This window comes from Laedolimicola ammoniilytica (genome assembly GCF_025567165.1).
GTDB lineage: Bacteria > Bacillota > Clostridia > Lachnospirales > Lachnospiraceae > Laedolimicola > Laedolimicola ammoniilytica.
In genome coordinates this window covers 1-51,662 of record NZ_JAOQKC010000002.1, presented here as the reverse complement: position 1 = coordinate 51,662, position 51,662 = coordinate 1, and the positions used below count along the sequence as shown (strand labels likewise).

General features: G+C 47.3%; 57 protein-coding genes, 8 tRNA genes and 1 pseudogene. 60 read left to right on the top strand and 6 right to left on the bottom strand.

Going from position 1 to position 51,662, the window contains the following annotated elements:
* From OCV63_RS01600 to mobQ, 9 genes and pseudogenes are all read left to right on the top strand, one after another.
* Nucleotides 1–431 (top strand): annotated as a pseudogene (locus OCV63_RS01600) (ABC transporter ATP-binding protein); the annotation flags it as partial.
* A complete protein-coding gene (locus tag OCV63_RS01595) occupies nucleotides 424–1,218 on the top strand; it encodes an ABC transporter permease (protein ID WP_002596320.1) in 795 nt (264 codons plus the stop codon). The pseudogene OCV63_RS01600 and the gene OCV63_RS01595, both read left to right, overlap by 8 nt.
* 12 nt (nucleotides 1,219–1,230) lie before the next feature.
* Nucleotides 1,231–2,046, top strand: a complete 816-nt coding sequence (locus OCV63_RS01590) for an ABC transporter permease (RefSeq protein ID WP_002596321.1) — start codon at nucleotides 1,231–1,233, stop codon at nucleotides 2,044–2,046.
* A gap of 5 nt (nucleotides 2,047–2,051) precedes the next feature.
* On the top strand, nucleotides 2,052–2,513 hold the full coding sequence (locus tag OCV63_RS01585; protein WP_038259777.1) for a hypothetical protein: 462 nt from the start codon (nucleotides 2,052–2,054) through the stop codon (nucleotides 2,511–2,513).
* A gap of 454 nt (nucleotides 2,514–2,967) precedes the next feature.
* On the top strand, nucleotides 2,968–3,381 hold the full coding sequence (locus OCV63_RS01580) for an RNA polymerase sigma factor (protein ID WP_002596323.1): 414 nt from the start codon (nucleotides 2,968–2,970) through the stop codon (nucleotides 3,379–3,381).
* A gap of 103 nt (nucleotides 3,382–3,484) precedes the next feature.
* Nucleotides 3,485–3,937, top strand: a complete 453-nt coding sequence (locus OCV63_RS01575; protein ID WP_002596324.1) for a hypothetical protein — start codon at nucleotides 3,485–3,487, stop codon at nucleotides 3,935–3,937.
* Nucleotides 3,938–3,947: 10 nt separating this feature from the next.
* Nucleotides 3,948–4,409, top strand: a complete 462-nt coding sequence (locus tag OCV63_RS01570) for an RNA polymerase sigma factor (RefSeq protein WP_002596325.1) — start codon at nucleotides 3,948–3,950, stop codon at nucleotides 4,407–4,409.
* 28 nt (nucleotides 4,410–4,437) lie between these two features.
* Nucleotides 4,438–4,728 carry a DUF3847 domain-containing protein gene (locus OCV63_RS01565; RefSeq protein WP_002596326.1) on the top strand — a complete coding sequence of 97 codons (291 nt, stop codon included), beginning with the start codon at nucleotides 4,438–4,440 and terminating at the stop codon, nucleotides 4,726–4,728.
* A 186-nt stretch (nucleotides 4,729–4,914) separates the two neighbouring features.
* Entirely contained in the window at nucleotides 4,915–6,360 is a 1,446-nt protein-coding gene (gene mobQ, locus OCV63_RS01560) for a MobQ family relaxase (protein ID WP_118083553.1), read from the top strand.
* A gap of 107 nt (nucleotides 6,361–6,467) precedes the next feature.
* Here mobQ and OCV63_RS01555 read toward each other — a convergent pair whose 3' ends face one another.
* Nucleotides 6,468–6,758 carry a type II toxin-antitoxin system YafQ family toxin gene (locus OCV63_RS01555; RefSeq protein ID WP_002596328.1) on the bottom strand — a complete coding sequence of 97 codons (291 nt, stop codon included), beginning with the start codon at nucleotides 6,756–6,758 and terminating at the stop codon, nucleotides 6,468–6,470.
* Entirely contained in the window at nucleotides 6,755–7,033 is a 279-nt protein-coding gene (locus tag OCV63_RS01550) for a type II toxin-antitoxin system RelB/DinJ family antitoxin (RefSeq protein ID WP_005924829.1), read from the bottom strand. The genes OCV63_RS01555 and OCV63_RS01550 overlap by 4 nt, the downstream gene beginning before the upstream one ends.
* Before the next feature lie 126 nt (nucleotides 7,034–7,159).
* Between OCV63_RS01550 and OCV63_RS01545 the strand changes: the two genes are divergently transcribed.
* The 25 genes from OCV63_RS01545 (at nucleotide 7,160) to OCV63_RS01425 (ending at nucleotide 26,143) form a co-directional block, all read left to right on the top strand.
* Complete coding sequence (locus tag OCV63_RS01545; RefSeq protein ID WP_005933550.1) at nucleotides 7,160–7,558, top strand: cysteine-rich VLP domain-containing protein; 399 nt, start codon at nucleotides 7,160–7,162, stop codon at nucleotides 7,556–7,558.
* Nucleotides 7,559–7,671: 113 nt separating this feature from the next.
* Nucleotides 7,672–8,421, top strand: coding sequence for a phage replisome organizer N-terminal domain-containing protein (locus tag OCV63_RS01540; RefSeq protein ID WP_005933547.1), 750 nt, complete (start codon nucleotides 7,672–7,674; stop codon nucleotides 8,419–8,421).
* Nucleotides 8,418–9,281 carry an ATP-binding protein gene (locus OCV63_RS01535; protein ID WP_005933545.1) on the top strand — a complete coding sequence of 288 codons (864 nt, stop codon included), beginning with the start codon at nucleotides 8,418–8,420 and terminating at the stop codon, nucleotides 9,279–9,281. The genes OCV63_RS01540 and OCV63_RS01535 overlap by 4 nt, the downstream gene beginning before the upstream one ends.
* A gap of 43 nt (nucleotides 9,282–9,324) precedes the next feature.
* Nucleotides 9,325–9,519, top strand: coding sequence for a transposon-encoded TnpW family protein (locus OCV63_RS01530; RefSeq protein WP_005933543.1), 195 nt, complete (start codon nucleotides 9,325–9,327; stop codon nucleotides 9,517–9,519).
* Between the two features lie 77 nt (nucleotides 9,520–9,596).
* Nucleotides 9,597–9,962, top strand: coding sequence for a hypothetical protein (locus tag OCV63_RS01525; protein WP_014080225.1), 366 nt, complete (start codon nucleotides 9,597–9,599; stop codon nucleotides 9,960–9,962).
* A 153-nt stretch (nucleotides 9,963–10,115) separates the two neighbouring features.
* Nucleotides 10,116–10,658, top strand: coding sequence for a hypothetical protein (locus OCV63_RS01520; RefSeq protein WP_158361672.1), 543 nt, complete (start codon nucleotides 10,116–10,118; stop codon nucleotides 10,656–10,658).
* Between the two features lie 253 nt (nucleotides 10,659–10,911).
* Nucleotides 10,912–11,271, top strand: a complete 360-nt coding sequence (locus tag OCV63_RS01515) for a hypothetical protein (RefSeq protein WP_055304423.1) — start codon at nucleotides 10,912–10,914, stop codon at nucleotides 11,269–11,271.
* A 35-nt stretch (nucleotides 11,272–11,306) separates the two neighbouring features.
* Nucleotides 11,307–11,852: a hypothetical protein gene (locus OCV63_RS01510; protein WP_158361669.1), complete on the top strand. Its 546-nt coding sequence runs from the start codon at nucleotides 11,307–11,309 to the stop codon at nucleotides 11,850–11,852.
* Nucleotides 11,853–11,865: 13 nt separating this feature from the next.
* Nucleotides 11,866–12,231 (top strand): hypothetical protein, encoded by a 366-nt coding sequence (locus tag OCV63_RS01505; protein WP_158361667.1) that lies wholly within the window; start codon nucleotides 11,866–11,868, stop codon nucleotides 12,229–12,231.
* Nucleotides 12,232–12,291: 60 nt separating this feature from the next.
* The gene (locus OCV63_RS01500) at nucleotides 12,292–13,014 is read left to right on the top strand and encodes a DUF4314 domain-containing protein (protein WP_158361664.1); all 723 of its coding nucleotides are present in this window, start codon (nucleotides 12,292–12,294) and stop codon (nucleotides 13,012–13,014) included.
* A complete protein-coding gene (locus OCV63_RS01495) occupies nucleotides 13,011–13,484 on the top strand; it encodes a hypothetical protein (protein WP_158361661.1) in 474 nt (157 codons plus the stop codon). Before OCV63_RS01500 ends, OCV63_RS01495 begins: the two co-directional genes overlap by 4 nt.
* A 195-nt stretch (nucleotides 13,485–13,679) precedes the next feature.
* A complete protein-coding gene (locus tag OCV63_RS01490; RefSeq protein WP_158361658.1) occupies nucleotides 13,680–14,579 on the top strand; it encodes a hypothetical protein in 900 nt (299 codons plus the stop codon).
* Nucleotides 14,580–14,583: 4 nt separating this feature from the next.
* Entirely contained in the window at nucleotides 14,584–14,961 is a 378-nt protein-coding gene (locus OCV63_RS01485; RefSeq protein WP_158361655.1) for a ribonuclease H family protein, read from the top strand.
* Nucleotide 14,962: 1 nt separating this feature from the next.
* Nucleotides 14,963–15,991 carry a hypothetical protein gene (locus tag OCV63_RS01480; RefSeq protein WP_158361652.1) on the top strand — a complete coding sequence of 343 codons (1,029 nt, stop codon included), beginning with the start codon at nucleotides 14,963–14,965 and terminating at the stop codon, nucleotides 15,989–15,991.
* A 10-nt stretch (nucleotides 15,992–16,001) separates the two neighbouring features.
* Nucleotides 16,002–17,195, top strand: a complete 1,194-nt coding sequence (locus OCV63_RS01475; RefSeq protein WP_158361649.1) for a DUF3854 domain-containing protein — start codon at nucleotides 16,002–16,004, stop codon at nucleotides 17,193–17,195.
* Nucleotides 17,192–17,464 (top strand): DUF5983 family protein, encoded by a 273-nt coding sequence (locus OCV63_RS01470; RefSeq protein ID WP_158361646.1) that lies wholly within the window; start codon nucleotides 17,192–17,194, stop codon nucleotides 17,462–17,464. The genes OCV63_RS01475 and OCV63_RS01470 overlap by 4 nt, the downstream gene beginning before the upstream one ends.
* A 394-nt stretch (nucleotides 17,465–17,858) precedes the next feature.
* Nucleotides 17,859–19,100, top strand: coding sequence for an RRXRR domain-containing protein (locus tag OCV63_RS01465; RefSeq protein WP_158361643.1), 1,242 nt, complete (start codon nucleotides 17,859–17,861; stop codon nucleotides 19,098–19,100).
* 196 nt (nucleotides 19,101–19,296) lie between these two features.
* Nucleotides 19,297–19,929, top strand: coding sequence for a hypothetical protein (locus OCV63_RS01460; RefSeq protein ID WP_158361640.1), 633 nt, complete (start codon nucleotides 19,297–19,299; stop codon nucleotides 19,927–19,929).
* Between the two features lie 26 nt (nucleotides 19,930–19,955).
* Nucleotides 19,956–20,321, top strand: coding sequence for a hypothetical protein (locus tag OCV63_RS01455; RefSeq protein ID WP_158361637.1), 366 nt, complete (start codon nucleotides 19,956–19,958; stop codon nucleotides 20,319–20,321).
* Nucleotides 20,315–22,222 (top strand): P-loop NTPase family protein, encoded by a 1,908-nt coding sequence (locus OCV63_RS01450; protein ID WP_158361634.1) that lies wholly within the window; start codon nucleotides 20,315–20,317, stop codon nucleotides 22,220–22,222. The genes OCV63_RS01455 and OCV63_RS01450 overlap by 7 nt, the downstream gene beginning before the upstream one ends.
* A 48-nt stretch (nucleotides 22,223–22,270) precedes the next feature.
* Nucleotides 22,271–24,457 carry a VWA domain-containing protein gene (locus OCV63_RS01445; protein ID WP_158361632.1) on the top strand — a complete coding sequence of 729 codons (2,187 nt, stop codon included), beginning with the start codon at nucleotides 22,271–22,273 and terminating at the stop codon, nucleotides 24,455–24,457.
* Nucleotides 24,458–24,652: 195 nt separating this feature from the next.
* Complete coding sequence (locus OCV63_RS01440) at nucleotides 24,653–25,003, top strand: hypothetical protein (protein WP_158361629.1); 351 nt, start codon at nucleotides 24,653–24,655, stop codon at nucleotides 25,001–25,003.
* Nucleotides 25,004–25,082: 79 nt separating this feature from the next.
* Complete coding sequence (locus OCV63_RS01435) at nucleotides 25,083–25,376, top strand: hypothetical protein (protein ID WP_262670583.1); 294 nt, start codon at nucleotides 25,083–25,085, stop codon at nucleotides 25,374–25,376.
* A 94-nt stretch (nucleotides 25,377–25,470) separates the two neighbouring features.
* Entirely contained in the window at nucleotides 25,471–25,788 is a 318-nt protein-coding gene (locus OCV63_RS01430) for a hypothetical protein (protein ID WP_158361623.1), read from the top strand.
* A gap of 1 nt (nucleotide 25,789) precedes the next feature.
* Nucleotides 25,790–26,143, top strand: a complete 354-nt coding sequence (locus OCV63_RS01425) for a hypothetical protein (protein ID WP_158361621.1) — start codon at nucleotides 25,790–25,792, stop codon at nucleotides 26,141–26,143.
* Between the two features lie 281 nt (nucleotides 26,144–26,424).
* Here the strand turns inward: OCV63_RS01425 and OCV63_RS01420 are convergent, their stop codons facing one another.
* A complete protein-coding gene (locus OCV63_RS01420; RefSeq protein WP_416861991.1) occupies nucleotides 26,425–27,201 on the bottom strand; it encodes a sigma factor-like helix-turn-helix DNA-binding protein in 777 nt (258 codons plus the stop codon).
* Between the two features lie 664 nt (nucleotides 27,202–27,865).
* On the opposite strand from OCV63_RS01420, the gene OCV63_RS01415 reads away from it, so the two are divergent.
* The 6 genes from OCV63_RS01415 to OCV63_RS01390 all read left to right on the top strand — a co-directional run bounded on the left by OCV63_RS01415 (nucleotide 27,866) and on the right by OCV63_RS01390 (nucleotide 35,281).
* Nucleotides 27,866–27,939, top strand: a tRNA-Arg gene (locus tag OCV63_RS01415).
* A gap of 185 nt (nucleotides 27,940–28,124) precedes the next feature.
* On the top strand, nucleotides 28,125–28,730 hold the full coding sequence (locus OCV63_RS01410; RefSeq protein ID WP_158361618.1) for a cytidylate kinase-like family protein: 606 nt from the start codon (nucleotides 28,125–28,127) through the stop codon (nucleotides 28,728–28,730).
* An 18-nt stretch (nucleotides 28,731–28,748) separates the two neighbouring features.
* Complete coding sequence (locus OCV63_RS01405) at nucleotides 28,749–31,238, top strand: efflux RND transporter permease subunit (protein ID WP_158361616.1); 2,490 nt, start codon at nucleotides 28,749–28,751, stop codon at nucleotides 31,236–31,238.
* Nucleotides 31,228–34,452, top strand: a complete 3,225-nt coding sequence (locus OCV63_RS01400; protein WP_158361614.1) for a coiled-coil domain-containing protein — start codon at nucleotides 31,228–31,230, stop codon at nucleotides 34,450–34,452. The genes OCV63_RS01405 and OCV63_RS01400 overlap by 11 nt, the downstream gene beginning before the upstream one ends.
* A gap of 80 nt (nucleotides 34,453–34,532) precedes the next feature.
* A complete protein-coding gene (locus tag OCV63_RS01395) occupies nucleotides 34,533–35,024 on the top strand; it encodes a DUF1700 domain-containing protein (RefSeq protein WP_158361612.1) in 492 nt (163 codons plus the stop codon).
* A gap of 86 nt (nucleotides 35,025–35,110) precedes the next feature.
* Entirely contained in the window at nucleotides 35,111–35,281 is a 171-nt protein-coding gene (locus OCV63_RS01390) for a hypothetical protein (protein ID WP_262670582.1), read from the top strand.
* A gap of 125 nt (nucleotides 35,282–35,406) precedes the next feature.
* Here the strand turns inward: OCV63_RS01390 and OCV63_RS01385 are convergent, their stop codons facing one another.
* On the bottom strand, nucleotides 35,407–36,963 hold the full coding sequence (locus tag OCV63_RS01385) for a helix-turn-helix domain-containing protein (protein ID WP_158361610.1): 1,557 nt from the start codon (nucleotides 36,961–36,963) through the stop codon (nucleotides 35,407–35,409).
* A 189-nt stretch (nucleotides 36,964–37,152) separates the two neighbouring features.
* On the opposite strand from OCV63_RS01385, the gene OCV63_RS01380 reads away from it, so the two are divergent.
* The 18 genes from OCV63_RS01380 to OCV63_RS01295 all read left to right on the top strand — a co-directional run bounded on the left by OCV63_RS01380 (nucleotide 37,153) and on the right by OCV63_RS01295 (nucleotide 49,359).
* Nucleotides 37,153–38,730, top strand: coding sequence for a PTS transporter subunit EIIC (locus OCV63_RS01380; RefSeq protein ID WP_158361608.1), 1,578 nt, complete (start codon nucleotides 37,153–37,155; stop codon nucleotides 38,728–38,730).
* Between the two features lie 6 nt (nucleotides 38,731–38,736).
* On the top strand, nucleotides 38,737–40,122 hold the full coding sequence (locus OCV63_RS01375) for a class-II fumarase/aspartase family protein (protein ID WP_158361606.1): 1,386 nt from the start codon (nucleotides 38,737–38,739) through the stop codon (nucleotides 40,120–40,122).
* Nucleotides 40,103–40,570, top strand: coding sequence for a PTS sugar transporter subunit IIA (locus OCV63_RS01370; protein ID WP_158361605.1), 468 nt, complete (start codon nucleotides 40,103–40,105; stop codon nucleotides 40,568–40,570). Before OCV63_RS01375 ends, OCV63_RS01370 begins: the two co-directional genes overlap by 20 nt.
* Nucleotides 40,554–41,342: an HAD family hydrolase gene (locus tag OCV63_RS01365; protein WP_262670581.1), complete on the top strand. Its 789-nt coding sequence runs from the start codon at nucleotides 40,554–40,556 to the stop codon at nucleotides 41,340–41,342. The genes OCV63_RS01370 and OCV63_RS01365 overlap by 17 nt, the downstream gene beginning before the upstream one ends.
* 174 nt (nucleotides 41,343–41,516) lie before the next feature.
* Nucleotides 41,517–41,822, top strand: a complete 306-nt coding sequence (locus OCV63_RS01360) for a rhodanese-like domain-containing protein (protein ID WP_158361601.1) — start codon at nucleotides 41,517–41,519, stop codon at nucleotides 41,820–41,822.
* Between the two features lie 161 nt (nucleotides 41,823–41,983).
* A complete protein-coding gene (locus OCV63_RS01355; protein WP_158361599.1) occupies nucleotides 41,984–43,141 on the top strand; it encodes a THUMP domain-containing class I SAM-dependent RNA methyltransferase in 1,158 nt (385 codons plus the stop codon).
* Entirely contained in the window at nucleotides 43,138–44,505 is a 1,368-nt protein-coding gene (locus OCV63_RS01350) for a lectin like domain-containing protein (RefSeq protein ID WP_158361597.1), read from the top strand. The genes OCV63_RS01355 and OCV63_RS01350 overlap by 4 nt, the downstream gene beginning before the upstream one ends.
* Nucleotides 44,506–44,522: 17 nt before the next feature.
* On the top strand, nucleotides 44,523–45,119 hold the full coding sequence (locus OCV63_RS01345) for an XTP/dITP diphosphatase (RefSeq protein WP_158361594.1): 597 nt from the start codon (nucleotides 44,523–44,525) through the stop codon (nucleotides 45,117–45,119).
* Nucleotides 45,116–45,595 (top strand): metallophosphoesterase family protein, encoded by a 480-nt coding sequence (locus OCV63_RS01340; protein ID WP_158361591.1) that lies wholly within the window; start codon nucleotides 45,116–45,118, stop codon nucleotides 45,593–45,595. The genes OCV63_RS01345 and OCV63_RS01340 overlap by 4 nt, the downstream gene beginning before the upstream one ends.
* A gap of 98 nt (nucleotides 45,596–45,693) precedes the next feature.
* Nucleotides 45,694–45,768: transfer RNA gene (locus tag OCV63_RS01335), tRNA-Pro, on the top strand.
* Between the two features lie 10 nt (nucleotides 45,769–45,778).
* Nucleotides 45,779–45,849 (top strand) — tRNA-Gly (locus OCV63_RS01330).
* Between the two features lie 150 nt (nucleotides 45,850–45,999).
* Nucleotides 46,000–46,073, top strand: a tRNA-Arg gene (locus OCV63_RS01325).
* 47 nt (nucleotides 46,074–46,120) lie between these two features.
* Nucleotides 46,121–46,194, top strand: a tRNA-His gene (locus tag OCV63_RS01320).
* Between the two features lie 20 nt (nucleotides 46,195–46,214).
* Nucleotides 46,215–46,286: transfer RNA gene (locus OCV63_RS01315), tRNA-Gln, on the top strand.
* Between the two features lie 38 nt (nucleotides 46,287–46,324).
* A tRNA-Lys gene (locus OCV63_RS01310) sits at nucleotides 46,325–46,397 on the top strand.
* Nucleotides 46,398–46,475: 78 nt separating this feature from the next.
* Nucleotides 46,476–46,556, top strand: a tRNA-Leu gene (locus OCV63_RS01305).
* Nucleotides 46,557–46,685: 129 nt separating this feature from the next.
* Nucleotides 46,686–48,092, top strand: coding sequence for an ABC transporter substrate-binding protein (locus tag OCV63_RS01300; protein ID WP_158361589.1), 1,407 nt, complete (start codon nucleotides 46,686–46,688; stop codon nucleotides 48,090–48,092).
* A 1-nt stretch (nucleotide 48,093) separates the two neighbouring features.
* Nucleotides 48,094–49,359, top strand: coding sequence for a dihydroorotase (locus OCV63_RS01295; protein ID WP_158361585.1), 1,266 nt, complete (start codon nucleotides 48,094–48,096; stop codon nucleotides 49,357–49,359).
* A 129-nt stretch (nucleotides 49,360–49,488) separates the two neighbouring features.
* On the opposite strand, the gene OCV63_RS01290 is transcribed toward OCV63_RS01295, so the two are convergent.
* Nucleotides 49,489–49,893 carry a helix-turn-helix domain-containing protein gene (locus OCV63_RS01290; RefSeq protein ID WP_158361582.1) on the bottom strand — a complete coding sequence of 135 codons (405 nt, stop codon included), beginning with the start codon at nucleotides 49,891–49,893 and terminating at the stop codon, nucleotides 49,489–49,491.
* A 150-nt stretch (nucleotides 49,894–50,043) separates the two neighbouring features.
* Nucleotides 50,044–50,493 carry a CYTH domain-containing protein gene (locus tag OCV63_RS01285; protein WP_158361579.1) on the bottom strand — a complete coding sequence of 150 codons (450 nt, stop codon included), beginning with the start codon at nucleotides 50,491–50,493 and terminating at the stop codon, nucleotides 50,044–50,046.
* A gap of 176 nt (nucleotides 50,494–50,669) precedes the next feature.
* On the opposite strand from OCV63_RS01285, the gene OCV63_RS01280 reads away from it, so the two are divergent.
* Together OCV63_RS01280 and OCV63_RS01275 are read left to right on the top strand one after the other, a co-directional pair.
* A complete protein-coding gene (locus tag OCV63_RS01280; RefSeq protein ID WP_158361576.1) occupies nucleotides 50,670–51,221 on the top strand; it encodes a DJ-1 family glyoxalase III in 552 nt (183 codons plus the stop codon).
* A 113-nt stretch (nucleotides 51,222–51,334) separates the two neighbouring features.
* Nucleotides 51,335–51,553, top strand: a complete 219-nt coding sequence (locus OCV63_RS01275; protein WP_262670580.1) for an alpha/beta-type small acid-soluble spore protein — start codon at nucleotides 51,335–51,337, stop codon at nucleotides 51,551–51,553.
* Nucleotides 51,554–51,662: the final 109 nt, after the last annotated feature.

Genomic DNA, 51,662 nt, shown 5'->3' with positions numbered 1-51,662 from the left:
ATCCTATCGGTATTGCAGAAGTACGCTCCTTTATTCGGGAGCTTTGCGACGCAAGAGGAAAAACCATTTTGATTTCCAGTCACATTCTTTCGGAGATTTCCTTGCTGGCTGACGATATTGGAATTATCGACCACGGCGCATTGCTGGAAGAAGAAAGCCTTGCTGAACTGGAGCAAAAAAGCAGTAAGCATATCCGGTTTACACTCTCTGATACTGCACAGGCGGCAAGAATTTTGGAACGCAATTTCCATGAAAACCATTTTTCCATACAGGACGACCACAATCTGCGCCTGCACAACCTTGATCTGCCTGTGGGGAAAATTGTAACTGCCTTTGTAGAAAATGGATTGGAGGTATCGGAGGCGCATACTTGTGAAGAAAGTCTTGAAGATTACTTCAAGCGTGTGACAGGGGGCGAAGGAATTGCTTAAACTAATCAAATGCGAATTTTTGAAATTAAAACGGAAGCCCTTGGTATTTATTTCTCTGCTGCTTTCTGTTTTCATGCCATTGGCTTATGCTTTCTTTCTGGCAGATGTAAACACTGATGTGGATGCTGTAAATGGAGTGATGTCCAGCCTGTTCCAGCTCAGTGCTTATTTGCTTTTGATGCCGCTCCTTGTGATACTGGCTTCCAATCTGCTGTTTGAGGAGCTGGACAATGACACACTAAAAAACCTTGTTACCATACCGATAAACAGAACCAAGTTGGTGCTGTCCAAGATGCTGGTTTTGCTATTGTTTGCCGTTGGCTTTATGGCAGTTGGAGGATTGGTAAATCTTGCGGTTTTGCTGTTTCAGGGCTGGGAGCCGGTTGGGTTTTGGACCTTGTTTGGCGTTGGGATAGAAGAAGGGCTGATTATGTGGGTAGGCGCACTTCCATGTATCCTGCTCGTTGTTCTTCTTAATAAAAACTATATCGTGTCGGTCGTGATTACCTTTTTCTATACGACTGCAAATTATATCCTTTCGATGAGCGATGCGTTCCTCACACAGCCTTTTGGTTTGAATATCGGAACCCTGTTTCCGGGACCGCTGGCTTTCCGCTGGACCTTCCAATTTTATGACCAAAGCCAGACCAGTGCGGAATTGGCAGACTTGTTGGAACGGATCAGTCCGTATTTTCTGAATGGTGTTCAGGTGTTCGGTGTGATTGTTGGGGAAGCCGTTGTATTTCTTGCGCTGATTGCGTTGGTTTACCGGCGCCAGGAAATCTAAGGGGGTGTAATTATGTGGAATTTATTAAAAGCAGAATTGCTCAAGCTACGCCGGTGCCAAATACTTTGGGTGGGGCTGGTGGCGCTTGCACTCTGTCCGTTGGTGCAATATGGGAGCCAGCTGATTGTGGAGGCGGAGTACCGAAATCCAAACTATGATTTTTCCACTCTGTTTGAGAATGTTGTCTGGGGCAATACGCAGATGTTTTTTCCGATTTCACTGGTGATGATTGGCAGCTGGCTGATTGACAGAGAATCCACCCATGATACGCTGAAAAACATCATGACAATTCCTGTTTCCATGCCGAAAATGCTGGGAGCTAAGCTCTTTTGGGTCGGGATTTTTGCAGTCCTGCTGGGAATATACAGCGTTGGCGTTACCTTGATTACTGGATTGACGGTTGGATTATCGGGACTGACAGTGGAAGTGTTTTTTCATGGAGGTACACAGATCGTGTTGGCAGCTCTGACGACCTATTTGGTCTGTATGCCGCTGATCTTGATTTTTGGGCAGATCCGAGGGGCATATCTGGGAGGTTCCATTCTGGCGTTTTTCCTTGGATATAGCATGCTGTTCTTCAAAGGCGGTATCCTTGCCAGCATCTATCCGTTTTCTGCTGCGCTGATTTTAGTGGGCTTTGACATGAGTGGATATGCCGGAACAACCACAGCCCCGAATCCTTTGCTGGCAGTCATTGGGGTTGGCATCATGGTTCTCTGGGCGGTGCTGTTGTTACTGATGTCCAGTAACAAAAAAGAAATAAAATCCCGTAAACAGGCAAATTCCAAGGGAAAAGGAAAGCGTGCTGTACGCAGGAAAGGAAGGTGATACCTGTGAAGAAAATAGTTCTATCATTATGCTTGATACTGTTGGGCGCTTCTGTGCTTTCCGGTTGTACAAAAGATGAAGTTCTCGATCAGTATAACAATATTGTTCAGTCTGCTGGTTCCATAGCACTTACCGGAAATTCATCCTTACAAGGTACGAAAGAAAAAGGAATTGATGATTATACAGGAAGCTATACAGCCAACTATGAGGATTTTTCAGATACAGAGTATTTGTTCGGCGGAACTTCCATAAAGCGTGAAGCGGGTAAGGATCTGTCTATTGACTGCGCGCTGGAGGTTACGGATGGAACTGCAAAAGTATTTTGGATTTCTGGAGCTGATGAAGAAGTCACTTTGCTTGAAACAACCGGAACATATAGTGATACAATTACACTCCCTGAAGGTGGAAACTATATCGGCATTGAATGTGAAAATTTCACTGGAAGCATTGAATTGAATATGGAGTAACATTCTGCCGGACGACGGCAAAAGAAAAAAAGCCGTCGTAAAGCAGACACATTTCCACGCGCCTATGAAGCGGTGGCTTTGATTTCAGAGCCGCCGTTTCTTTTCGTTTATCCTAAACCAACGACGACCTAACACCGTGTAAATCCACGGCGGCATATAGGAGGATTGCCGCCGTGTCTATGTTTGCCTTTTTTCACAGTACCCATGACCTGCACCAGCTAAAAAAAGCCTGTTTCCAGCAGCGGAGCAATGCGGCCAGCAGTATGCACTATACCATGTAACTAAACAGCCAAATATACTCTATTACGCTCGTATGGCTTTATGCCGTCCGGGCGCTTTTTTGTCCCTATGGAGCCGGAACATCGGGTCAGCATGGCCCGAACTTTATCCCCGGTGCCGCGCCCCACCACCCCATTCAGATTTTCCCAAAAAAGTCTGAATGGAGGAAGGACAGATGGAAGTTACCATCAATTATAACGGACAAGCTGTGGCCGTGGAGGTCACGCTGGAAGTCTATGAATTTCTTGATCGGGCAGATCACAAAACGGAGAACCTGTTCCATGAACAGCGGCGGCATTGGGATGGCCGGGAGTTTGACGAGTACATCATTACCACCGAGGGTGTAGGAGCCTACGGCGAAACGCCGGAAGAATACCTTTGCCGCATGGAAACGCTACATGAGCTGATGGCAGTTCTGGACACCTGTACCGAGGCCCAGCGCCGCCGGTTCCTGCTCTATGCGCTTGACGGGCTGAGCCTTGCAGAGATCGGTGTGCTGTGCGGCTGCTCCAAAGTGGCTGTGTATCAAAGTGTGGAGGCGGTCAGAAAAAAATTTATAAATTTCTTTGAAAACAGGCTTAACGAATGACCTGTTTTCTGGCTACCAAGTGAAAGGGATCATTTCCCTTATCTCAGCGAGGGGCGGACAGCGGACGAGCTGCCCGCCTCTCCGATTTTCAGGAGGTAAGCCTATGAAAACAATCAATCTGCGGTGGATGTATCCCCACTACCGGCATGACGAGTTTGTGGATGTTACGGACGAGGTATGGGCAGCGATGTATCAGGCCCAGCGGGAGATGGAGAACTATGAGCGTCGGAAAGTCTACCACCGCGCCTACTACTCTCTGGACGCATACAGCTGGCTGGAAAATTACGCACTGGAACACAGCAGATCGCCGGAAGATATTTTGCTGGAACGAGAAGAAATGACCACCCGCCTGCACCTGATAGCAGCTCTGCCGGTGGCTCTGGCTCATGCCACTCCGACACAGGCCCGCCGTGTTCACGCCTACTACATTGGAGGTATCAAGCAGCCGGAAATCTCCCGGAGAGAGGGCGTCCACAGCAGCAAGGTCAGCGTTTCCATCCGTCGGGGGCTGCGGAATATGCGCCGTTGCTATGATGGCCTTTTCCAAACAGAGTGAGGGCGTGCCTATGCAGACCATCAATCTCAAACAATATTATCCATTTTGCAAAGAGGACATTTTTGTGGAGGTGTCCGATGAAATCGTCGAAGCGTTTCTTCTGGATAAGAGAGCCGAGGCCGCCAGGGAACGCAAGATGTTCCGCTATAAGGCGTTTTACTCCCTCGATTGTAACGACGGAATCGAAAATGCTGCAATCGGCTGGGCGCAGCCATTGCCAGAGGATTATCTGATAGAAAAAGAGGAATTAGCCGAATACGAAGAACTGATACGGCGATTGTACGAAGCCATTTCTTCCCTGCCACCTATGCAGGCCCGCCGTGTCCATGCCCGCTATATGCTGGGCATGAAAGTGAAAGATATTGCCGCAATGGAAGGTATCACACCATCGCAGGCGGGAAAATCCATCCACGCTGCACTGCGGAGGTTGCGCCGGTACTTTGTGCGTCAGAAATGGACGGTCAATCTATGAGCGTTTCCAAAGAAAAGAGGTGCATGATATGAACGAAAAAATTACAGCCCACCCCCAAAAAGAAGAACGGGAGAAAGTCCTGAAGGAAATCCAGCAGCTTGAAAACCGAAAGAAGATTTTGGAGAACAAGCAGCGGAACGAAGAACGCAGGGTTCGCACCCGCCGCCTGATTGAGCGCGGAGCCATTTTGGAGGGGATTTTTCCGCTGGCTCCCAACCTTTCCGGAACAGAGGTCAAAGCATTTTTGATTACCCTGTCCCATCTTCCGGGGGCTGCGGAATTGACTGCAAACCTGTCAAAATCCGGGGATACGCCATAAGTCCCTTGTTTACAAGGGCGCACTTATACACCGTTGCCGGTGCTGTGCGCCCTGCCGGGGGCGTTGCGTACTTCGTCCGCGATGGGAAGCTACGCTCCCCAAACCCCTTGTGCGCTCTGCGCAGCCGGACACCCGCTTTGCGTTTGTCAGGCTCCACAGAGCCTGTTATCCCCTCACTGAAAGGAGGTGTTCCCCATAGATTTCTGTCATATCCCCGTCAGTATTATCAAGCGCAGCGCAGGCCGTTCTGCCGTTGCCGCAGCTGCTTACCGCAGCGGAACCAAGCTGACAAATGAATGGGACGGAATGACCCACGACTACACCCGGAAAGGCGGCATTGTCCATGCGGAGATCATGCTGCCTGCCCACGCCCCGCCGGAATTTGCAGACCGTTCTATCCTCTGGAACAGCGTGGAGCAAATCGAGAAAGCAAGAGACAGCCAGCTTGCCCGCGAGATTGAGGCAGCTTTACCCCGTGAACTGTCCGGCGAACAACAGCTTGCCCTTGTGCGTGCCTATGTGAAGGACAACTTTGTAGACAAAGGAATGTGCGCCGACTTTGCTATCCATGACAAGGGAACCGGCAACCCTCATGTCCATATCATGCTGACGCTCCGGCCGTTGAAAGAAAATGGACAGTGGGGCGCAAAGTGCCGCAAGGCATACGATCTGGACGAGAATGGACAGCGTATCCCGGATGGGAAAGGCGGCTGGAAAAATCATCGGGAGGATACGACCGACTGGAACGATAAAGGAAATGTGGAGATTTGGCGGGCAGCGTGGGCAGCCTACACCAACCGGGCACTGGAATCTGCCGGTAGACCGGAGCGTATTGACCACCGCAGCTACAAGCGGCAGGGCATTGATAAAATTCCCTCTGTCCATCTGGGGCCAGCTGCCAGCCAAATGGAAAAGCGCGGTATCCGCACCGACAAGGGGGAAGTAAACCGACAGATCGTCGCCGACAACAAGCTGCTGAAAGAAATCAAAGCTCGCATTACCCGTCTTTATCGCTGGTCGAAAGCGGAAGCGGAAAAACCACAAACGCAGCAAAGCAGCTTGACCGCCTTGTGGGAAGCCCAACAGCAGTTGAACGCTCCCCGCACCCGCACCGGCAAAATCCGGGCTTTGCAGGAAAGCGCTGCACTATTCAGCTTTTTGCAGGTAAACGGCATCCAGTCTATGCAGCAGCTTCATGAAAAAATCGCTGATATGAACAGCTGTTACTATGACCTGCGGGGAAAGATCGTCAAGGCTGAGCGCCGGATCGCCATTCTTACCGAACGCGGGGAGATGTGGGAACAGTACAACCAGTACAAGTCCATCCACAAGCAGCTTGCCAAAGTAAAACCGGAAAAACGGGAACAGTTTGAGCAGCGCCACAGCCGGGAACTGATCCTGTATGATGCAGCAGCCCGGTATCTGAAAGAACTGAAAGACAGCGGCGAGGGGATCACCCCGAAGGCATGGCAGCGGGAAATCGACCAGCTGGCCGCCGGAAAGCAGACGGACACGCTTGCCATGAAATCCATGCGGGAGGAGTTGAAAGCAGTGGAACGGCTCCGCAAAACCGCCGAGCAGCTGTCCCGACAGGAAAGGGACAAGTCTCACGACCGTGGGCCGGAGCGGTAAAGGCTACCGCGTTTTGGCGTACCCCTGTCAAGTGCGTCGCGTTTCACGACATACTTTTGCATACAGAAAAACCGCCGTACAGGTTTCCCCATACGGCGGCAGACTGTTTATTTGCCGAACAAGTCGCTGTGTGTGCCGGTGCGGGCCAGCGTCAGCACCAGAACATCATCCTCTATGCGATAGACAAGCAGCCAGTCCGGGAGAATATGACATTCCCGATGACCTGCCCAATCGCCGGACAGGTCATGGTCACGGTTCTTATCCGGCAGCGGTTCGCCCATTGCCAGCAATGCTACGACCTGCTCCAGCAGCTCAATCTTCAAGCCACGCTTGATGGCTCGTTTGTAGTCCTTTTTGAAACTGGTCGTGTACTTGACGGTATATTTGGTTTCTTTCATCTTTTCAGGTCAGCAAATAACTCGTCAAGGTCATTGTAGCCCTTTACAGACGGGTCTTTTGCAATCCTTTCCGCTTCCAGCATGGCAGCAACCGTTTCTTTGTTCGGCTGTTCCAGCCTTACTTCAAAGGGAATGCCGCCTTCACGAAGCGACTGGCGCACAAAGATGTTAAACGCCGTAGTCAGGTTCATGCCAAGTTCAGTAAACAGTGCGTCCGCCTGCGCTTTCAAATCTGCGTCCATGCGGATACTGATGTTTGTGGTATTTCCAGCCATACGATCAACCCCTTTCTGCTGGCAATTATAGTATATGCCATTTGCACGAAGAAAACAATACTTTGCACGAATATTTAACAATAAATTCATTCAAGGAGGTTACCTGCTTTATGAAAGAAATCATTTATGAAGAACAACAAGACTGAACCTATCCCTGTCATGGATTACCGCCAGTACCGCAGAGCGCGGAAACTGGTGCATGAGTGCTGCAACTACATTGCCGGAAACTGTATCGCCCTGGACGATGGGGAGGAATGTATCTGTGTCCAGTCCATTTCCTACTCCCTGTTGTGCAGGTGGTTTCGGGCGGCGGTATTGCCGCAGGATAAGGAACTGGAAACGGCGCTGTTCCACCGGCTGAATGCTAAGAAATGCGCCGTATGCGGGGCGCTGTTTACCCCCGGTTCTAACCGGGCTAAATACTGCCCGGAATGTGCCGCACGCATGAAGCGGATTAACGCCGCAAAGCGCAAGCGGAAACAACGGGAGAAATGTCACGCTTTAGGGGCTGAAAAACCCTTGTAAATCAAGGCTTTTTTTGAGGGTGTCAAAGGCAGTCTGATAGATTTATCCTCTGACCCCTAAAATAGCCTTAAAATGCGTACAGAATCCCAAAAGAACCCCTAAGGAGGAACCCTATGTCAGACAATCGAAAATATTATTACCTGAAACTCAAAGAAAACTATTTTGATGATGATTCCATCGTGCTGCTGGAAAGTATGCAGGACGGTGTGCTGTATTCCAACATTCTGCTCAAGCTGTACCTGAAATCGCTGAAACATGGCGGGCGGCTCCAGCTTGACGAGGACATCCCTTACACAGCGCAGATGATCGCTACCATTACCCGCCAGCAGATCGGCACTGTGGAGAGAGCCTTGCAGATCTTTTTGAAGCTGGGTCTTGTGGAAGTGCTGGACAGCGGCACATTCTACATGAGCAACATCGAACTTTTAATAGGCCAGTCCTCTACCGAGGCCGAGCGAAAGCGGGCTGCAAGGCTTCAAAATAAGGCTCTTTCTGCGCTCCGGACAAGTGGCGGACATTTGTCCGACATTCGTCCACCAGAGATAGAGATAGAGTTAGAGAAAGAGATAGAGATAAAGAGAGAGATAGAGAAGGTACGCCCTGAAACGGGGCACCCTTCCCACACCTATGGCCGTTACCAGAATGTTTTCCTGACGGATGAAGAACTGGCAGACTTGCAGGTCAGCTTTCCTGCTGTATGGGAACAGTACATCGAAAAGCTGTCCGAGTACATGGCTTCTACTGGCAAGCGTTATCAGAGCCATGCAGCGACCATCCGGCGTTGGGCCGGTGAGGACGCTAAAAAAACGGTCACACCCTCACGCAACCGGGATTACAGCGTAAAGGAGGATGAAACTGTATGATTGAGATTACCGCAGAAATCCGGGCATTCATCGACAAGGCAGCTGCCGGTGTGGAATTGGCTGAGGACGAGTATATAGACCCGTCAGACGGGCTCATTCACTGTAAGAAATGCGGCGGCCAGAGGCAGACCGTTGTGCCATGCTTCGGGAAATCCGGCTACTTTATGCCGCACTGCATCTGCCAGTGCCAGCGGGAGGCTGAGGAGCAGCGCAAGGCTGCTGAAGAACGGCAGCGCCGCATGGAGCGTATCAAACGCCGAAAGGCACAGGGCCTGCAAGACCGTTATCTGTACGACTACACATTTTCCAATGATAACAGGCAAAACCCATTGATGGACAAGGCTCATGCCTATGTGGAGAACTGGAAAGAGGCATATAAGAGCAATATCGGGCTTTTACTGTTTGGAGATGTGGGAACCGGCAAGTCTTTTTTCGCCGGATGTATTGCCAACGCTCTACTTGACCAGGATGTGCCGGTGCTGATGACGAACTTCCCCACCATTCTGAACCGCCTGACAGGGATGTTCTCTGAGGACAGGTCAGAGTTTATTGCCAGCTTTGACGAATATGACCTGCTTATCATTGACGATCTGGGTGTAGAGCGCAGTACCGAATATGCTATGGAGCAGATGTTTTTCGTCATCGACAGCCGCTATCGCAGCCGAAGACCCATGATTATCACAACAAACTTGAAACTGTCCGAGCTGAAAAATCCGCCTGATCTGGCCCACGCCCGTATCTATGACCGTATTTTGGAACGGTGTGCGCCGATCCTCTTTGACGGGAAGAATTTCCGGGAAGAAAATGCCGGTGTCACCCGACAGGCAGCAAAAGACATTGTAAACAGTAAGCACGATTGATTTTTTACCGGGCGGCACAGACCCGTTCGGAGAAAGGAGCGCTATGAACAAAGAACCCCGTACTATGCAGATGGCAGACGCCGCTGCTGCGGCCAGAGCGCCGGAAAACACGCCAGCGATGGTAAAGAAAATCGGCAAGACGACCTACAAGGTTCATGTCCATTTCAGCAATACCAGCACAGAAACCATGAGCGATAAAATCAAGCGTATGCTCAAAAATGAAATTCAGCAGATGTGACAGACTGATAAACTAAGCCGCCTTGTGCTAAACTGATGATGGTACGCACCAAAATTTTTGTCAAGGAGGACATGAAAATGCTTTACACAGAAAAAGAGAAACATGAAATTGAGCGAGTAAAGGAAGTCTTTGCGGAACATCTGCGGCAAAGCCCTGATTTTGAATTGCTCTGGTCGGACAAGGTGGGCTATGTCTGGCTGACGATTGGCGTAAATCCAGTCTATGTGGATACCGGTATCAGGATAGAATCTGCCGCCGATCTCTGCGGCAAGTGTTTGGATGATGTTGCTACGGATGTTTTATATATGACTGGCAACGATCATGCACTGGAAGCAGCCGACCCGCTGGAGTTAGCCGAAATCAAGCGGCTCTGGGAGCCATATATCAACCAGCTGCCAGACTATGCGTATCTCTGCAAAGACCTGCTGAACGGAAAAATGTAATCTATCAAACGAGGTGTCAGGAGCCATACAGTGCTTCTGGCACCTTTTTTGTAGATTTTTTGTGAATTTGATTAAAAAGTCCTTGACAATTTGTCTCTGGGAAAAATGCGAAGAACTTAGTATTTTTGATTTTATGTAGAAGGAGAATCACGAATGAGAGAAAAACCATATACCGTAAAAGAATTTTTTGAGAAGGTAAAAGAAAAAATTTGCAATGAAGGAAACTGGCCAGATGGTATTGATTATGCATTACCAGAGAACAAAGAACTGGAAATACGGTCATCTGAATTTAGTGTCGTTTCTCAAGTGGCTTATGGAGGTAGTGAAGGGATTTATCTGGATATCTATTTGGATGGATCCATAGATGAAAAACAGGAAAAATATAGTCGGATGAGAATTGCAGTCATAAAAACATTAAACGAATCAAGAGAGGCCATGCGAATCATGGCAAAACTTGGGGCAGACTGGGTAGTAGATGTGACAGCGATTGTAAATGAGAATATGGAAGATTTTACCTGGGATGGCTTTAAAGTGCAGGTCTATAATTCTGAGGGACGCAAATGCCTAGGATATTATTGTATGGACAAAGAACAGGCCAGAAAATTTTATGAAAAGTATTCGGTAACATATAAAAGAGTTACTTTATGCGATATGGAGTCCAGAAAAGTTATCTGTGATTCAGCAGCGAAAAAATGAAACTAATATGTAGCTACCGTAAACTTGACATAAATTACAAAATTTGCTATTCTTGCATCATAGACTTAGTAAACAGCGATTGAAGTATTAGGCTTCATGGAATAACGAAATAATTTTAAGGCGTATTTTACCTATTTGTAGGAAAATACGCCTTTTTTGTTACTCTTTTTACTGAGTTTTGAATAAGCGGGAAAGGAGAAAAGCAGAAAATTAAGGCGTTACACACAACAAAATTAAGAATGGAGGTAGAACATTGAAAAAGATGTGGGCCAGAGTTGGAATATCATTTGATGTTCCGGAGGAAAAATTTCAAAAAATCCTGAAAGAAAGGAAAAACGGAAAGGCAATAGGGGTGATACTGTCAACTTGCAGACAGCAGTTCGATGGTGAAAGTTATTTGCCTGCAGATACAGAAGATAATCCGGATGAAATTGACTTGGAATATTTGCCACCCAAAGAATCGGATCCGTATAAAGCCAGACTTATACAGGAACATATGGAGAAGATGGAACGTGATAGACATTATCGTGTCCAACTTCGGGGAACTGCAGAAGGAAGCGTAATCAATGTTTCAAGGCAGGCATTACAACTATTGCTGGATTATTATTCGTAAAATGTTTGGCGTGAAGCCTGACAGGAGGATGAGAGATGCAAGGTAAAAAGACGGTACAGGAACTGGCAGGTGAATTGAATCAACTTCTGGCACGGTTTAAGCGTAACATAGATGCAGTTGGAAGCAGAGAACTTTTGAAAGAAAATTATGCTGCAGCTTATAAAAAAGCTGTAGAAGTATTGAGAGTAACTGCCAACAGCTATGTAGTCGCACTGCTGGAATCTCATGTATGGCCTATTCATCCAGATTTTGAAAAAGAAGAGATGGAGATTATAAAAAATGTAATCGAATCTTCGGGAATGGTAAAAAAAATGAGCAAACGGATGATGCAGCAATTCAGTGTGGAAGGACTTCCAGAAATGGCAGATGAATTGTATTGGCTCTGCAGGAAAGAAATAGAGCCGTATACGGCACTGAAAACAGGTTTCATCATAGACTTTTCAGATCCATCAAGCGAGTGGCTGGAGTACAATTTGCTTACGCGAGAGGTTAAAAAGGATGGCAGGTGGATTCCGATCAATGTAAATTGGGATCATACATCATTTGTGCTGTTTGAAAAACAAAAAAATTCACATTTATAGGAGAAGGATGAGTATGAAACAAATATTATTTCAGGATAAAGAATCAGGATTAAACCATGTGGGAATTTTAATGGATGATGGAGATGTCATTTGTGGCTGCTGTGGAGGCTTGGTACCGGCAGATGAAGTGAATGAGATGGTTACAATCATCGAAATTTATGATAAATGGATTTCACTTGATCTACTTATGGACAAGATGAAACAAAGCGATGGAAAGCCGAGAAAGATTATCAATGGTTGCATGAATCTTGAACGAGGAAAAGGAGCTAATATTCTCATGGGAGATCGGTGGTTTCATACCTCATATGTGCAGGATTTCTATATCGTAGGTGGAAAAGTTTACATAGAAACTGAAAACACAATTTATTGCACAAAATAAATCTGATGGATCCGGGAGCATATGTCTTCCGGATCTATTGTTTAGAGAGAGGAAAAATTGATGGATAAGATAATAGAGATTATGCGTAAAAAAATTAAAAAAGGAATGATTCTTGAGCTTACAAGTAAAATAGAGGATCCGTATTCTCCGAAAGAAAAAGGAAGCCGTTTTATGGCAGAGTATATTGATGATGCCGGTCAAATTCATGGGAAATGGTCAGATGGCGGTTCCATAGCTCTAATCTGCGGGAAAGATGATTTTGAAATAGTTGAAATGAATGAAATTAGTTCCTTATATGAGAAATTGATTAAGGCAGGTGAGGATCCGGAGCATAATGAAACATTTCTGGAACAACTGTGGGAAAGCATGGAGGATATTCCGATGGATCCTAAATCGGAAAAACTTGAGCAAGGTTTTTGGATGTTTCCGTCAGGTACACCGAAGATGAAAATATGGAGTTGGTTCGATGAGCGATATCCATATGGTGTGATTAAACTGCTTAATATAGTGGAAATGAAAAAAGAAGCGACACCGTTTATCTCGGATAGTAATATACTTCCTGCTGGATGGAAATGGAGACATTATTGTGACGGAAGCGGGAGCTTGTGTACTCCGGATGGAAATACCTATTTGTCATATGATCTCGAAACAAGAGAATATATGTTTGCAAACATGGCATGGGAGTTTTTCCCAGATTATCCGGAACACATGTCACGGGATGAGTTTGTTGAATTTGCAGAAAAACTTATAAAGAAAAAATTAGAAGGAGAGAATAGGCGATGAAAAGAATTGTGGAAAAGCAGTGTCCAATATGCGGAAAGGTTACCTACATGGTGATTGATGCGGAAAATTATGATCAGGTGATGGAGTACATGGTTGCGCTGTATTTTAATACAAAACGTAAAATGGTCCAGAAGGCACTTCCATTTTTAGATAAATTTGGGCGTGAATTTATAAAAAGTGGTTATTGCCCGGAATGCCAAGAGGATTTATGTAATTCTGTACTGGAGGACAAGAGCAGCTATTTTTCTTGTTCAGATATTGATAATGAAGTATTGGATGAATTCTTTGAGGTTGTTTATAAAATTGGTGCCGTCAATGCACTTTCGTCTGATAAAGCAAATACTTTATCAATGCATCAGAAGCTCTATATTGCCAACGCATTTGAAGTTTGGGAACGGCTGCAGGTGGACGATTCTGGTAAGATCATTCTGGTTTCCGAAGTTTCCGAAGATGAGAAAGGGAAATCTTGACATTTGAAAATATTGGATGTAGAATACAGGCATAGACTTAGCATATCATAGTGGTGAGAACCCAAAACAACGAAATAATAATAAGGACTTATTATGCATTTATTGTATATAAGTCCTTTTTTTGTTGGGAAAAATGCAGGTCTTTTACATAGATGTAACCTGATGACGAAGCCAAAGAAAGGAGGATTACTTACAGTGATAAGTAACCAGATTACGAAATTCCAGAATAACAAAAAATTAGTGGAATTCGTGGACAAAATGAATCCAGCAGCGCCAAGTGCATATGCACACTTGCACGCCGGACAGGAGGAATTAGCAGAGGGAGAGAGAAAAATATATTCCCTGATTGGAGTGGGAATAGCAGATTACTCTCAAGGAACTGGAGAAGGGAAAACACAGTATGCTACATTTAATCTTTCGCCGTGTGATGTAAAACAGATAACTGCCAATATTGCAAGGGAAATAGACAAAGTATTTTTAAGAAGTGCGTTTTCTTATGGATACAAGCAGAATTCATTTCTGATATTCGCAATTTCTGTCTTTTCAGCATGGGTGGAAGAACACATAAAACGACTATTCAATTTCCTGAATATGAATTTTTCTTTTCCCGCACCGGATGGAAGCCAAAAAGAAAATCTGATTTTTGCAGCCAATAAGAGTATTGATCGTAATGCAGGTGGAGCGTTGGCCCAAGATCCCTATTCTAAGAATAAGGAAATCGTGATTTATACGGGGGATAAATTGATAGCAGCCTCGAAAGATCAGAATGGGAAAAGCCCAATGTCCAGGATTGTGATTAAGCGATGCGGAAAAGACAGCGCAGGAAATCCGAGGCGATCACCGTGGCAAATAGCCATAAGCAACGGGACTGCAGTAGCAGTGAAGACAGGAAGCGGAGGATTCAAGGCGAAAGAAGACAGTTACAAAACGGACAAGTTTTTGTTTGTTTGGCTGACTGATGATGAAATTGAAAAGTTGTTTCGGTCCGTATGTGATTATATCCGCGTATTTGAAAATACAATGTGTTATCAAAACATAAAAGCGGGTAGATCAGAGTTGGAAGAGACACGAAAAAAGAAAAGTCAGGAGCGATAGTGAAATGATAGCGGTATATTGTGATGGGAGCTACCATGCAGATACAGGAAAAGCTGGGATTGCGGTAATACTTTATCATAATCAAGCTCCGGTTTATTTATTAACGGATGAGGTGGTTGCAGCAAATCCGACGGATGCAGAAATGGCAGCTCTGGAAAGAGGAAAATCTGTTGTGGAACTGCTATATCCGGAAGAAAGCTATGAACTGTATACGGACTGCAACAATGTGGTTGCGAAAAGCCAGAAAAAGTTGCAATCAATAATAAGGTGGATTCCAAGAGAAAAAAACATGGTTGCAGATGCATTAGCGTGTTGCGCTCACAATTTCAGCGTTGAATATAATGCAGATGCATTGAACTTACTTTTGAAGGAGAAAAAATAATATGAGAATGTATTTAAGAGAATTGGATTATGATAACACTTTGATTATGCTGGCAAAATTTATGGAAATAAGAGAGCAGAAGCCATTTTTCTCAACGGACTCATTGCTGTTATGGTTGAAAAGTAGTCTGGAAGATGGAGAAAAGCTGAATATTAAATCAACAGCAGAGGATGCTGCAGATGGAGTCACTGTGAACGTAAATATCCAGATTATTAAAGGGAATGAAACGGTTCATGAGGCAGAAGGGACAAGCAAGAGTTTTACTGATTCTCTACGGCCGGATGTTAGTTATGACAGTCGGAACTATGCCTATAAAAACGCCTATGCAGATGCATTAAAAATGGCTCTTATGATTCTTGGATTCTCATCTGAAACACTTTTGATGGAACTTACCTGTGCAGAAGTGATTACGGAAGAGGGGTTAAGAGACAAGATCCGGATGACTGAAGAAGAAATGGAAATTCCGGAAGTGACTGGAAAGACAACTTTTGTTACAAAGAATGTTGTAGAAGAGACAGAGGTAGCTTGCCGGGCAGCAGAAAAGAAAGCTGCAGAGGAGGCGGAGATGGCTCGCCAGGCAGCGGAGAAGAAAGCTGCAGAGGAGGCAGAAGCGGCTCGCCAGGCAGCGGAGAAGAAAGCAGCAGCGGAGGCAGAAGTGGCTCGCCAGGCAGCGGAGAAGAAAGCTGCAGAGGAGGCAGAAGTGGCTCACCAGGCAGCAGAAAAGAAAGCAGCAGAAGAGGCAGAGGCGGTTCGCCAGGCAGCAGAGAAGAAAGCTGCAGAAGAGGCAGAGGCGGCTCGCCAGACAGCGAAGAACGGTCACAAATTAACTATTGAAGAGGCACTTAACTATAAAACACCTGCAAATGCCGGTGGCCCTTATAGTGGCAAACCATTTAGAGATATTTATGATCAAAGAGGTAAGGCTGCAGTTATTTCTTTTGCAAAATATTATTTATCCAAAGCAACTCCAGAAGATCCGATGGTGGAAGTGTATAGAACGCTGCTGGATGGAGCTATGGAGCTGAAATAGGAGGGTATTTATGGAGGAGTTTACTTTCTCCGTATCGGATGTATTAGACTATCTGGGCGTGCAACATGCACGCTCAGGAAGCAGAGATACCGAAGATGTGGTTTGTCCGATATGCAAAGGGAAAAAGCTGCATGTTGTTTATTCCAAAAATCTTGCACGATGCAATAAATGTGGAGCTGGTGGTGGTATGTTGCAATTAGCTTCAGATGTTTTAGGGATCAGCCGTCCAGAAGCAGCGCGTTTGATTGCAAAGTCTACAGGAGAGTTTCAGGAAAAGCTATCAGAAGAAAGGACTTCATCACGAAATATAGCAAAATCAGAAGATGAAATAAGCTCTGACTTTGCTAAACATAAGGCAGTTACTGCAGATATTGAAATTCGTGATCGGACTTATGCAATGTATCTGGATATGTTGTCTTTGTCAGAAGCTCACTTAAATGATTTGAGAAAAAGGGGACTTAATGATATTCAGATACAAAAATTCGGATATAAGTCAGTTCCGCTGATTGGTAAAGAAACATATCCCAAACGGCTGCAGGAACAGGATGCGTTGTTGCGAGGTGTTCCAGGATTCTATTGTAAAAATTATGTATGGAAAGCCAATATTGGCTGGATTCATGGCTTTTATATACCGGTAAAAGATATAGAGGGACGAATTCTGGGGCTGCAGATACGAAAAGATTCTTGTGTGGATAGCAAAAAGTATATTTGGTCAAGTTCATGGTCTGATAATTTCCTGATGGACCAGGGAAGCAATTTGGAAGGAATTCCGAAATTTCATCATGTGGGATTTCCGAAGGATGGGGACATTCCGATTATAGGGCTGACAGAAGGACCGCTGAAAGGCGATATAGCACACTCACTGGGATATAAGTATCCCATTATAGCTCTGTGTGGTCTATCGAATCAGTTGGGCTTATATGATGAACTTCTCTGGCTCAAGGAAAACAGAGGGCTTTGCGAAGTTCAGGATCTGACAGACATGGATAAATTTAAGCCAGACGAAATGCAAGAGGATGGAACGGTAAAAATCAATTATGTACGCCGCTGGTGTGATCAGATTTCCAGTAATATTGAAACGTTGGGGATCAGATGTCAGCGCTTCCGCTGGGATATCAGATATAAGGGAATTGATGATTATCTGCTAGTAAAAAATAGGAAAAAGGAAGAGCAAAAAAGCCATGAGAGAGAGGGAAAACTATGATTAAAAGATACTTGGATATTTGTACCAGCCATCTTAGAAAGGAAACGCTGGATGGATTACAACCGGACAAGTGGCCGTACAGTTACTCATATAAAGAAGGCGTGTTCATTACTGTGTGTGATGACGACGACAATTTTATGGCTGCTCTTCCGGAAGATCTTCAAATCCTGATAAGATACGCATGGAATCATAATATTCAGCTGATTCGTCTGGATCGTGATGCGGCTGAGAGTGAGGAACTTCCACGATATGACTGGTCTTCTATGTAAGAGGCAAACCCAAGTAATATATGCTGGATATCAAATGTAAAAAAATTACAAAAACGATATTGACATAGATGTAAAGGTAAGATAAGATTAAGACGTAACTGAGAGAATAGTAGTTGAATTACCTGTATAGCATATAAATATGCCATTCGACTACCCTCGGCGCAAGCTCCATTATCATCGAATGATATAGACACCTATGAGTATAAGCAACAACATCCAAGCTCGTAGCGCTGTGTCTGCAGATTAAACAGTGCTGGCAGGAAGGTACAGTGTCTGCAGAGAAAACCGATGAATAATATTGGGGATGGATGACTTACTGACATATTATGTCAGGCTTACCGCACTGAGGCTGTGATCAAACACAGCCTCTTTTTTTGATCCGGGAGGACAAATTATGGTTTATGTGATTGATAAACAGGGAAATCCGCTCATGCCTATGGAAAGATATGGGAAGGTGCGGAGAATGCTGAAAAGTGGTCGAGCAAGGGTATATTCTAGGACACCGTTTGTAATTCAGTTATGCTATGACATAAAAGAACCAAAATGTCAGGAAGTTGTCTTAGGTGTGGATGCTGGACACAAGGAACTTGCTCTTTCCGGTTGTTCGTCGGCACAGGAGCTATATGCAGCGAAAGTGATGCTCCGAACAGATGTTCCGAAGTTAATGGAAGCTAAAAAGAATTTTAAAAGACGAAGAAAAATCAATCGGCGTTATCGTGCGAAACGCTCACAAAACCGAAAGAGAAATTCAGAGCATGGTTGGGCTGCCCCTTCTGTAAAAGTAAAAGTTGATGAGATTATACAAGCGATCTTGCGTGTGAAACAGATATTGCCGGTTACAGAAGTGAGGATGGAGATAGCAGAATTCAATTATCCTCAAATCAGACAGTATATATATGATGGAATAGCGATACCGCATGAACTGGATTTATATGATGTGCGTCAATATATGCTTTGGAACTCTTATCATACATGTGAATCCTGTAAGGGAAGAGAAGATACGAAAAAGTTAATTGTAGTGGGCCAAGAAGCAAAAGATATGGTTGTTCTGTGCGCGAACTGCTATTTACGATATGAAGCTGGGAAAAAGAAATTGCCAAAACCTAAAATGAGAAAAAGTCCTGCAGATATTCCGGAGTTTGGAATGGTTCGCAAGTATTTGAGAAGAAGAATATATTCGGCGATAGATCCATCAGAAATTGTAGAGGTTTATGGTTATCAGACAAAGATCAGAAGAGAAAAATTCAAATTGCCATACTCAAAATTGAATAATGCCTTTGCAATAGCAGCCAGTACGGAGAGCCAGAGTAGTAGTGATAAGGTTTATTGCTACAAAATCCTGAGAAGACATAATAGGATGTTACATAATGCAACCGTACTAAAGGGAGGAACCAGAAAATTACATCAGGCTCCATATATTGTGAAAGGTTTCCGGCTCTGGGATAAAGTTCTGTTTGAGAATCAGGAATGTTTCGTTGCTGGAAGACGGAAAACAGGGTATTTTTTGCTGAAGGATATAAAAGGGAACATAGTACATACGGCAGCATCTTATAAAAGAATAAGATTGTTGGAGATGTCAAAAGGGTATATTGTAGCGGAATACAGCCGAAAAGAGTCTATGTTTGGGGCAGAATAAAAAAGAGTTGACCTTTGAAATAAAATCAGATATGATGTAGGCATAGACTTAGTAACTCAAATGAGTAGAAATGAACAACGAAATAATTCAAAGGACTTATTATGCGTAAAAGCAGAATAGGTCCTTTTTTGTTGTCTGTTTGCAAAAAAGTCTAAATTCATATTAAAGTGTCCAGGCCAGGACAGAAGGAGGAAAAATGGCAGATAACAACAGAACGTACACAACATGGATGCAGACCAAAGTCGGAGATAAGACAGTGGTGTATCTGGAAGGGTATGTGAGAGAGGACAGAGAAGGGAACACGGTAACAATTAAAGAGGTGAATGGAAAGGATGGTCCGGTAAATGTAGCAACCGTATTAGTATCAGTAACGATCGGTGATCGAAGGGCTGAGAATCTTTTAGGCTATGTGAATAAAGAGTACGGCAGCTATTTTGTTCGAATATCCATGTTTGGCTCGGTGTGTGATAGAATTCAGAAGTATGCTCCGGCAAAAAATCAGAGACTTGGATTCCTGGGAATGCTTAGTATAAATGAGTATGAGGGTCGAAATGGAGTTATGAAAAGCCTGAATTTGACTGCAAATGATTTTAAGGTTTGCACTGCTAAAAAAGAAGGTGGAGAGACACATAACCCAAAGCAGACATCAGCGAATAACAATCCTGAGCAGGAGCCGAAGAAAACAACTGGTAATCAGAAAGGTGGTTCTGCAAAAAAGAGTCAGCAGGAAACAGGACCGGTACACGATGATCCAGGGGCATTTGATATGTCGATCTATGAGAATGGTTTCACTAATCTGGATTTATCAGATGAATTACCGTATGACTAAAGCAAAAGAAGTGAGCAGAGGCAGGAATGAAGATTCTTGTCTCTGTTTTGATGTGGAGGGAAAATATGTTTCAACTATTTCATAAAGCAGAGAAAAAGAAAAGTTTTGATGCTGTAGTAAAAGATGAAAAGCGAAAAAACACAGAGAGTTGGTATAATGACATTTTCGAGAAGGTTGCAAGTGTATATCTGAACTTGCCGGTGACAGAAAATGAAATGACACGGAAGTATCCTGGTGAGATCTTATGTGAGAATATAGCGACTGTTCCGGAAAATATAGATCTGGAAGTTGCTATGAGTTTGTTCCGGAAGGATGGAGTGGCTACAAAACTGGACGATCAGGGACGCTTATTCTTGGTCTATCGTGCAAAGGAGGTGGCTGCTTCGTGTTAAAATCAATATTTTTGGTATCCGGTTCAGTTATAACTACTAAGGAGCCATTTGAGGATTCGGTAGCCGTAAAATCATATATGATGCAGATGAAAATGTCACAGGACTCGTTTGGAAGTTCTAAATATGCGGTTTCCCAGGGAAACACCAATATGCGTCTGTCATATTTCCCGGCATTGATCGAGGCTGTCATGGAATATGTTTCTATGGAAGAGAAGCTTTCAAAGGGAATTGTTCCGGAAGCAGCTGTTGGCGAGGCTGAATCGGGAGAATATTTGGTTGAGTATCCTGGCAAAGAAGAAATGCTGCAATTAGGCAAAGCTGTAAATAGAAATGGCCGTTGGGAATTTAAAATTGCTGTGGTAAGAAAAAATGCGGTCTCTATCAAAGGCGCTGCTGCATACGAAATAGGAAAGGCTGGTAATTATGAGCAGGTTATGTTCTTCGCTTTGATACCAGAATTCCTTAAAAATGTAGAGTTCAAGGAAAAGTACGAATACTTCCGAACGTCTCTGTTAGATTATCAAAAAAGTACATCTGAAACTTCCAAGCATTCATGTTGGGAAGCGGCTGCAGTTCTTTGTGATAATGTTTATCAGAGATGCACATATACGGATAACTGCAATGCCATAGACGGAAGTGGAATGAAGATTGTCTGCCAGGATCAGGGGACACAAGAACTTCTTTCCATAAGCGACATCGAAAATGTTACTGTAAAGAAAATGCACGCCGGAGGCGAGTTCAAGAAATTTGCCGGAATGGTGAAAAAGAATGTTTTAGCTGGACATAAAATGGCAGAATTACAGTTACAGAAGAAATGGACAGTGCGTTCTATTACCGATGCGTTTGTTCGAAATCCAAACAGACAGTTGACAGATAGCGAAAAACTGATGATGCAGGCTACAGCGGCAAAGTTGGGAGAGTGGTACCAGGTACCGAAGCAGCTTGTAAAAGCAGCAATCGCGGCCAAAGCTACATATGGAAAGACGATTGCTTTTTCCAATTTCTATTTTTATGGAGAAGCTGGTGGAGGAAAAACAAGTGCAGCAATGGCATTATCCCTGGCATTGGGAATCCCATATGTGTCGATCACTTTTTCTGCCAATACTGAAATATTAGATCTTCTGCAGAGCATTGCTCCGGAAACCGTAGATGAAACTGGAAATGTGTGTTCAGTCGCTGAATTGGTAAAAGAATATCCAGACTCTTTGAGCTGTGCATTGGATCCAGTTGCAAGTTACGAGAAAATCACAGGCAAACATAAAGATGACGCTACACCAGAAGAGGCTATGGCAGCAATTTTTGATAAAATCGCTGCAGGAATGAATACAAGTGGCCAAAGATTTAAGTATGTAGATAGTCCGTTGGCCAAGGCTTTTCGGTATGGCTATCTGGTAGAACTACAAGAACCCAATATTGTAGCAAATCCGGGAGTAATTGTTGGACTAAATTCATTATTGGATAGAACGGCAACTATGGTATGCCAGAGCGGTGAAATTGTGAATAGGCATCCAGATTTTATTGCGGTGGATACTACGAACAGGAGTTATGCAGCATGTAGGGATGTAAATGCATCTCATTTGAGCCGATTTCATATGGCATTGAGGTTTGATAAGCCGTCAGATGATGAGATGATCGAGCGTATTAAGTCCAATACAGGATTTGATGATACGAAAACGATTCGCAAAATGCTGAAAGTACAAAATGCTATGTGCAGGGTACTTCAGACCAGTGGCGAGGAGAACTACTCATGTGGAACCAGAGAGTTATGCAACTGGATTTCGTGGTATGTACTTCTGGGAGATGCTTATGAGTCAGCAAAAGATACGATTATTCCGCTGGCTACTCAAAATGAAGAACTGATGTCAGAGCTGGAGTCTTGTGTTTTGACAGAATTTGTTTAAACAGTATTTGAAGGATCTGCGTTGTCAGATCCTTCAGAAAGGAAAAATATGAAATTTGAAGGATTACAAAAGAAGGTATCGCAGTTCATGAAAAATTTGACTGCAGATACTTTTTTTCAGTCAACAGAGTATTTGGAATACTTACAGAAAATGGTGCAGGCAGTATTGGCACGGTGTTTTCAGGAAGCGGGAAAAATAAATCCCCCCAGAATAAAAGTGCAGGTGCTGTATGAACCAGAAAATAAAACAACAGCTTGCACAGACAGTAATAGTTGGATTTTGCTCAATGCGGCATATAAGCTTATCCGAAACGTACCGGATTTAAAAAAGCAATTCGAATTAAGCATTGGAATGGTACTGCATGAACTTAGCCACGTTCTTTTTTTAGATGGTCTGGGATGGCATAATTTTTTCGTGGATTATGAAAAAGCGGGAATAGTTCGGAAAATGACCTTTTCAGAACCGGATATGCAGACAGACTATGAAGAAATGCAGGCCAGGATTAAAGACAATGGCATTATAAAGAAAATTATAGGCAAGGATTTAAAATGGCTTGAAAATGCAATGAACGATGCTATTGATGAATTGCTGATTTCTGAGATGATTTCAGGTTATTATACAAAATGTTTATTTGTTCTGCGGGAAGAAATGTTTGATAAAGCTGAAACGATGGAAGAGCGATTGAACAAAAAGTCTGCAGATGAAGGACCAGAAGCTGTGACAGTGAAAAAAATCAGCTCACTTATGATGCAAACGCTGTGGTATTCAAAATATGGTAAAACAAAGCTTGGAAATGAGTTGAATATTTCCCCAGATCTTCTGATAGATTTAGAGAGAATCAAGAATATCATAGATGCTCATGGAAACAGTAATAATACAGTGGCGATAGAAAACTGTATTATTACCATAGCGACAGTTATGTGGCCGTATTACAGGGAATTATTAAAGTATACGGACAGCACTGCAGAAAGCAGCCAGGGACAGTCAAAAGACGAGGGGCAAGAGCAGAGCCGAGATAATGAGTCGTCTTCTTCTGGGGAGAATTCGTCTGAAAAGAAAGCTGAATCAGAGCAGAATAATTCTATGAGTACCGGAACATCAGAAAAAAATGATGCCGAAAATGGGAAAAATACAGAACCGTTGGAAGCAATGATGAAAGAGCAAGAGAGCATGAATGCCTCTATGCCCTTTACAGAGGCGCAAGGAAGCTCATATAAGGGAATTTTGAGAGAGCATGAACCAGATATGGAGAAAGCTACGAAAAGGGCACAGAAAGCCTCTGAGAGCGTGCAGGACGGTGAAGCGAGTTCTTTTGCTGGAGGGACAGAATTTGATAAAATCTTAAAAGCTGTGGCTGAAGAAAATGCCAACGTTGCATATGAAAAAGAAAAATGTCAGGAGCTGCAGACACAGAAGCGAGAAATCGTCAAAGAAATCAGAAGAGAAGATTCATATTATGATCAGGGATTTCAAATAAAGCGAGAAAGCAATATCCCGGATACCTATGAAGTTCTTTATAAACTAATTGAAAAAGAGGTTTGTAAAGTGGCGAACGCTTGTTCTAGGCGATTGGAGAAAGAACTGGAGGAGCGTAAAATTAACACCAAAATGTCCGGGCAATATATGGGATACTTGAACAAAAAACAGCTTTACAGAACGGATGGACAGGTATTCTATCGCAACCGTATTCCATTTGAAAAACTGGATCTGTCATTATGTATTATAATGGATGAATCAGGCTCTATGAGAGGAAATCGTATAGAAGCTCTAAAAAACATGGCGGTTTTGGTAGATCTGTTTGTGAGAAAACTTGAGATCCCATGTTTAATGTTCGGGCATTCCACAGGAAGAAGCGAGGGGACGATAATGTACCATTATCGGGATTTTGATTCCTGGAGTAAACAGGACTCGTTACGATTGATGGGAATTACGGCCAGGGGTAGGAATAACGACGGTCATGTTATTGCATACGCCATTCAAAGAATGATGGAGAGAGAAGAAAGGACAAAGGTGATCATTGTTATATCAGATGGACAGCCGCACGAGACAGTTCATATGAGAGATACGATTCAAAGAGGCAGAAAGGCAGGTATAAAAATCATTGGCGCAGCAATCGGAGATGATGCGGAAAATATAAAAGCTTTGTATGGGGAAGAAAATTTTCTGAATATAACAGAGCTTAATAATCTTCCGAAATCTATGGTTGCACTGATAAAAAGATATATTGTCTACTAAAAAGAAGATATTGACAAATATAATATTAGTATTGTATTCTGAGTGCATAGACTTAGAAGATACCTGCAGTAAAGTGTGGGGAAGAAAACAATATGAAATAACCAAAGAACCAGTTTGCCTATTGGGTAGATTGGTTCTTTTTTGTTTTCTGGGTCTAAAATTTTACAGCCCAGAAAGGGCAGAAGGGAGGCCAAAATGTTGGCTAAAGATGTAGTTGTGTTGTTGTTTGGAGTTCTGATCGGGGTGGATCTAGTTTTTCTTGCGTGGTGCCTGTACTGGCTTAGAATTGATACCTTGAAAAACAGATATCAGATTTACAATCTACGAACCTTGAAAAGACATCATCGGGCAATGAAACTAGAAAAGAAAAAAAGAAGGAGGGATAAAATCAAGGTATTCATTCAGCTTTTGAAGTGGAATTTATCTCTGTTCTCAAATAGGACGAGAAAAAAAGCCTGGCTGGAGGTATATGAGATATCGGTAAAGGGCATAGAAAAAACCCAGATCAGACATCAAAAATTACTTTCAGATATCAGGAATTCTTGATCGAAAGCCGGAAGAGGTGGAGACAGCCTCTTCCGGCCTGTACATGGAGCAAATAATTTCAAAAGAAGGGTATGAGCTGATGAAAAGATTTTTTATTATCAGTTGGAATGAAGAATATCTGGAGGCAAATTTAGTTGGTGGCCCCTTTGAAGAAACGGAGTGTGAACAAGAACTGTGTCAGTGTTTACTTACCGGTTTGGTAAAGCTTGGAGTTGCTTCAGATGAGACGGAAGCTCAAAGTATGTATGATGCAGCTGCAGGAAATGACATGCCGAGCGAAACATTAAGTGTGCATTCCACGGGTGGAAGCATTCGTTATGGAACTGGGTATACAGAATTTTACCAGATAAGATCCTGTGATATTCCTGTATGAATTACCTTTACAACGAGTAAATATGATGGCATAATATTATATAGTACAGTAAAACACTATAAATATTGGAATATTAGGAAAGGAGCTTTTCGCTATGGCAGTAAAAAGTGTTTCCAGAAAAGGATATAAAGTTGAAATAAAGTTAGATCTGGATAATCTTTCGGCGAAAGATAGAGATAGTCTTTGCAGGAGAACAGATAGTATTTTCTCATCTGAAGAATTAGAGTGTAAGGTTTCTACCTGTGGAACGAGAACATATCTTGGAAAGGGTCATACACAGGATTATGGAAAGTTCTGGGCTGCGATTTTTCAGTTGAAGACTGCAAAAGATATATCTGCACGTTTGAAAGAGTGTACCTGGTATAATGGGGAAGAAAGGGAGAATCTGATTACAGATTTTATAAGGAATTAGTATGGATAGTTCGCAGCGTAAGGGGATCAATTTCGATCTCAATACGGAGCAGTTACAAAAATATTATCCAGTGTCTGCTTCTTGGAGAAATGCTTATACAGATGTTAAAGCTTTTTTTGAAAGCAACGGATTTGAGCATATACAAGGCTCTGGATATCATTCCAAAGAGGCAATGTCTGAGGCGCAGGCAATGGCTGTCATATACAAAATGATAAAAGCGTTGCCGTGGCTCAATTACTGTGTTAAGGTTTGCACTATATCTGATGTTCCGGAACTGTTTGATATTTCGCATGTATTTGAGCGAGAAGCAAGAGAACTGGAAGCAAAGAAAAAACGCAAAGACATTGACAAATAGCATAGAGTATAATTTGGAGCAAAATGCCAGTTCATTTACGAACTGGCATTTTTTGTAGGATAAAAGCTATTTTGGTTCAGTAAGAGAAAGGTTCCCTAAATGATACTGTGCGCGATCCTGATCCGTGGTAGAGGATTTGCATTGGGTTTGAGAAGAACGGCAATAGGGACAGAACGGAGCTTTCAGGCCGGCATTTGTAGTTTTCTCACATGAGACAATGAATTCCCCACCACAGTCATCACAATAATATAAAGCTAGGTTTGCGTAGTAATAATACTCATTTAATTCGAGCATGAAAGATCCTCCGTATATTTTTGTTTATAGTATTTCCGGATTTTTTCCAGTATTACATAGGCACGTTCACGGGATACATGTAATTCCCTGGCTATGGCGGTCATAGAGGAACCTGTCATATATAATTTGGCGAAATCAGAGTAGGGCAGCTGCGGATCCGTAAGATCCAGACGGTTAAATTCTTGTTCCCTGGATAAACGCTTTTGACAAGTCGAACAAAGGCGTTCTCCTGATGTGGGGCAGCCACATAGTTCGCAAGAACATCTTTCCAGTGAAGATGATTTTGTAGAGACCGGTACATTCAAGTTTGCTCTTTTTATAAAGTGATGTATCATTTCTCTACTGTATCCGTATTTTTGCCCGATTTTCTCATATGAGTCTCCATTTAAGTACATTGAAATAATGTCGCGGTTTTCTGGAGATAATGTATCCAGAGCAATGTTTTCAAATTCCTTCCTGCGCTGGAGCTTTTTCTTGCACAACCGGCATAACGTGTCAGAGGTTTTGATAGTGGCACCACATTCGCTGCAAAAATGTCCCGACAAACGAGTGGGACTCCAATACAAATTTGCAACATCACAGTTGGTATAATCATCATCCTTGGCCAGAACGTGAGAATAATTGTTTGGGTTAGGAATGAAGTATTTGGCAACAAGTAGATGTAGAGAAAAACAGGATTGTTTTCCTTTTTCAGTGGTCAAAACTACTTTTTTGGTGATACGTTTTTGCTTTCGTTGAATAAAGGGGGAGATGAATTTGTGCATAGATGTAGAATATATTTTCCCATCTGGGAATAGTCGATACCGTCCATCAAATATGAGAACAGGGGTTAATGCTTCCATGATAGTCCTCCTTCATATGTAAGAATAGTAGCATTTTAAAACGTGGAGGTCAATATTTTCATGCATACTTGACAGAGGAAGATGCGTACATATATTATATATGTAAGGTTGAGTTGCACTTAATGCAAGAGGTGCATAGAGAGGTGCAGAATCTATCAGAGGGTAAAAATCTCCTTTCTTTAACGTATATTTTTTAGATTAAAACGGTTCGATTCCGGTTGCCGGCATGAAAGAAAAGCTCCGAATTCTTACAGAAGATGAGAATTCGGAGTTTTTTGTATACCTTTACAAGGTAAAATGGAAATGGCATAATAAAAGGAAATGAACGGACCGCTGAGTTTATAAGGGAGGATTTCTATGCCGGAGCATGAAATAAAGAAACTGGAAAACGCGGTATATGACGCCGCTTATGATATTGAAATGAGTACCGGGGTAATGAAAAAGCGAAAACTCGAAAAACATATGAGGTGAAGCTGCAGGAGAAAAAGACAGAAAATTCTGAATTTAAAAAACCACTTGCATTACCCCATGAGGTGTGTTATTATAATCAGGCAGTCAGGAAACATTGCTTGTGAATGACTGAAATGTGGGCGTAGCTCAGCTGGATAGAGCGTTTGGCTACGGACCAAAAGGTCGGGGGTTCGAATCCTCTCGCCCACGCTGAAGAAAAAGGAATTCTGAGAAATCGGAGTTCCTTTTTTCGTTTTGCGGAGTTATAATCAGAATTAAGGTAACACAATCCGGGAAAGTGTGTATTGCTATTTTCACAGGAGTTTGCTATATAATATAAGCAGAGTGTTAAGAGGGTATAAAATACTGGATTTTTGCGATCGGAGGAGGGTATTATGGCACATAAGATACTTACTATCGGAAGACAGCTGGGAAGCGGAGGACGCGAACTGGGGGAGCGTACGGCGGAAGCTTTGGGAATCCCGTTTTTTGACCAGAACCTGATTTCCATGGCCGCGGAGCGCGGCGATCTGGCGGAGTCCTATCTGGCCCGGTTCGACGAGAAGAAGCATAACCCCTGGATGTACGAGATGGTTACCGGAGGAAATAAGCATGTGCCTAAGGGAGCGCCATTACAGGAGGCCCTGTTTAAACTTCAGAGCGATGTGATCCGCCATATTTCCAAAAGAACCGATGCGGTCATCATCGGACGATGCGCGGACTACATCCTCAGAGAGCGGACGGACGCCAAAGTCTTAAGCGTTTTTGTCTCCGCACCCATGGATGCCTGTATCCGTCGTAAGATGGAGCAAAAGGGCATTACGGAAAAAGAGGCCGAAGCCCTGATCAAAAAGGTCAACAAGGATCGCAGAAAATACTACGAATTCCATACAGGAAAGGACTGGAGCGCCCCGGACAGCTACGATATCTATCTGGACAGCAGCAGACAGTCCATGGAAGAAATGACAGAAGTTCTCGTAAAACGGTTTAACGAGCTATAGGCAGAGGAGCATTCTATTATGGAAGAAAAGAAACAGAAAAAAAATCCCATGGTGAAGATCGCGACCTTCATCGTGGATAAGCGCAACCTGTTTTTCCTGATTTACATTGTGGCGCTTATCTTCAGTGTTTTCGCGAAATCCTGGGTAAAGGTTGACAATGAGCTGACCGATTATCTGCCGGAGACTACCGAGACCCGGCAGGGCCTGGATATCATGGATAAGAATTTCATTACCTATGGAACCTCGCGTATCATGATTTCCAATATTACATATCCCCAGGCGGAGGCCCTGGTAGATCAGATCGAGGCCGTCAAGGGCGTGGATCAGGTGGAATTTGACGACACCGAGGACCATTTCAAGGGAACCAACGCCCTGTATTCCATCACCTACACCGATGAGGCGGAGAGTGATGTGAGTCTGCAGGCTCTGAATGACATCAAGACCCTGCTGTCAGATTACGATGTGTCTGTGGCCGGCGAGGTGGGCAATGATATGTCCGTGACCCTGGCCCAGGAGATCAACGTGATCATGGCCATCGTTATCGTAATCATTATTATCGTATTGCTGATTACCTCCCAGACCTACGCGGAGATCCCGGTCCTTTTGATGACCTTCGGCGCGGCCATCCTGCTGAACCAGGGAACGAACTTCGTGTTCGGTGAGATTTCCTTCGTCAGCAATTCGGTGTGTTCGATCCTGCAGTTAGGCTTGTCTATCGACTACGCGATTATCATGTGTCACCGTTTCAGCGAGGAGCGGGAGAACCTGGAGCCCAGAGAGGCCTGCATTACGGCTCTGAGTAAGGCGATCATTGAGATTTCATCCAGTTCCCTGACCACCATGTCAGGTCTTTTAGCCATGATGTTCATGCATTTCCAGATCGGCTTCGACCTGGGCCGCGTGCTGATTAAGGCGGTTATCTTCAGTATGATCGTGGTATTTACCCTGATGCCCGGTCTTCTGATGCTCTTCAGCAAATGGATTGACCGCACCCATCACCGGAAGTTTATCCCGGATATCTATGGCTGGGGCAAAATTATTACAAAAATCTATCCGCTGCTGATGCCGATTTTCGTGGTGGCTATCGTATTTGGCTGCTATTTTTCCAATAAATGCCCATACGTATTCAGCCAGAACAACATTGATACCATTAATCAGAGCGAGGCGCATATCGAGGAGACGAAGATCAAGGAGAACTTCGGCGATACGAATATCATGGCGCTGATCGTACCGTCCGGCTATTATGATAAGGAAAAGGCGGTGCTGGAGGAGCTGGAGACTTATGACGAGGTAGACTACACCACAGGCCTGTCCAATATCGAAGTATCTATGGATGACGACGATGACGACAACGGCAGCTCTGAGAAATCAGATTCCTATATGCTGACAGATTCCCTGACGCCCCGGCAGTTCGCTGAGCTGGCGGATATGGACATCGAACAGGCGCGGATTATCTATTCGGCCTATGCGGTAGACAATGAGGAATACGGCCATATCATCAACAACCTGGACGGCTATGGCGTTCCGCTGCTCGACATGTTCCTGTTTGCCTACGATCATCTGGATTATGTAAACTTAGATCAGGATCAGGTAGATAAGCTGGACGATCTCCATGATCAGCTGATTAAGGGTCAGGATCAGCTCCAGAGCGACAAATACACCAGAATGCTGATTAGCCTGAACTTGCCGGAGGAAAATAATGAGACCTTTGAGTTCTTAAGCACCATCCGAAAGGTGGCGCAGAAGCATTACGGCGAGGACGCGGAGATCTATCTGGTCGGTAACTCCACCAGCGACTACGATCTGTCCAGCAGCTTCAGTCAGGATAACCTGATGATCAGTATCCTGTCGGCACTGTTCGTCATTATCGTACTGTTATTTACTTTTAAGTCAGTGGGTATGCCGATTCTGCTGATTATCGTCATCCAGGGAAGTATCTGGATCAACTTCTCAGTGCCTTATCTGACCGGTACGCCGCTGTTCTTCTTAGGATACCTGGTAGTAAGCTCCATTCAGATGGGTGCGAACATCGACTACGCGATTGTTATCGCGAACCGTTATACGGAGCTGAAGAAGGAAATGTCGATAAAAGAGGCCATTATCACAACTCTGAATCAGGCGTTTCCGACTATTATCACCTCCGGAGCCATCCTGGCGACTGCGGGCGTATTGATTGCGCTGATTACGACGAACCCGGCCATCTATGGCATCGGCGTGTGCCTGGGCCGTGGTACTATCATTTCCATGATTCTCGTTATGGCCATCCTGCCGGCCATCCTGATTCTGGGCGATAAGATTCTGGAACGCACCAGCTTCAATATCAAGTACCCGGAGCGGACCCACAGTGTCAGCGGCAAGGTCCATGTGGACGGCCGTGTGCGCGGTTATATCTCCGGACAGGTTGATGCGGAGATTCACGGCGTGGTAGACGGAGACATCAATGCAGTGGTGGATGTGAAGCAGATAAAGAAGCTGGATCAAGAGGAGGACGAAGAAGATGACTGGTAAAATGAGACATGCGGCGGGCGGACTTCTGGCGGCTGTGATGACACTGTCCCTGACCTTTTCTCACGGCGTGCCGGTGGTATACGCGGACGGTGAAAATATTACGGTTGCAAGCGTAGAGGAACTGGAAGAGCTGGCGAAAAACTGCAAGCTGGATACCTGGTCCCAGGGAAAGACGGTGACCCTGACGGCGGATCTGGATCTGACGGGTTCGGATTTCACGTCGCTCCCCACCTTTGGCGGAACCTTTGACGGAGGCGGACACACGATTTCCGGCCTGACCTTCGACGGGGACGGAGCTAACCAGGGATTTTTCCGATATGTGCAGGAAAGCGCGACAGTAAAAGATTTACATATAGAAGGAACCCTGACGCCCACCGGCAGCAAAAAAAATATCGGCGGCGTGGCAGGCAGTAACAGAGGCCAGATTCTGTCCTGTACCTTCGCGGGAACCATCGACGCCCAGACCAATGTGGGCGGTATCGTGGGTATCAATGAGGAGACCGGATCCATCTACAGCTCCTCCGTCAGCGGAAGCATCTCCGGAACCCACAGCACCGGCGGCGTCGTGGGCCGGAACCTGGGGCAGATCATCAACTGTTCCAACGAGGCGGAAGTAAATACCGGCGAGCAGGAAGAAGGAACGACGCTTTCAGATCTGAATGTGGATACGAATCTGAATCAGATCGCCAGCAGCGAAGAGAAGACAGAAATTCTGAATACGACCACGGATACCGGCGGTATCTGCGGCTATTCCTCCGGAACCGTGCAGAACTGCACCAATGAAGGAAAAGTCGGCTATCCCCACATCGGCTACAATGTGGGCGGTGTGGCAGGCCGTTCTGCGGGCTATTTAAGTGGAAATCAGAATTACGGCTATATCCAGGGCCGCAAGGATGTGGGCGGTATCACCGGACAGATGGCTCCGGATTTGACGCTGCGTTTCGATGCGGATAAGATTGAGGAGCTGCGCGGTGAAATCAATAAACTGGGCGATCTGGTGGATGACGCCCTGAACCATATGGACGATTCCCGTTCCGGCATCTCCGATCGGATGGATAAGATCTCCGATTATACGGGCGACGCCAAAGACAGCGCCCAGTCCCTGACCAAAAAGACCACCGAGTGGGCGGATACGAACCTGGAGAAGGTAAACAAGTCCGAGGCGGCTATCAAGGCGGGCGTGCAGGACGCGAAGAACGCTCTGTCTCAGATTTCCAATGTGTCCGGAAGCTTCAATGAGGAGATAAAGAAAATCAACGGAATTCTGGATACCATCAACGGGCCGGAGCATCAGAATGAGGTTAAGAGCATCCAAGACTCCATGAATACGGCGTCTGAGAAACTGGCCAGCGCGTCCAGAAAAGCGGCAGACGCTCTGAATGATTATCAGCAGACTTCGGATTTGGCAAAGCTGATCAGCGCCCTGACGGAGGCGTCCGGCGATCTGAGCGACGCTGTGAAGGCTCTGAATGACGCACAGAAAAAGCTGAACGATCTGTTGCAGGATCCGGATATTCAGGATGCGGCCAAGAAGGCGCTGGAGGGGTTGGGAACCATGACCTCCGAGATTGAGGATGCGCTCACCGCCATGAAGTCAGCCCTGGACAAGATGGGGGCAGATATCTCCGGCATCGATCTGTCTTTTGAAAAATTCGGCGACGATTACCGCGCCGAAGGCGACCGCCTCTATGCGGCCGTGGGCGGTATCTCAGAACAGCTGGAAAAACTTGGAGATCAGATTTCCGATATGACCGGGGACATGATCGACGATTTTCAGGGCATCAACGCCCAGTTCAATAAAGTGATGAATACCATGGTGGATCTGGTGACTGACGTGACCGATACCAGTGATTCTATCGAAGATAAAATCGTGGATGTGTCCGACGAAGAGATAGAGAAGACCACCCGCGGCAAGGCTTACGGCTGCCGGAACTTCGGTGAGATCGAGGGCGATGTGAACGTGGGCGGTATCGCCGGTTCCATGGCCATCGAGTATGATACAGACCCGGAGGATGATATCACGAAGCTGGGCAATAACAGCCTGAATTTCACACTGGAGACCAAGGCCATCATCCAGAGCTGCGTCAATAAGGGAGAGATTACATCCAAAAAGGACAGCGCTGGCAGCATCGTCGGCAATATGGCTCTGGGACTGTTGACAGACAGCGAGGGCTACGGCAGTGTCTTAAGCACCAACGGAAACTATGTGGGCGGTATCGCGGGCTATTCCGACTCCGTCATCCGCCGTTCTTATGCAAAATGCACCCTGGAGGGCGGCGACTATGTGGGCGGTATCGCAGGCTGGGGTAACGATATCCGGGACTGCTACAGCCTCATTGAGGTAACAAAGGCAGATGAGTACATCGGAACCATCGCGGGCGATGTGGATGAGGACGGCGAGCTGTCCGGCAACTACTTCGTAGGCGACGCCTACGGGGCTGTAGACGACATCAGCTACGGCGGCAAAGCGGAGCCCATGGAATTCGCGGAGCTGGCGGCGAAGGCTGAGATTCCCACCGATTTCAAGAGCTTCGAGCTGCGGTTCGTGGCGGACGACGAAGTCCTGAAAACGGTACCCTTCGAGTACGGCGCGGATCTGTCCGACGTGGAGTACCCGGAGATCCCGAAAAAGGACGGCTACAATGGAAAATGGGAAGAGGCCGATCTGTCCGATATGACCTTCTCCAAAGACCTGAACGTCCTGTACACCACCGAATCCACAGCGGTAGCCAGTGATCAGATGCGTGACCTGGCACACTCTACCTTACTGGCAGAGGGAACCTTCAGTCTGGACGCCAAGCTGGTGCTGGTGGAAGCTGAGGAAGATGTAAGTAATGTACCTACCAGGGGCATCGTGCTGGAGCAGTGGACTTCCACGTTACGTGATCCGGTTCTGACTGATGACGTCTCCTACAAGCTGCGTTTCATCGCGCCGGAGATGGCAGGCAAGCCGGGACTGTACCGCCTGAATGAGGACGGAACCTGGAAAAAGATATCCTGTCAGAAGGACGGCAGTTATCTGGTATTCGACGCAGACAGCGCTGAAATCACCTTCTGCGTGACCGAGGAGCCGGGCGGTGTGCTGCTGTACATCCTGCTGGGCGTTCTGGCAGTCCTTCTGCTGATTGTCCTGCTCGCGGTGAAGCGGCTGCGGAAAAAGAGAAACGCGAAAAAGGAAGCGAAGCAGCAGGAAGCAGAGGAATCTGAAGAATAAGTTGACAGAAAATACAGGAATGGGATATGATAAGGGCACTGAACAGATACCGTAGACCAGAGAAAGGGCAGAGGTAACAGATGGACAGAAATGAATTTGTGAGCACACTGCGCGCGGCGCTGACCGGCGAAGTATCGCCGGCCGTGGTAGAGGATAATGTGCGTTATTACCAGAATTATATATCCCAGGAAATCGCTTCAGGGAAGAGCGAAAAGGAGGTTCTGGAGGAGCTTGGGGATCCGAGGCTGATCGCCAGAACCATCATCGATACCCAGGGAAACGACGGCTACGGAAGCGACCCGACCTATACGTACTATGAGGAAGAGCCGGAAGCTAAGAAGGGCTTCCATGCAGAGTTTAACGATGACGGCGGCATTGACATCAAGTATAAGCGGTTTAATTTCAATACCTGGTACGGCAAGCTGCTGGTGGCGGTGGTTATCATTCTGATTCTCGTTCTGATTGGTGCCATTGTGGGAGGCATCCTGTCCCTGGTGCTGCCGGTTTTGATTCCGATAGCGATTGTGCTGCTTCTGGTGCGGCTGATCATGATGATTTTCGGTGGCTGGTAAAAAACCAGAAACTGGAAAAATAATTTACGCCCCTTCTGCCATACTAGAAGTGTAAACGAAACACATTTCACAAGGAGGCAGAAACCATGGCAAACTACACCGACAATATGAACAACAGCGAGAGCAAAAGCTATACCGACATGAACAATGCCAAGAGCTCCGCAAAAAGCACCACCAGTAAAAACAGCGCAAAGTCCAAAAGCTCCGCCAAGAGCAGCAAGAACGCAAAGAGCGGGTCCGAGGACTGCAACTACTAAGTCCGACTACGAAACAATCGAATCGCCCGGCTCTGCTCCGCAGATCCGGGCGATTTTATGCGGAGCCAAAGTCAGAAACTCCCGGGGAAGAAAATTTTTCCCCGGGAGTTTCGTCCGTCTTATCCCTACTCTAAAAAGAAATCCGAATACCTCTCCAACAGATAATCCGTAGCTTTCCTCTCATCCATTCCCCGGATCTCCGCAAGAAACGCCCCGATCTTCAGCTTCCGTCTGGAGGTAGAAAATCCCAGATGATTCAACAATTCAAAATCCGCCTCCGTCAGATAAAAATGCAGTTTCACACAGGAATAGCCCAGCGAATCCAGCATCGTAGAGATACGATTCGAAAATACAATCAAAAAATCATAATCCAGCTTTTCCAGCAGATACAACTCATTGATATTGATCACATCCAGAAGCTCCACATCTACCCGGAACTTCATCCGTTCCATGAAAAAATCAATCTTTTCAATCGAAGAATTGGTCACGATCACCAGCTTCTTCCGATTGCGTCCGGCCAGCTTGTTGCGATTGGTAAACTTCCGGAAAATCAGGGTCAGAGAAGCAATCTGAAAATGACTCAGCCGGGTCTGATAAGTTTCCTCATAGTCAGAGATAGCGCTGCTTAGAATATCATAGAGCCGGTGATACTGCTCTTTTGTTTCCTCCAGCTTATTATCATAAAAAGAAAAATGATAGGTATTTCGTATCAGCGATTTATGGAGATACGCATATACCTCTTCATAAATAAAACGGTCGTCACAAATCCGGGTAATGATATTATTCTGGACTTTCCGTACCAGTTCCCTGGTGATGGCAAAAAGGTGCTCATTTACCGGAGGCATGACCCGTGTGCTGAAATCCAGGGAGGAAATCAGATGATTGACAAAGGTATTTTCCGCAGTGCGCTTCATAAGATGATAATCCTGTACTGGAACGGGCAGCTCCCGGGAAGTCTCCAGCGGATGCCCGAAATGCTGACGGAAATACGCGCAGGACAGATAAATATACAGGAACTTCACAGACGCATAGGAAATTCGAAAATGGCAGGTTTCAATAAGCTGCATTAACTGAGTTCGTACCGTCTGGATCTCTGCGTCAGCCTGAATCAGAAAATATTCAGCAATCATGGTCTGCAGCGGATGATTGGCCAGACGCCGGGTGAGTTGAAAATCCTGTCCAACCTCCAGATAGCGGGACAGAATACTGGTGACGCAGATACGAAAGGTCAGTTCATCTCCCACAATCCGAACGCCGGTTTTCGGAACCACTTCCGTGCCGAGATTCTGCGTTTTCAACCATTCCGACAGGGCGCGGCTATCTTTTTTCTTAGTCGAAGGGCTGAAATGAAGCGTCTCATATAAATGAGACATATTTAAAGCCGGATTAAAAAAGGCATAGATAACCATAATATCCAGACGCTCATTCTGGGAGGGCACATAATCCTCCAGGGTCAGAGATTGAATAAATGCCAGATATTCCGGATAGGTCATCTGAAAAACAGCCTGATTGTTGCTGATGAGAATCTGTTGTGCAGGCGCCAGATATTCATTGACCGCAGCGATGCTCCGCTTCACGGACGCAATACTTTTGCCTGAAAGCCGGCTGCATTTTTCCAGAGACAGCGTCTGCTTTTCCTGGATAAAAGCGCAGGTCTGTAAATCGTAAGAATGAATACTCATAGTTCATTTCCCCCGTATAGCCGTATTATAGCAGATCTTTCGGTTTAAGGGTCATATTTTGTAATTTTTTCAGGTCGAAAGGTGACCTTGAAGAGAAAACGCACAAGGGCTATAGTATAATTAATCTTTGGCCAAAGGATGCAGAAAAATAAGAGGATGAGTAATTGTTAAGAATTCAGGAGGGTTATGATGAGCAAGAAAAAAGCGGGAAGCTTTAAAGACGGAATCCAGACCTTTGGACGTTCACTGCTGCTTCCGATTGCACTTTTAGCACCGATTGGTATGGTTATGGGTATCTGCAGCGCTTTGGGGCAGAGCTACATGATTGAGAAATTTCCGATTCTGGACGCAGCCGTATTGAAACTGATTATCAGTGGAGCGAAGGATATTACCAGTATTATTTTCAACAATATTCCGATTCTGTTTGCCATGGGCGTAGCGCAGGGAATGGCAAAGAAAGAAAAGGGAATCGCTGTATTCGCATCTGTCGTCGGATATCTGACGCTGAATACGGTCATGAATGTATTCCTGAAAAATACGGGTACGCTGGCAGACGCCGACACCATGGCGCAGGTAGGCCAGGGTATGGTGCTGGGCGTACAGACACTGAAGACTGAGGCTCTGAGCGGATTGATTTCCGGTCTGGTGGCTGCCAAGGTAGCAGATAAGTTTTACAATCTGGAGTTGCCGCTGGCCTTCGCGTTCTTTGGAGGAAAGAAATCCATTCCGATTATTACGTTTGTATGTATGATCCCGATTGGCCTGGTGCTGCCGATTATATGGAACCTGTTAATCAGCTTCCTGATCAGCATTTCCTTTATCTTTACCACCAACTACATCGGAAGCGGTATTTACTATATGCTGCACAGGGCGCTGATTCCCTTCGGACTGCACCATGTACTGGCAGCGGTTGTCCGCTTTACAGAGGCAGGCGGAACTTATCTTATCAATGGTACAGAGTATGTAGGTATCCTTCCGGCAGTCAATGAGATTTTATTTAATCTGGGTCCGGACAGTCCCTACTGGGCAGAACTGATGCCGAAGCTGACCAGCTACCTGGGAGGTTCTCAGATGCTGACTACACTGTTCCGTATCCCGGCCATTGGTCTGGCGATGTACCATACTTCATACCTGAAGAACCGCAAGATGTGCAAGGGCGTCATCATGACCTGTGTACTGACTGCTTTCCTTGGAAATATTACAGAGCCGCTGGAGTTCTCATTCCTGTTCATTTCTCCGCAGCTTTTCGCGGTATACTGCGTACTGTGCGGTCTGATGACCATTCCTTATCAGTTCCTGCATATCAGCATCGGATACATCCGCGGAACAATCTTCGATTTTGGAATCTTCGGTCTGATGTATGAGAATACTCACTGGCTGAACCTGATTCTGCTTGGTATTGTAAACTTTGTAGTATTTTATTTCGTATTTAAATTCTTCATCAGAAAATGGAACCTGGAGACGCCGGGACGGGAATCCTTTGAGATTGAGGAGTCCGCAAGCACACTGCTGAAGGATAAGAACTGGCCGGAAATCGCCCGCATCGTAGTCGAGAATCTGGGCGGCCCGGAGAATATTGTACATGTGGAAAACTGTGTATCCCGACTTCGTATCGATTTGAAGGATCCGGAGCAGGTCAATCAGACAGGTCTTCGTGATTCCGGCTGCGCAGGTATCTTTTTCCCGTCCAAGAATCATATTCACGTGGTATTCGGACCGCATGTGGAATTTGTAAGAAATGCCGTTGATAAATTGCTGAAGGGATAAGAAAAAATGAGAGCATTATATGATTCAAAGAGCAAAGGAAATGACAGAGGAATCAAGAAGCTACTTACAAAGGAAGCAAAGATAGAATCCTGGCTCCTTGCGGAGGCTGCGCTGGCTGACGCGCAGGCAGAGGAAGGCTTTATTCCTCGCAGCGCAGCAGACAATATCATAGAAAATGCGAAACTGGAGCGAATCGATCTGGAAGAAATGGATCGCATTCAGGCAAAGGTAGGCCATGGCTTTGTACCATTTGTAAAGGTGCTGGTAAAGGCCTGCAGCGAGGAGGGTGGAAAATACGTCCATTACGGCGTGACCACCCAGAATATCCAGCAGACCGGGCAGCTCTATGTCACCTATAAAATCCATCGGATATTCCAGTCCTATGTGGCGGATATCCTGGAACACCTGGGCGATCTGGCTGAGGCTCATGCGGAGACGGTGATGCCGGGGCGTACCCATGGTCGTCATGCCATTCCGATTACCTACGGTTATAAAGTATCTGTCTGGATCAGCGAGCTCCTGAACGCACAGGAGCGCCTGCAGGAATGTGAAAAACGGGTATTCCAGGCCATGGCAGGAGGCGCGGTAGGCGCCTTCAACGCCACCGGCGAGACCGGCTGGCGGGTGCAGCAGCGCTTTGCCAAGAAGCTGGGTATGTACAGTATGCCGGTTCCCTCCCGCAATATCTTCAGTCACAAAGAAGAATACATCATGAACCTGGCGCTTTTATGTAACGCCCTTCACAAAATAGCGGAGGAAGTTTACTACACGGGACTGGAAGAATTCGGGGAGGTCAGCGAGGCTTTTCAGAAGGGTACAGTGGGAAGCTCCACCATGCCCCAGAAAATCAATCCGAAGCTGGCGAAGGGCATCATAGCCAACTCACAGAAGCTCTATTCCCTGGTATCCACCGGACTTTTTACCGGCGTCCGGATGTTTGAGGGAGATTCCAGCGCCTACATGCTGTATGACGGTATGCTGGAGGAAGCATTGGAACTGACGACAGAAGTCCTGATGCGCGCGGAGGAGCTGACCGCCACCCTGCATGTGAATAAAGAGCGCATGTATCAGAACGCCCTGTTAAATAAGGGTCTCGACAACAGTGAATGCGTCATGATGAAAATAGCGGAAAAGCTTGGCAAGGATCGCGCCCATGAGTTATTATATGATAAAGCGATGCTGGCAGAGCTGGACGGCAAAGATTACCTGACCGTACTGAAAGAAGATCCGGTATTATCCGACAACTTCACCGATCAGGAACTGGAAGAAATGATAAAACCTGAGAACTACACGGGACTGTCTGCCTTTCTGGCCCGCCGTATGGCAAAAGAAGCAAAAGAACGCGCCCAAAAGGCAAAGGAGAACCAGAAAAATGGGATTATTCAGCCGTAAGAAAAAAGAAGAATTTGTATCACCGATGACCGGAACTCTGCTCCCCATCGAGCAGTGTCCGGATCCGGTATTCGCCGGAAAAATCATGGGAGACGGCTTTGCGATCGAACTGACCGGAGCCGAGGTAACCGCGCCTGTGAGCGGAACCATTGCCACCGCATTTCCTACCGGACATGCATATGGCATCAACACCGATGACGGAAAAGAAATCCTGATACACATCGGCATGGACACCGTAGCGCTGAACGGACAGGGCTTTGACGTAAAAGTAAAGCAGGGAGATACCGTAAAACAGGGTGACCTGCTGGTAAAAGTAGACGTAGAGTATTTGAAAGCGCAGGGAAAATCCGTAGTCTCTCCGGTCATCTTCACAAGCGGAGAAAAAGTAGAGCTGCAGAAAACAGGCGCAGTTCAGAATGGAGAAAACGGCATTGTCAAAATCAGGTAAAATGCTGGCGTCCGACTTCGATCGGACCTTCTATGTAAACTGCGAAATTACAGAGGCCAACACCCGTGCAGTGGAAAACTGGCGGCAGCAGGGCAACCTGTTCGTCATAGCTACAGGACGGGAAGAAAGCATTCTCAGGGAAAAACTGGAAGAATGGGAAGCCGAGGCTGACTATTTGATCTGCAATAATGGCGCGCGTATCGTAAGCTGGGACGGCCGACTCCTGTATGAGAAAATAATGGATACGGTCGAGGTACTGCAGATAACCGATTATCTGCTGGAACAATATGGAATGCCGGTAGACGTCACCTGCAAAAGCTTCCGAAAACAGGTCATCACAGGAACCGACCCGGAGGAAGATCTCATCATGTACAACGGTATCCACGAGACCATCACACAGGAAGACTTCCGGAAAGCCTGTCGGGAAGTCCTGCAAGTCCATGTGCGTTTTTCTAATAATGAGGAAACTTGCAAAGCAGCCGAGGCCATCAACGCCCGCTACCCAGGCGCAGAGGCTTTTGTCAACGAAAACAACGCCGACATCGTAAGCCGGGGTCTGGGCAAAGCCGAAGGCATCGCTATCCTGGCCAAAGCCATCAGCTTCCAGGGTCAAATTGCCGCCATTGGCGACGCCCATAACGATCTGGGAATGCTCCGCCGCTATCAGGGCTGCACGCTGCAGGCTGCCAACCCGGCTATCCGGCAGGAAATCCCGATATCCCGTACATTTGCAGACGTAGCTGCCTGCCTGACCTATCTGTCCATAAATTAACGTGTCATCTGAATCGCCCGGCTCTGATCCGCAGAGCCGGGCGATTTTATGCGGAGCCAAAGTCAGAAACTCCCGGGGAAGAAAATTTTCCCCCGGGAGTTTCGTCCATTCTTCACAATCCCTTTGCCTTCCGCATATCTATAAAGTATACCCTTCTATCCAAAAGGTGATCCCATGAATTTTGGCACCATCTCCCCCAGGGAAATAGACAGTTACTTATTTAAACCCGACTATATCCTCATAGATATCCGCACGCCGCGGGACTTCCGCCGCCAGCACATCAAAGGCGCCGTCTGCATCCCCTATGAGGATCTGCAGGAGCGCGTCCGCCTGCTCCGCCACAAAACCCTGATCCTCTACTGCGAGCGCGGCAGCACCAGTATGAAAGCTGCCCGGGAGCTGGCCGAAGCAGGCTACCGGGTCTGGACCCTGGTGGGCGGCATCCAGTCCTACAAAGGCCGGAACCTGGAACATTATTAGAGATTCAGCCCCGGCATGGCGCAGAAAAATCATTGACAGCGGGGAAAGGGCATATTAAGATAAACTATAAGTGGATGACGGCAGGCGCAGGAGCAAACAATCAGAAGCGTCTGCCGTCAAACTAAATGCAAAAAAGTAAGAAAATGGAGAAATAAAGATAAATGGAAACATATGAATTCCTTGCCCCCTGCCACTTCGGCCTGGAGGCGGTATTGAAACGGGAAATACAGGACCTGGGGTATGACGTAAGCCTGGTCGAGGACGGCCGCGTCACCTTCATCGGCGACATGGACGCCCTGTGCCGCGCCAACATCTTCCTTCGGACCGCGGAGCGCGTCATGCTTCAGGTGGGACGCTTCAAGGCAGAGACCTTCGACGAGCTCTTCGAGGGCATCAAAGCCATTCCCTGGGAAAACTACATCCCGGCGGACGGCAAATTCTGGGTCACAAAAGCCACGTCCGTAAAAAGCAAGCTGTTCAGCCCGTCAGACATCCAGTCCATCGTCAAAAAAGCCATGGTGGAGCGCCTGAAGACCAGATACAAGATGGAATGGTTCAGCGAGGACGGAGCCTCCTACCCCATCCGCATCACCTTTTTAAAGGATGAGGCCGTGGTAGGCCTGGATACCTCCGGCGTCTCCTTACATAAGCGCGGTTATAGAAGACTAACCAGCAAAGCGCCCATCACCGAGACCCTGGCGGCAGCCCTGATTATGCTGACACCCTGGAAAGGCGACCGCATTCTTGTAGATCCGTTCTGCGGCTGCGGCACATTTCCCATCGAGGCGGCCATGATGGCGGCCAACATCGCCCCGGGCATGAACCGGGAATTCGTGGCTGAGGACTGGAAAAACATGATCCCGAGGAAGCTCTGGTATAACGCGGTGGAAGAAGCGAACGACCTCATCCAGGACGACATCGAAACCGACATCCAGGGCTACGATATCGACCCGGACATGGTAAAGGCGGCCCGGGAAAATGCAAGAGAAGCGGGCGTCGATCACCTGATTCATTTTCAGGCGCGGCCGGTCTCTGAGCTCCGCCATCCGAAAAAATACGGCTTTGTCATCACAAATCCGCCCTACGGCGAGCGCCTGGAAGAAAAAGAAGCCCTGCCGGCTCTGTACCGGGAGATTGGCGAGGCCTATAACCGTCTGGATGACTGGTCCATGTACCTGATCACCAGTTACGAGGACGCAGAGCGGTATCTGGGCTGTAAGGCGGCGAAGAACCGCAAGATCTATAATGGCATGTTAAAAACCTATTTCTATCAGTTTCCGGGACCCAAGCCGCCCCGGAGACCGCGGCAGGATGTATGAAAAAAGCAATCAGAAGACTGATAGCGCTGGCATTTGTGATATGCTGCGCCATGGTTGTGCTCGACATGGAGACAGAACCCACCGAAGCGCCTTCGGACGGCGCGGCCCTGGTGGAATCCATGCTGGAAAAAAAGGCAGGAAAGACTGCCGAGAGCCTGGTGATTCATCAGGAAAAGGAAGAAGCGGAGCTGCCTGCGCGCTATGATTACCGGGAGGAGAAACGTGAGGTCCCGGTCCGGGATCAGGGACAGCACGGCACCTGCTGGGCCTTCGCCAGCCTGACCGCGCTGGAGACAGCCCTGATGCCGGAGGAGCTTCTGGATTTCTCCAGAGACCATCTGAACTATCACAATCATTTTAAAATGGGTACCGAGGAGGGCGGCTCCTACATCATGTCGGTGGCTTATCTGACTTCCTGGGCAGGACCGGTGCTGGAGCAGGACGATCCCTACGGAGACGGCCGGTCCCCCGATGATCTGACGGCAGTCTGCCATGTGCAGGAGGTGCGGATGCCTGCGGCGAAAGACTACGAGGCCATCAAGCAGACCGTGTACCTGTACGGCGGCGTAGAGAGCTCCCTGTATATGGATTTTGACGATCCGACCCAGGATTCGGCCTACTACAGCCGGGAGTACAGCAGCTACGGCTACACCGGGGAAGAGGCGGCCAATCACGATGTGGTCATCATAGGCTGGGACGATGATTATCCGGCGGAGAATTTCACCCGGGCGGTGGCCGGAGACGGCGCATTCATCTGTCAGAACAGCTGGGGAGAAAGCTTCGGGGAGGACGGCATATTTTACGTGTCCTATTATGACACGAATATCGGAAATGACAATGTGGCTTACATCCGGGTGGACGGCCCGGACAATTACGACACCCTTTATCAGTCGGATCTGTGCGGCTGGTGCGGACAGATTGGCTACAATACAGAAAAGGCCAGCTTTGCCAATGTATACGAGGCCGCCGGAAATCAGGATTTGAAGGCCGTGGGCTTCTACGCTACGGGACCGGATACTGAGTACCGGATCAGCATTCAGCCCGAGTTTACCGGGGAAGAGTCCCTGGGAGAGGCGCAGATTCTCCAGTCAGGTTATCTGCAATATGCAGGTTATTACACCATAGATTTGAACGAAACAGTGGCTGTACAGGCGGGAGATCGGTTCGCGGTGATTGTGCAGATTACCACGCCGGGCAGCCAGTACCCCATTGCTGTGGAATATTCCTCCGATGAACTGAAGGAGGCCGTGGACTTAAGCGACGGCGAGGGCTACATCAGCGCCGACGGGTATCACTGGGAGCGTGTGGAGACGGAGCAGCAGAGTAACCTGTGCCTGAAGGTATATGCTTCGGGCAGGGACTGAGCAAAAGAGGAGAATATATGGAAAAATTAATATTTGCTACGGGAAATGAAGGAAAGATGAAAGAGATCCGCGAGATTCTGGGACGGCCCGGTCTCACGATCCTGTCCCAGAGGGAGGCCGGTATCGTGAGCGACGCAGAAGAAAACGGCACCACCTTTGAGGCTAACGCCCTGATTAAGGCCCGGGCTGTGGCGGCCCAGACGGATGCCCTGGTGCTGGCGGATGATTCCGGCCTGGAGATTGATTATCTGAACGGGGAGCCGGGCGTCTATTCCGCCCGCTATATGGGGGAGGACACCCCCTATACCATCAAAAATCAGAAGATTCTCGATCTGCTGGCAGGCGTGCCCGAAGATAAGCGCACGGCCCGTTTCGTGTGCGTGATTGCGGCGGTGCTGCCGGACGGACGGGAGTTCACCACAAAGGGTACCATCGAGGGTATCATCGGTTATGAATCCCGGGGCGAAGGCGGCTTCGGCTACGACCCGATTTTCTTTGTGCCGGAATTCCACTGCTCCACCGCGGAGCTGACCATGGAGCAGAAAAATGAGGTCAGTCACCGGGGCAAGGCACTGAGAGCCATGAAAGAAGTATTAAAAGAGGTAAACGCATGAAAGTACTGATTGTCAGCGATACACACGGAAAAGAAGGAAATCTGAAGGAAGCGATCCGCCGGGAGCAACCCATCGACATGCTGATCCACTGTGGCGACGTGGAGGGCGGCGAGGAGAAAATCCGGCAGATGGCCGGCTGTCCGGTTCATATGGTGGCGGGCAACAATGATTTCTTCTGCGATCTTCCACGGGAGAAGGAGTTCGAGATTGGAAAATACCGGGTGCTCCTGACTCACGGACATTATTATTATATTTCCATGGGAACCGAGATGCTGAAGGAAGAGGCGAAAGCCCGCAGCTTCGACATCGCCATGTTCGGCCATACCCATCGCCCTTATCTGGAACAGGATAAGGAAGTGACCGTGCTGAATCCGGGCAGCATGTCCTATCCCCGTCAGGAGGGCAGGAAGCCCAGCTATATGGTCATGGAGCTGGACGAAAAAGGGGACGCTCACTACACCATAAAATATATCTGAAAAAATCTTGAAAATAATTTGAAAAAAGTTGTTGACAATTTTACTTTTATCCAGTAGAATATATTTTGCGTCACGGGTGACGCGGTGGTGAACAGCTTCGGGGTGTGGCTCAGCTTGGCTAGAGCGCCTGGTTTGGGACCAGGAGGTCGCAGGTTCGAATCCTGTCACCCCGATGATACCTATGCGGGTGTAGTTCAATGGTAGAACACCAGCCTTCCAAGCTGGATACGTGGGTTCGATTCCCATCACCCGCTGACTGTGAGTACTTGGCGAGGTATTTTCGAGCCTAGTACGAACGTCCACCTGAACACTTAGCGAATTGGGAGCGCAGCGAGCAAATGAGCTTAGTGTTCAGTGTGTACTGTGAGTACTTGACTCACAGATAACACTTCTTCGAAGGGTTTGTGTTCGTAGCTCAGTTGGATAGAGCAACGGCCTTCTAAGCCGTGGGTCGGGGGTTCGAATCCCTTCGAGCACATTTGCAGATCGTCTGATTTGCATATGCCGTTACTTGGCAGTAATATGGTGGGTATAGCGCAGCTGGTTAGCGCGCCAGATTGTGGCTCTGGAGGCCAAGGGTTCGAATCCCTTTATCCACCCTTTTGCGAGAGCAAAATTTTGGGCTATCGCCAAGCGGTAAGGCACAGGACTTTGACTCCTGCATTCGCTGGTTCGAATCCAGTTAGCCCAGTTGGGCGGATGACGACCTTCCGCAGCTATTATGAATAAGGAGCATTAGCTCAGTCGGTAGAGCACTTGACTTTTAATCAAGTTGTCCCGGGTTCGAATCCCGGATGCTTCATGAGAGGATCGAAGATTTTGTGAATACAGGGTTTTCGGTCTTTTTGTTTAAACAAGTCCACGGAAGTGGACGACATTCGCGGATATGGCGGAATTGGCAGACGCGCCAGATTTAGGTTCTGGTGGTAACCCCGTGCAGGTTCAAGTCCTGTTATCCGCATAGAGAACGGCGCAGCTTTTCGATGCTGTGCCGTTTTTCGATCCCGGATTACCCCGGATTCACAGGTATTTCCTCTTGTTCCCACATGGTATCTGTGATATAGTGTATAAGATTAGGAGGTTTTAATGCATGATAAACTGGAAAAAAATGACAGCCCTCATGACGACAGGCATCCTGCTGGCCACAGCGGCAGGATGCCAGAGCAAAAACAGCTCCCAGGGCGCGGATATAGATATTGAAGATGTGATAGAAGACACGGAGGAGACGGCGGAGCCGGAGAAGAGCACAGAGGTTGTCTCCGATCTGGAAGCCCGAATTTCCTGGTGGACTTACCCGATTTTCGTGGAGGACGAGGAACAGGGAGATGGCAGCTACGAGCAGTCCCTGATTCAGAAATTTAACGAAAAATACCCCAATATCACAGTAGAAGTGAAATATCTGGACTACACCGATGGCCCGAAGCAGCTGGAGGAGCAGATTAAGGCCGAGGGCGGCGAGCTGCCCAATGTGCTGCTGGATGAGCCGGGACGTATCAGCACTTACGCGAAGGAGGGACTGCTCTCCGATTTGAGCGACCTGTTTACCGAGGATGTGATTGCGGATATGGTCAGCCCGGGAATTATAAGCGCCTGCCAGTCCGGAGACGCCTATGTAATGTACCCCTTAAGCGGATCCAATTACGTTATGGCTTTCAACCGCTCCATGCTGGAGGAAAGCGGAGCCATGGAACTGCTGAATCAGGAAGGGGCCCGCACCTGGACCACGGAAGCGTTTGAACAGGTGATTACGAAGCTTCATGACGCGGGCTTCAACGCGGGAATGCTCTACTGCTCCGGAATCGCCGGAGACTACGCGACTCGTTCCTTTATCACGAATCTTTACGACGGAAGCCTGATGAACGAAGATATGACTTCTTACACTGTGAACAGTGAGGCCGGTCAGAAGGCTCTGTCAAAAATTAAGAGCTGGATGGACGGCGGGCTGCTCCTGAACGGAACCGACTCTTCAGGAGCGGACGCAGTGTCCTCCTTCGTGGCGGGTAACAATTCCTACTGCCTGCTGTGGAGCCTGCCCCAGGCCATCAGCAATGCGGAGGCACTTCAGGAAAACGGCGTGGACGTAGTCGTGATGCCGTACCCCGCTGAGGACGGAACCCCCTCTCTGGAATACATGCTGAACGGCTTCTGTATATTCAAGACCGAGGACGAGCAGAAGGAGCAGGCCTCCCGCTATCTCATTGACTTCCTCTGCAACGACGAGAGCGTGGCACAGGAGAATGTGGTGCGAAGCGGCGCATTTCCGGTGCGGAGCTCCATGGGAGACGTGTATGGCGGAAATGAGGAGGCCAGTCTCTATGAAGCACTGATGCCGTACAGCGGCCCCTATTATCAGAAGGTAAACGGCTTTGAGGAAATGCGTGTCTACTGGTATCAGATGGAGACCGAGATCCTGGACGGAGAGTACAGCGTCAAGGAAGCGGCGAACAGCTTCGTAGAGTACGCAAACAAGACTCTGACACAGAAAAAGGAGCAGTAATATGACAGGAATTCGCGGAGGCAGAATCATCGATCCGGTAAGCGGCAGAGAATTTACCGGAGATCTGATCCTGGAAAATGGGACAATCAAAGCTGTGGGAGAAAAGCTTAATCTGGAAAGCTGCGAAGAGATTCTGGAAGCGGCAGGACTGGTGATTGCGCCGGGACTGGTGGATGTGCACGTCCATTTCCGCGATCCGGGACTTACTTATAAAGAAGACATTCTGACCGGCGCGCAGGCAGCGGCGGCAGGCGGTTTCACTACGGTCGTCTGCATGGCCAATACCAAACCGGTTATCGATAACGCTGAGACACTGACCTACGTGCTGGACAAAGGAAAAGAGACCGGCATTCATGTACTTTCCTGCGCCTGCGTTACCAAAGGCATGCAGGGAAAAGAGCTGGTGGATATGGACGGACTCCGTGTGGCAGGAGCGGCAGGCTTTACTGACGACGGGATTCCGATCCTGGACGAAGAAGTTCTGAAAGCGGCGCTCAGTAAGGCGGAAGAGCTGCAGGTTCCCGTAAGCCTTCATGAAGAGGATCCGAAGCTTATCGCCAACAACGGCATCAACCGCGGCCCGGTATCTGAGAAGCTGGGCATCGGCGGCTCCCCGGCGGAGGCCGAGATCACCATGGTGGAGCGGGACTGCCGTCTGGCCGAGGAGACGGGTGCAAGCGTGAACATCCAGCACATCAGCACGGCGGGAGCCGTGGAAGCAGTGCGGGCGTCCAAGAAACGAGGTTCCCATGTGACCGCCGAGGCAGCTCCCCATCATTTCACCCTGACGGATGAGGCTGTTCTGACCTATGGTACCCTGGCGAAAATGAATCCGCCCCTCCGGACGGAAAGAGACCGGCAGGCCGTCATCGAAGGACTGAAAGACGGCACCATCGACATGATTGCCACAGATCATGCGCCCCACAGCATCGATGAGAAGAGTAAGCCCCTGACCGAAGCCCCCAGCGGCATCATCGGCCTGGAGACCTCCCTGGCCCTTGGCATCACAGAACTTGTCAAACCGGGTCACCTGACGCTCCTGGAGCTGATGCGCAAAATGAGCCAGAATCCGGCCGCCCTCTATCACCTGCCCTATGCAGGCATCACCGAAGGCGCTCCCGCAGATCTGGTCATCTTCGACGCGGACGAGGAATGGAAGGTCGAAAGCTTCCGTTCCAAGGCAGTCAATTCTCCCTTTAAAGGATGGACACTGACCGGACGGGTGCATTACACGATTTGCGAGGGAAAGGTTGTATATAACCTGTAGAAAAACAGATGCGAAAAGAAAAACGCTGCCTGTGCAGATGATCTCCATCATCCACGCAAGCGGCGTTTTTTGAGTGCATAGAGATAGCAGAAAGCGGAGATCGTGAAGTCGCAAAATGCGATCGCAAACTCATTTCTGCTCCTTCGACAACAGATATTTCTGAAAACGGATATATTCCCGTACCTCCAGCTGTTTGTAGTCGGGGAAGTTCAAAAAATCCGTGATGGCCTTGGCGTTGGCACCGCTTAAGGGAATCAGGCTCTTATTGGGAACAGCCGCATAGTGCCGGGGATCCGCTCCGTCGGCAATGAGATCCGAGTGGGCTGACAGGTTCGTCAGCACCAGCTGATCCAGTGAAACATCATAGATATCAGCGAGCTTGCAGATCAGATTGATATCCGGGACGCGGTTTCCGCTCTCGTAGACGGTGTAGGTCTGCCTTGCAATATGAAGCTGTTCACTGATATATTTCTGCGAATATTTCCTGGCTTCGCGCAGACTGCGAAGATTATCAGCCAGATAAGATTCAGGCATCGCGCGTTCTCCTTCCGAAAAGATGGCATTATTATACCAGTTTACGGATTTTCATATGCACAATGTCACAAAATGCAGCACAAGCCCGAAAAAACAGCCATCAAACGATGACAAACATCGCAGCTTCCTGACGCCCTCAGAGGAGTCAAATCAGAGCTTTTTCTGACTGAGTGTGCTGTTATGATACTCCGACGACCAGGTAACCTCCTCCCCGAACCACTCCGGCGGCGTAAACGCGTTGGCCTGTTCCTCAGATGGAAACTCCACCTCAGCAAGCCACAGGCCTTCGAAAGGAGCGGCAAATACATCCAGCTCAATGGTGAGGCCCTCGGGGAGTGGAATCAGATACCGTTTCTTGGAGATAATATTACCGTCCGCTTTGGCCTTCAGATGTTCATAGCTCTCCGCCGTCAGAGGGAGATTATATTCCTCACGGCTCATAAGCCCTTTGGATTTGTAAGTAAGAATAAAAGAATCATCGCTGCGCCGCACCCGCACCACAGGCTCCGTACACAGATAGGCCTGCTCCAGCAATCTGCAGGGAAAAGAATCCAGGTTGACCGGCAGCTTCGGAATTAAAAATTTGCGTTCGATTTCCATGAAAAAACCTCCGTAGGCCCTTCTTTCAAACCCGTATGAAAAAGGTGAAAGGAAAGATCCTATTATTTATATTATAAAAGGACAGTAGCACATAGATATGGAAAATTCAACGGGAATTTGCTATAATAGGCGAAGAAAACAAAAGACTGTGACAGAAAACGGAAGGAGTCGGAAAAATGAAGAAAGTAAGTATATTTCTGGCAGAAGGATTCGAGGAAGTGGAGGCGCTGACGCCTGCCGATCTGCTGCGCCGGGTCGGAGCGGAAGTGACCCTGGTATCGATTGGCGATAAAAAGGAAGTAGCCGGAAGCCACGGCATCATCATTACCGCAGACCGCCTGTTTGTGGATACGGATTTCGCAGACGCAGATCTTCTGATTCTGCCCGGCGGCATGCCCGGCACCCTGAATCTGAAAGCCTGCGATCCGCTGTTGGAGCTTCTGAAAGAGCATAACGCCAGGGGCAGAAAACTGGCTGCCATCTGCGCCGCGCCCACAGTTCTGGGCCATGCCGGTCTCCTGGACGGCAAGCATGCCACCTGCTACCCCGGCTGCGAGGACGGCCTAACCGGAGCCATCTGTGAGACCACCCCGGTAGTCACCGACGGCACCATCACCACCAGCCGCGGCGTCGGCACCGCCATCCCCTTCGCCCTGAGCCTGATCGCCCAGCTCTACGGGCAGGAGAAGGCGGACGAGATCGCGAAGAGTATCGTGTACGAAGTGTAAGATGAAGAACAGGTTCCGGCACAGCCGTCTGCCGGAACCGTCCGTCTTATGAAAAAACTTCCAGAATATCCGCCGTCCCGCCGTGTCACACTATCATCATGGAGGTGATAATCATGACACAGCAGAATTCCGGTTCCAACCAGAACCAGATGGCGGTCCCCGAAGCCAAAGCAGCCATGAGCCGCTTCAAAGAAGAAGTAGCCAGCGAGCTGGGTGTCCCCTTAAAAGAGGGCTATAACGGCGACCTGACAAGCGCCCAGGCCGGATCCATCGGCGGCGAGATGGTTAAAAAGATGATCATGAAGCAGGAACAGCAGATGAGCGGCAGATAAAAGAAAAAAACAGCCCCCGGCAAAGCCGTGGTATGCTCCCCGTCAAGAGGACAATAAAAAATAATAAATTTTTGTATCGTCAGCCATGCTATGGCTGGCGATATTTTAT

What these genes read in the sequence shown, in the direction of transcription:
- OCV63_RS01590 (WP_002596321.1), top strand. Translation starts at nt 1,231, where the DNA reads ATGTGGAATTTATTAAAAGCAGAATTGCTCAAGCTACGCCGGTGCCAA.
- OCV63_RS01580 (WP_002596323.1), top strand. Translation starts at nt 2,968, where the DNA reads ATGGAAGTTACCATCAATTATAACGGACAAGCTGTGGCCGTGGAGGTC.
- OCV63_RS01575 (WP_002596324.1), top strand. Translation starts at nt 3,485, where the DNA reads ATGAAAACAATCAATCTGCGGTGGATGTATCCCCACTACCGGCATGAC.
- OCV63_RS01570 (WP_002596325.1), top strand. Translation starts at nt 3,948, where the DNA reads ATGCAGACCATCAATCTCAAACAATATTATCCATTTTGCAAAGAGGAC.
- OCV63_RS01565 (WP_002596326.1), top strand. Translation starts at nt 4,438, where the DNA reads ATGAACGAAAAAATTACAGCCCACCCCCAAAAAGAAGAACGGGAGAAA.
- OCV63_RS01555 (WP_002596328.1), bottom strand. Translation starts at nt 6,758, where the DNA reads ATGAAAGAAACCAAATATACCGTCAAGTACACGACCAGTTTCAAAAAG.
- OCV63_RS01550 (WP_005924829.1), bottom strand. Translation starts at nt 7,033, where the DNA reads ATGGCTGGAAATACCACAAACATCAGTATCCGCATGGACGCAGATTTG.
- OCV63_RS01545 (WP_005933550.1), top strand. Translation starts at nt 7,160, where the DNA reads ATGAAGAACAACAAGACTGAACCTATCCCTGTCATGGATTACCGCCAG.
- OCV63_RS01540 (WP_005933547.1), top strand. Translation starts at nt 7,672, where the DNA reads ATGTCAGACAATCGAAAATATTATTACCTGAAACTCAAAGAAAACTAT.
- OCV63_RS01535 (WP_005933545.1), top strand. Translation starts at nt 8,418, where the DNA reads ATGATTGAGATTACCGCAGAAATCCGGGCATTCATCGACAAGGCAGCT.
- OCV63_RS01530 (WP_005933543.1), top strand. Translation starts at nt 9,325, where the DNA reads ATGAACAAAGAACCCCGTACTATGCAGATGGCAGACGCCGCTGCTGCG.
- OCV63_RS01525 (WP_014080225.1), top strand. Translation starts at nt 9,597, where the DNA reads ATGCTTTACACAGAAAAAGAGAAACATGAAATTGAGCGAGTAAAGGAA.
- OCV63_RS01520 (WP_158361672.1), top strand. Translation starts at nt 10,116, where the DNA reads ATGAGAGAAAAACCATATACCGTAAAAGAATTTTTTGAGAAGGTAAAA.
- OCV63_RS01510 (WP_158361669.1), top strand. Translation starts at nt 11,307, where the DNA reads ATGCAAGGTAAAAAGACGGTACAGGAACTGGCAGGTGAATTGAATCAA.
- OCV63_RS01505 (WP_158361667.1), top strand. Translation starts at nt 11,866, where the DNA reads ATGAAACAAATATTATTTCAGGATAAAGAATCAGGATTAAACCATGTG.
- OCV63_RS01500 (WP_158361664.1), top strand. Translation starts at nt 12,292, where the DNA reads ATGGATAAGATAATAGAGATTATGCGTAAAAAAATTAAAAAAGGAATG.
- OCV63_RS01495 (WP_158361661.1), top strand. Translation starts at nt 13,011, where the DNA reads ATGAAAAGAATTGTGGAAAAGCAGTGTCCAATATGCGGAAAGGTTACC.
- OCV63_RS01485 (WP_158361655.1), top strand. Translation starts at nt 14,584, where the DNA reads ATGATAGCGGTATATTGTGATGGGAGCTACCATGCAGATACAGGAAAA.
- OCV63_RS01480 (WP_158361652.1), top strand. Translation starts at nt 14,963, where the DNA reads ATGAGAATGTATTTAAGAGAATTGGATTATGATAACACTTTGATTATG.
- OCV63_RS01475 (WP_158361649.1), top strand. Translation starts at nt 16,002, where the DNA reads ATGGAGGAGTTTACTTTCTCCGTATCGGATGTATTAGACTATCTGGGC.
- OCV63_RS01470 (WP_158361646.1), top strand. Translation starts at nt 17,192, where the DNA reads ATGATTAAAAGATACTTGGATATTTGTACCAGCCATCTTAGAAAGGAA.
- OCV63_RS01465 (WP_158361643.1), top strand. Translation starts at nt 17,859, where the DNA reads ATGGTTTATGTGATTGATAAACAGGGAAATCCGCTCATGCCTATGGAA.
- OCV63_RS01460 (WP_158361640.1), top strand. Translation starts at nt 19,297, where the DNA reads ATGGCAGATAACAACAGAACGTACACAACATGGATGCAGACCAAAGTC.
- OCV63_RS01455 (WP_158361637.1), top strand. Translation starts at nt 19,956, where the DNA reads ATGAAGATTCTTGTCTCTGTTTTGATGTGGAGGGAAAATATGTTTCAA.
- OCV63_RS01445 (WP_158361632.1), top strand. Translation starts at nt 22,271, where the DNA reads ATGAAATTTGAAGGATTACAAAAGAAGGTATCGCAGTTCATGAAAAAT.
- OCV63_RS01440 (WP_158361629.1), top strand. Translation starts at nt 24,653, where the DNA reads ATGTTGGCTAAAGATGTAGTTGTGTTGTTGTTTGGAGTTCTGATCGGG.
- OCV63_RS01435 (WP_262670583.1), top strand. Translation starts at nt 25,083, where the DNA reads ATGAAAAGATTTTTTATTATCAGTTGGAATGAAGAATATCTGGAGGCA.
- OCV63_RS01430 (WP_158361623.1), top strand. Translation starts at nt 25,471, where the DNA reads ATGGCAGTAAAAAGTGTTTCCAGAAAAGGATATAAAGTTGAAATAAAG.
- OCV63_RS01425 (WP_158361621.1), top strand. Translation starts at nt 25,790, where the DNA reads ATGGATAGTTCGCAGCGTAAGGGGATCAATTTCGATCTCAATACGGAG.
- OCV63_RS01420 (WP_416861991.1), bottom strand. Translation starts at nt 27,201, where the DNA reads ATGCACAAATTCATCTCCCCCTTTATTCAACGAAAGCAAAAACGTATC.
- OCV63_RS01410 (WP_158361618.1), top strand. Translation starts at nt 28,125, where the DNA reads ATGGCACATAAGATACTTACTATCGGAAGACAGCTGGGAAGCGGAGGA.
- OCV63_RS01405 (WP_158361616.1), top strand. Translation starts at nt 28,749, where the DNA reads ATGGAAGAAAAGAAACAGAAAAAAAATCCCATGGTGAAGATCGCGACC.
- OCV63_RS01400 (WP_158361614.1), top strand. Translation starts at nt 31,228, where the DNA reads ATGACTGGTAAAATGAGACATGCGGCGGGCGGACTTCTGGCGGCTGTG.
- OCV63_RS01395 (WP_158361612.1), top strand. Translation starts at nt 34,533, where the DNA reads ATGGACAGAAATGAATTTGTGAGCACACTGCGCGCGGCGCTGACCGGC.
- OCV63_RS01390 (WP_262670582.1), top strand. Translation starts at nt 35,111, where the DNA reads ATGGCAAACTACACCGACAATATGAACAACAGCGAGAGCAAAAGCTAT.
- OCV63_RS01385 (WP_158361610.1), bottom strand. Translation starts at nt 36,963, where the DNA reads ATGAGTATTCATTCTTACGATTTACAGACCTGCGCTTTTATCCAGGAA.
- OCV63_RS01380 (WP_158361608.1), top strand. Translation starts at nt 37,153, where the DNA reads ATGAGCAAGAAAAAAGCGGGAAGCTTTAAAGACGGAATCCAGACCTTT.
- OCV63_RS01375 (WP_158361606.1), top strand. Translation starts at nt 38,737, where the DNA reads ATGAGAGCATTATATGATTCAAAGAGCAAAGGAAATGACAGAGGAATC.
- OCV63_RS01370 (WP_158361605.1), top strand. Translation starts at nt 40,103, where the DNA reads ATGGGATTATTCAGCCGTAAGAAAAAAGAAGAATTTGTATCACCGATG.
- OCV63_RS01360 (WP_158361601.1), top strand. Translation starts at nt 41,517, where the DNA reads ATGAATTTTGGCACCATCTCCCCCAGGGAAATAGACAGTTACTTATTT.
- OCV63_RS01355 (WP_158361599.1), top strand. Translation starts at nt 41,984, where the DNA reads ATGGAAACATATGAATTCCTTGCCCCCTGCCACTTCGGCCTGGAGGCG.
- OCV63_RS01350 (WP_158361597.1), top strand. Translation starts at nt 43,138, where the DNA reads ATGAAAAAAGCAATCAGAAGACTGATAGCGCTGGCATTTGTGATATGC.
- OCV63_RS01345 (WP_158361594.1), top strand. Translation starts at nt 44,523, where the DNA reads ATGGAAAAATTAATATTTGCTACGGGAAATGAAGGAAAGATGAAAGAG.
- OCV63_RS01340 (WP_158361591.1), top strand. Translation starts at nt 45,116, where the DNA reads ATGAAAGTACTGATTGTCAGCGATACACACGGAAAAGAAGGAAATCTG.
- OCV63_RS01300 (WP_158361589.1), top strand. Translation starts at nt 46,686, where the DNA reads ATGATAAACTGGAAAAAAATGACAGCCCTCATGACGACAGGCATCCTG.
- OCV63_RS01295 (WP_158361585.1), top strand. Translation starts at nt 48,094, where the DNA reads ATGACAGGAATTCGCGGAGGCAGAATCATCGATCCGGTAAGCGGCAGA.
- OCV63_RS01290 (WP_158361582.1), bottom strand. Translation starts at nt 49,893, where the DNA reads ATGCCTGAATCTTATCTGGCTGATAATCTTCGCAGTCTGCGCGAAGCC.
- OCV63_RS01285 (WP_158361579.1), bottom strand. Translation starts at nt 50,493, where the DNA reads ATGGAAATCGAACGCAAATTTTTAATTCCGAAGCTGCCGGTCAACCTG.
- OCV63_RS01280 (WP_158361576.1), top strand. Translation starts at nt 50,670, where the DNA reads ATGAAGAAAGTAAGTATATTTCTGGCAGAAGGATTCGAGGAAGTGGAG.
- OCV63_RS01275 (WP_262670580.1), top strand. Translation starts at nt 51,335, where the DNA reads ATGACACAGCAGAATTCCGGTTCCAACCAGAACCAGATGGCGGTCCCC.